Annotated in this window: 54 protein-coding genes and 2 tRNA genes (2 of these 56 only partly in view); 28 read left to right on the forward strand and 28 right to left on the reverse strand. The window is 41.0% G+C overall.

The genetic code is table 11. The features are described 5' to 3' along the window. From nqrF to GWK08_RS03165, 3 genes are all read left to right on the forward strand, one after another. Positions 1 to 398: the 3' portion of an NADH:ubiquinone reductase (Na(+)-transporting) subunit F gene (gene nqrF / locus GWK08_RS03155; protein ID WP_163605450.1), read on the forward strand. It extends 910 nt beyond the left edge of the window; 398 of the gene's 1,308 nt are visible here — the last part of the coding sequence; the start codon falls outside the window, past its left edge; the stop codon is at positions 396 to 398. Between the two features lie 70 nt (positions 399 to 468). Then, positions 469 to 825 (forward strand): Na(+)-translocating NADH-quinone reductase subunit F, encoded by a 357-nt coding sequence (locus GWK08_RS03160; RefSeq protein ID WP_163605451.1) that lies wholly within the window; start codon positions 469 to 471, stop codon positions 823 to 825. Continuing rightward, positions 791 to 1,858, forward strand: coding sequence for an FAD:protein FMN transferase (locus tag GWK08_RS03165; protein ID WP_163605452.1), 1,068 nt, complete (start codon positions 791 to 793; stop codon positions 1,856 to 1,858). Before GWK08_RS03160 ends, GWK08_RS03165 begins: the two co-directional genes overlap by 35 nt. 96 nt (positions 1,859 to 1,954) lie before the next feature. Here GWK08_RS03165 and GWK08_RS03170 read toward each other — a convergent pair whose 3' ends face one another. From GWK08_RS03170 to gpmI, 3 genes are read right to left on the reverse strand one after another with little or no spacing between them, the layout of a single operon-like run. Further along, entirely contained in the window at positions 1,955 to 2,719 is a 765-nt protein-coding gene (locus GWK08_RS03170) for a class I SAM-dependent methyltransferase (RefSeq protein ID WP_163605453.1), read from the reverse strand. Between the two features lie 23 nt (positions 2,720 to 2,742). Continuing rightward, positions 2,743 to 3,561, reverse strand: coding sequence for a type I methionyl aminopeptidase (gene map, locus GWK08_RS03175; protein WP_163605454.1), 819 nt, complete (start codon positions 3,559 to 3,561; stop codon positions 2,743 to 2,745). Positions 3,562 to 3,591: 30 nt separating this feature from the next. After that, entirely contained in the window at positions 3,592 to 5,109 is a 1,518-nt protein-coding gene (gpmI, locus tag GWK08_RS03180; RefSeq protein WP_163605455.1) for a 2,3-bisphosphoglycerate-independent phosphoglycerate mutase, read from the reverse strand. Between the two features lie 268 nt (positions 5,110 to 5,377). Here gpmI and GWK08_RS03185 point away from each other — a divergent pair, with 268 nt between their 5' ends. Continuing rightward, on the forward strand, positions 5,378 to 5,770 hold the full coding sequence (locus GWK08_RS03185; RefSeq protein ID WP_163605456.1) for an ankyrin repeat domain-containing protein: 393 nt from the start codon (positions 5,378 to 5,380) through the stop codon (positions 5,768 to 5,770). Between the two features lie 68 nt (positions 5,771 to 5,838). Here GWK08_RS03185 and GWK08_RS19185 read toward each other — a convergent pair whose 3' ends face one another. From GWK08_RS19185 to GWK08_RS03195, 3 genes are all read right to left on the reverse strand, one after another. After that, a complete protein-coding gene (locus tag GWK08_RS19185) occupies positions 5,839 to 6,006 on the reverse strand; it encodes a DUF6747 family protein (protein ID WP_204335988.1) in 168 nt (55 codons plus the stop codon). A 261-nt stretch (positions 6,007 to 6,267) separates the two neighbouring features. Further along, entirely contained in the window at positions 6,268 to 7,035 is a 768-nt protein-coding gene (locus GWK08_RS03190) for a M48 family metalloprotease (protein WP_163605457.1), read from the reverse strand. Positions 7,036 to 7,108: 73 nt separating this feature from the next. Further along, complete coding sequence (locus GWK08_RS03195) at positions 7,109 to 7,837, reverse strand: M15 family metallopeptidase (RefSeq protein WP_163605458.1); 729 nt, start codon at positions 7,835 to 7,837, stop codon at positions 7,109 to 7,111. A 103-nt stretch (positions 7,838 to 7,940) separates the two neighbouring features. On the opposite strand from GWK08_RS03195, the gene GWK08_RS03200 reads away from it, so the two are divergent. Continuing rightward, on the forward strand, positions 7,941 to 8,366 hold the full coding sequence (locus GWK08_RS03200) for a GNAT family N-acetyltransferase (RefSeq protein WP_163605459.1): 426 nt from the start codon (positions 7,941 to 7,943) through the stop codon (positions 8,364 to 8,366). A gap of 101 nt (positions 8,367 to 8,467) precedes the next feature. Further along, positions 8,468 to 8,540: transfer RNA gene (locus GWK08_RS03205), tRNA-Gly, on the forward strand. Positions 8,541 to 8,581: 41 nt separating this feature from the next. On the opposite strand, the gene pepE is transcribed toward GWK08_RS03205, so the two are convergent. Further along, positions 8,582 to 9,283, reverse strand: a complete 702-nt coding sequence (gene pepE, locus GWK08_RS03210; protein ID WP_163605460.1) for a dipeptidase PepE — start codon at positions 9,281 to 9,283, stop codon at positions 8,582 to 8,584. A gap of 99 nt (positions 9,284 to 9,382) precedes the next feature. Between pepE and GWK08_RS03215 the strand changes: the two genes are divergently transcribed. The 7 genes from GWK08_RS03215 (at position 9,383) to GWK08_RS03245 (ending at position 18,781) form a co-directional block, all read left to right on the forward strand. Further along, positions 9,383 to 10,129, forward strand: coding sequence for a carboxypeptidase-like regulatory domain-containing protein (locus tag GWK08_RS03215; RefSeq protein ID WP_163605461.1), 747 nt, complete (start codon positions 9,383 to 9,385; stop codon positions 10,127 to 10,129). Positions 10,130 to 10,181: 52 nt separating this feature from the next. Then, positions 10,182 to 10,931, forward strand: a complete 750-nt coding sequence (locus GWK08_RS03220; protein ID WP_163605462.1) for a carboxypeptidase-like regulatory domain-containing protein — start codon at positions 10,182 to 10,184, stop codon at positions 10,929 to 10,931. Continuing rightward, positions 10,928 to 11,701, forward strand: coding sequence for a carboxypeptidase-like regulatory domain-containing protein (locus GWK08_RS03225; protein ID WP_163605463.1), 774 nt, complete (start codon positions 10,928 to 10,930; stop codon positions 11,699 to 11,701). The genes GWK08_RS03220 and GWK08_RS03225 overlap by 4 nt, the downstream gene beginning before the upstream one ends. A gap of 110 nt (positions 11,702 to 11,811) precedes the next feature. After that, positions 11,812 to 12,327: a DUF6702 family protein gene (locus tag GWK08_RS03230; protein WP_163605464.1), complete on the forward strand. Its 516-nt coding sequence runs from the start codon at positions 11,812 to 11,814 to the stop codon at positions 12,325 to 12,327. A 62-nt stretch (positions 12,328 to 12,389) separates the two neighbouring features. After that, complete coding sequence (locus GWK08_RS03235; protein ID WP_163605465.1) at positions 12,390 to 14,705, forward strand: M1 family metallopeptidase; 2,316 nt, start codon at positions 12,390 to 12,392, stop codon at positions 14,703 to 14,705. Positions 14,706 to 14,867: 162 nt separating this feature from the next. Then, positions 14,868 to 17,873: a hypothetical protein gene (locus tag GWK08_RS03240; RefSeq protein WP_163605466.1), complete on the forward strand. Its 3,006-nt coding sequence runs from the start codon at positions 14,868 to 14,870 to the stop codon at positions 17,871 to 17,873. Positions 17,874 to 17,887: 14 nt separating this feature from the next. Further along, positions 17,888 to 18,781, forward strand: a complete 894-nt coding sequence (locus tag GWK08_RS03245; RefSeq protein WP_163605467.1) for a carboxylesterase family protein — start codon at positions 17,888 to 17,890, stop codon at positions 18,779 to 18,781. Positions 18,782 to 18,850: 69 nt separating this feature from the next. Here GWK08_RS03245 and GWK08_RS03250 read toward each other — a convergent pair whose 3' ends face one another. Continuing rightward, positions 18,851 to 19,042: a hypothetical protein gene (locus GWK08_RS03250; RefSeq protein ID WP_163605468.1), complete on the reverse strand. Its 192-nt coding sequence runs from the start codon at positions 19,040 to 19,042 to the stop codon at positions 18,851 to 18,853. A gap of 323 nt (positions 19,043 to 19,365) precedes the next feature. On the opposite strand from GWK08_RS03250, the gene GWK08_RS03255 reads away from it, so the two are divergent. The 3 genes from GWK08_RS03255 (at position 19,366) to GWK08_RS03265 (ending at position 21,978) form a co-directional block, all read left to right on the forward strand. Next, complete coding sequence (locus GWK08_RS03255; RefSeq protein WP_072317189.1) at positions 19,366 to 20,229, forward strand: sigma-70 family RNA polymerase sigma factor; 864 nt, start codon at positions 19,366 to 19,368, stop codon at positions 20,227 to 20,229. Between the two features lie 117 nt (positions 20,230 to 20,346). Beyond that, positions 20,347 to 21,006, forward strand: coding sequence for a ribulose-phosphate 3-epimerase (rpe, locus tag GWK08_RS03260; RefSeq protein ID WP_163605469.1), 660 nt, complete (start codon positions 20,347 to 20,349; stop codon positions 21,004 to 21,006). Continuing rightward, positions 21,007 to 21,978 (forward strand): YpdA family putative bacillithiol disulfide reductase, encoded by a 972-nt coding sequence (locus tag GWK08_RS03265; RefSeq protein WP_163605470.1) that lies wholly within the window; start codon positions 21,007 to 21,009, stop codon positions 21,976 to 21,978. Here GWK08_RS03265 and GWK08_RS03270 read toward each other — a convergent pair. Further along, on the reverse strand, positions 21,975 to 22,772 hold the full coding sequence (locus GWK08_RS03270; RefSeq protein ID WP_163605471.1) for a zinc-dependent peptidase: 798 nt from the start codon (positions 22,770 to 22,772) through the stop codon (positions 21,975 to 21,977). The genes GWK08_RS03265 and GWK08_RS03270 overlap by 4 nt on opposite strands. Positions 22,773 to 22,881: 109 nt before the next feature. Continuing rightward, the gene (pafA, locus tag GWK08_RS03275; protein ID WP_163605472.1) at positions 22,882 to 24,561 is read right to left on the reverse strand and encodes an alkaline phosphatase PafA; all 1,680 of its coding nucleotides are present in this window, start codon (positions 24,559 to 24,561) and stop codon (positions 22,882 to 22,884) included. 279 nt (positions 24,562 to 24,840) lie between these two features. Here pafA and GWK08_RS03280 point away from each other — a divergent pair, with 279 nt between their 5' ends. The 5 genes from GWK08_RS03280 (at position 24,841) to GWK08_RS03300 (ending at position 30,224) form a co-directional block, all read left to right on the forward strand. Beyond that, positions 24,841 to 25,863, forward strand: a complete 1,023-nt coding sequence (locus GWK08_RS03280; RefSeq protein WP_163605473.1) for a sensor histidine kinase — start codon at positions 24,841 to 24,843, stop codon at positions 25,861 to 25,863. Continuing rightward, complete coding sequence (locus GWK08_RS03285) at positions 25,860 to 26,546, forward strand: LytR/AlgR family response regulator transcription factor (protein WP_163605474.1); 687 nt, start codon at positions 25,860 to 25,862, stop codon at positions 26,544 to 26,546. Before GWK08_RS03280 ends, GWK08_RS03285 begins: the two co-directional genes overlap by 4 nt. 138 nt (positions 26,547 to 26,684) lie before the next feature. Further along, positions 26,685 to 28,118: a right-handed parallel beta-helix repeat-containing protein gene (locus GWK08_RS03290; protein ID WP_163605475.1), complete on the forward strand. Its 1,434-nt coding sequence runs from the start codon at positions 26,685 to 26,687 to the stop codon at positions 28,116 to 28,118. Between the two features lie 106 nt (positions 28,119 to 28,224). Beyond that, positions 28,225 to 28,692 carry an energy transducer TonB gene (locus tag GWK08_RS03295; RefSeq protein WP_163605476.1) on the forward strand — a complete coding sequence of 156 codons (468 nt, stop codon included), beginning with the start codon at positions 28,225 to 28,227 and terminating at the stop codon, positions 28,690 to 28,692. 8 nt (positions 28,693 to 28,700) lie between these two features. Continuing rightward, positions 28,701 to 30,224, forward strand: coding sequence for a serine hydrolase (locus GWK08_RS03300; RefSeq protein ID WP_163605477.1), 1,524 nt, complete (start codon positions 28,701 to 28,703; stop codon positions 30,222 to 30,224). An 85-nt stretch (positions 30,225 to 30,309) separates the two neighbouring features. Here the strand turns inward: GWK08_RS03300 and GWK08_RS03305 are convergent, their stop codons facing one another. The 5 genes from GWK08_RS03305 to GWK08_RS03325 all read right to left on the reverse strand — a co-directional run bounded on the left by GWK08_RS03305 (position 30,310) and on the right by GWK08_RS03325 (position 34,751). Beyond that, complete coding sequence (locus tag GWK08_RS03305; RefSeq protein WP_163605478.1) at positions 30,310 to 30,540, reverse strand: hypothetical protein; 231 nt, start codon at positions 30,538 to 30,540, stop codon at positions 30,310 to 30,312. Further along, positions 30,528 to 31,628 (reverse strand): MBL fold metallo-hydrolase, encoded by a 1,101-nt coding sequence (locus GWK08_RS03310; RefSeq protein ID WP_163605479.1) that lies wholly within the window; start codon positions 31,626 to 31,628, stop codon positions 30,528 to 30,530. The genes GWK08_RS03305 and GWK08_RS03310 overlap by 13 nt, the downstream gene beginning before the upstream one ends. Before the next feature lie 47 nt (positions 31,629 to 31,675). Further along, on the reverse strand, positions 31,676 to 32,506 hold the full coding sequence (locus tag GWK08_RS03315; RefSeq protein WP_204335989.1) for an SDR family oxidoreductase: 831 nt from the start codon (positions 32,504 to 32,506) through the stop codon (positions 31,676 to 31,678). 48 nt (positions 32,507 to 32,554) lie between these two features. Continuing rightward, on the reverse strand, positions 32,555 to 33,127 hold the full coding sequence (locus GWK08_RS03320) for a TetR/AcrR family transcriptional regulator (protein WP_163605480.1): 573 nt from the start codon (positions 33,125 to 33,127) through the stop codon (positions 32,555 to 32,557). A 136-nt stretch (positions 33,128 to 33,263) separates the two neighbouring features. Further along, complete coding sequence (locus tag GWK08_RS03325; RefSeq protein ID WP_163605481.1) at positions 33,264 to 34,751, reverse strand: alpha/beta hydrolase; 1,488 nt, start codon at positions 34,749 to 34,751, stop codon at positions 33,264 to 33,266. A 202-nt stretch (positions 34,752 to 34,953) separates the two neighbouring features. Between GWK08_RS03325 and GWK08_RS03330 the strand changes: the two genes are divergently transcribed. Next, complete coding sequence (locus GWK08_RS03330) at positions 34,954 to 36,024, forward strand: sensor histidine kinase (RefSeq protein ID WP_163605482.1); 1,071 nt, start codon at positions 34,954 to 34,956, stop codon at positions 36,022 to 36,024. After that, a complete protein-coding gene (locus tag GWK08_RS03335; protein WP_163605483.1) occupies positions 36,009 to 36,740 on the forward strand; it encodes a LytR/AlgR family response regulator transcription factor in 732 nt (243 codons plus the stop codon). The genes GWK08_RS03330 and GWK08_RS03335 overlap by 16 nt, the downstream gene beginning before the upstream one ends. A gap of 13 nt (positions 36,741 to 36,753) precedes the next feature. Here the strand turns inward: GWK08_RS03335 and GWK08_RS03340 are convergent, their stop codons facing one another. The 5 genes from GWK08_RS03340 to GWK08_RS03360 all read right to left on the reverse strand — a co-directional run bounded on the left by GWK08_RS03340 (position 36,754) and on the right by GWK08_RS03360 (position 42,157). Further along, positions 36,754 to 37,827: an alpha/beta hydrolase family protein gene (locus tag GWK08_RS03340; protein ID WP_163605484.1), complete on the reverse strand. Its 1,074-nt coding sequence runs from the start codon at positions 37,825 to 37,827 to the stop codon at positions 36,754 to 36,756. Between the two features lie 142 nt (positions 37,828 to 37,969). Beyond that, positions 37,970 to 38,461, reverse strand: coding sequence for a GNAT family N-acetyltransferase (locus GWK08_RS03345; protein WP_317168135.1), 492 nt, complete (start codon positions 38,459 to 38,461; stop codon positions 37,970 to 37,972). 62 nt (positions 38,462 to 38,523) lie between these two features. Continuing rightward, positions 38,524 to 38,925 (reverse strand): hypothetical protein, encoded by a 402-nt coding sequence (locus GWK08_RS03350; protein ID WP_163605485.1) that lies wholly within the window; start codon positions 38,923 to 38,925, stop codon positions 38,524 to 38,526. A 150-nt stretch (positions 38,926 to 39,075) separates the two neighbouring features. After that, positions 39,076 to 41,559: a sugar-binding domain-containing protein gene (locus GWK08_RS03355; RefSeq protein ID WP_163605486.1), complete on the reverse strand. Its 2,484-nt coding sequence runs from the start codon at positions 41,557 to 41,559 to the stop codon at positions 39,076 to 39,078. Between the two features lie 94 nt (positions 41,560 to 41,653). Continuing rightward, positions 41,654 to 42,157: a GNAT family N-acetyltransferase gene (locus GWK08_RS03360; RefSeq protein WP_163605487.1), complete on the reverse strand. Its 504-nt coding sequence runs from the start codon at positions 42,155 to 42,157 to the stop codon at positions 41,654 to 41,656. A gap of 126 nt (positions 42,158 to 42,283) precedes the next feature. Here GWK08_RS03360 and GWK08_RS03365 point away from each other — a divergent pair, with 126 nt between their 5' ends. From GWK08_RS03365 to GWK08_RS03385, 5 genes are all read left to right on the forward strand, one after another. Then, entirely contained in the window at positions 42,284 to 42,775 is a 492-nt protein-coding gene (locus tag GWK08_RS03365) for a hypothetical protein (RefSeq protein WP_163605488.1), read from the forward strand. A gap of 83 nt (positions 42,776 to 42,858) precedes the next feature. Next, positions 42,859 to 44,043 (forward strand): TolC family protein, encoded by a 1,185-nt coding sequence (locus GWK08_RS03370; protein WP_163605489.1) that lies wholly within the window; start codon positions 42,859 to 42,861, stop codon positions 44,041 to 44,043. A 20-nt stretch (positions 44,044 to 44,063) separates the two neighbouring features. Next, the gene (locus tag GWK08_RS19190) at positions 44,064 to 44,579 is read left to right on the forward strand and encodes a hypothetical protein (protein WP_204335990.1); all 516 of its coding nucleotides are present in this window, start codon (positions 44,064 to 44,066) and stop codon (positions 44,577 to 44,579) included. Further along, positions 44,580 to 46,091 carry an efflux RND transporter periplasmic adaptor subunit gene (locus GWK08_RS03380; RefSeq protein ID WP_163605490.1) on the forward strand — a complete coding sequence of 504 codons (1,512 nt, stop codon included), beginning with the start codon at positions 44,580 to 44,582 and terminating at the stop codon, positions 46,089 to 46,091. A gap of 12 nt (positions 46,092 to 46,103) precedes the next feature. Continuing rightward, entirely contained in the window at positions 46,104 to 49,199 is a 3,096-nt protein-coding gene (locus tag GWK08_RS03385; protein WP_163605491.1) for an efflux RND transporter permease subunit, read from the forward strand. 138 nt (positions 49,200 to 49,337) lie between these two features. Here GWK08_RS03385 and GWK08_RS03390 read toward each other — a convergent pair whose 3' ends face one another. The 8 genes from GWK08_RS03390 to murC form a co-directional block, all read right to left on the reverse strand. Beyond that, on the reverse strand, positions 49,338 to 51,323 hold the full coding sequence (locus GWK08_RS03390) for a serine hydrolase (RefSeq protein ID WP_163605492.1): 1,986 nt from the start codon (positions 51,321 to 51,323) through the stop codon (positions 49,338 to 49,340). A 201-nt stretch (positions 51,324 to 51,524) separates the two neighbouring features. Further along, on the reverse strand, positions 51,525 to 52,001 hold the full coding sequence (locus GWK08_RS03395) for a hypothetical protein (RefSeq protein ID WP_163605493.1): 477 nt from the start codon (positions 51,999 to 52,001) through the stop codon (positions 51,525 to 51,527). Between the two features lie 434 nt (positions 52,002 to 52,435). After that, positions 52,436 to 52,509 (reverse strand) — tRNA-Arg (locus tag GWK08_RS03400). An 11-nt stretch (positions 52,510 to 52,520) separates the two neighbouring features. Further along, complete coding sequence (locus GWK08_RS03405; RefSeq protein WP_163605494.1) at positions 52,521 to 52,970, reverse strand: GatB/YqeY domain-containing protein; 450 nt, start codon at positions 52,968 to 52,970, stop codon at positions 52,521 to 52,523. Between the two features lie 110 nt (positions 52,971 to 53,080). Beyond that, complete coding sequence (gene ftsZ, locus GWK08_RS03410) at positions 53,081 to 54,991, reverse strand: cell division protein FtsZ (RefSeq protein ID WP_163605495.1); 1,911 nt, start codon at positions 54,989 to 54,991, stop codon at positions 53,081 to 53,083. 100 nt (positions 54,992 to 55,091) lie between these two features. Beyond that, positions 55,092 to 56,417: a cell division protein FtsA gene (gene ftsA / locus GWK08_RS03415; protein WP_163605496.1), complete on the reverse strand. Its 1,326-nt coding sequence runs from the start codon at positions 56,415 to 56,417 to the stop codon at positions 55,092 to 55,094. A 4-nt stretch (positions 56,418 to 56,421) separates the two neighbouring features. Beyond that, entirely contained in the window at positions 56,422 to 57,138 is a 717-nt protein-coding gene (locus GWK08_RS03420; protein ID WP_163605497.1) for a cell division protein FtsQ/DivIB, read from the reverse strand. Next, a protein-coding gene (gene murC, locus GWK08_RS03425; protein WP_163605498.1) for a UDP-N-acetylmuramate--L-alanine ligase crosses the window boundary here: on the reverse strand, positions 57,128 to 57,671 show its 3' end. Its footprint extends 809 nt past the window's final position; 544 of the gene's 1,353 nt are visible here — the last part of the coding sequence; its start codon lies off the right edge, out of view; its stop codon occupies positions 57,128 to 57,130. The genes GWK08_RS03420 and murC overlap by 11 nt, the downstream gene beginning before the upstream one ends.

The following is a 57,671-nucleotide window of genomic DNA, read 5'->3' on the forward strand; positions in this document are numbered from 1 at the left end:
CGATGCGTTCGCATTTATATCACTTATTCAAAACTCTTCAGACAGGGCGTAAAGTTACTTTCTGGTACGGAGGTCGTTCCAAGAGAGAATTGTTCTACCTGGAGCACTTCTATGAGCTTGAAAGGAACTTCCCTAACTTTAAGTTTTACCTGGCACTGTCTGAACCGTTACCGGAAGATAACTGGACGGTAAGAGAGAGCCTGGATAGTGAAGGTGACGGATTCGTAGGTTTTGTTCACCAATGTGTGATAGACAACTACCTGAATCACCATGACGCACCGGAAGATATAGAACTATACTTCTGTGGACCACCATTAATGAACCAGGCCGTTCAGAAAATGGGAGAAGATTTTGGTATTCCTGATGAGAATATCAGATTTGATGACTTTGGAGGATAATTTCCTTACAGATATATTTAAAAGGTCGGGTTTTTAACCTGACCTTTTTTTATACTATTTTTGCAGGGCTATGGAAACACTGACAGAACAGGAATTACATTATCTGGTAATGAATATTGCGGGCAAAGAATTACAAAAAGCGGGCTTCGAGTTCCTTTCTGTAAACAGCAAACTCAAAAAAGATCCGCAATTTGTGTGCTTAAAGGAAAAAAAATTGCATTTCGTAGTGGTAAAAGCGGTATCACATCCTAATGATCCCACTCAATACGATACAATTTATATGGAAACCATAAAAGAACACGCATTAAAGTTCAACGCCAGAGCCTATTATGTCGGTGTCGGGATCAGTAATGCCGAAGACCCTTTAAAGCCTGTATACAAAAATGAAAAATATGTGGTCAGATATAGTGGACTTATCGAAATCTAAATTCTTTAGCAGGGGATTGCTTCTTATATCCCTTTTTCTCTTTATCTCCTGTAAAAAGGAAACTTCGCCCCCTAAAACATCTTCTTTTATTGTCACCACAGGTTTTGCTCTGGGCACTTCCTATAGTATAAAGTATGAAAAAGCAGATGGAATCACCGATCTTCAGAAGGAGATCGAAGATATCATCAGCAAGATCAACAAATCTATGTCTACCTATATCCCTACTTCAGATATCTCCAGGGTTAACAAAGGAGATTCTACTGTAGTGATCGACTCCTATTTCCGGGAAGTATTCTTAAAATCGAGAGAAATATGGGAAAAGACAGACGGAAGCTTCGACCCTACCGTCGGAAGCCTGGTCAATGCATGGGGATTTGGCCCTGGGGAAGAACTGCCTAATATATCGCCGGAACAGGTAGACAGCATTATGGAATATGTAGGCTTTGACAAACTAAAGCTTACGCAAGATCAGAAGATCCGGAAGAAACACCCGGAGATCTATATAGATTTTAATGCTGTAGCCAAGGGGTATACCATCGATCTGATAGGAAGATTGTTTGACGATCACAACATAGAGAACTACCTGATAGAACTGGGAGGTGAAATACTGACCAAAGGCAGAAATACAGAGCTCGGGAAAGACTGGATCCTGGGGATAGATGATCCGCGTCAGGAATCGACAAATCAACGAGATCTGCTAACTACCATCCGGTTAAAAAACCAGGCAATGGCTACATCGGGTAATTACCGTAAGTTCAGGATAGACCCTGAAACCGGTGAAAAATACGTTCACACCGTTAATCCCAAGACAGGTTACACTCAAAAAAGCAATGTATTAAGTGTTTCGGTAGTAGCATCTACCTGTATGGAAGCAGATGCTTATGCTACGGCTTTTATGGCTATGGAACTGGAAAAAACCAAGGCCCTGCTTACGGCCCTTCACAATATTGAAGTTTATATTATCCTGGCCGGTGAAGGCGATACGGTAAAAACCTTTGCCACAGAAGGTTTTACTTCTCTTTTGACGGATTGATCTCTTTTAGTAATCGTTTTTTATAGGTATTGGGAGTTATTCCGATAAAGACAGTGTGCAGTTTAACTGGAATACTCGCGATAAGGGTCATTAAAATTATTTGGTACAAATCGGGAGGATCTCTCCTTTTGCCAGGCGATAATTGTCTATTTCGCTCTCCGAAAGCGTAGCAGTATAATCAACCTCGTTTACTTTAAAACCTATGCTTCTCAGTTTGTCGAAATAGTCCCTTCCGTAAATACGGACATGGTCATACTGACCGAAGACTCTGGCTCTTTCGGCCGGATCGGTTATAGAATCGTCCTCAAAAGTAGTTTCTCTGTTCAGGTCCTGCGGAATCTGGAATATTCCGGTTCCGCCGGGCTTTAGGATCCTCAGTAATTCCTGCATTGCTTTGGTATCATCGGGGATATGCTCCAATACGTGATTGCAAAAGATAATATCAAACTCATTATCCTTAAAAGGAAGGTTGCAAATATCTGCTTTTACATCCGCCAGGGGCGAATTGAGGTCTGTAGTAATATAATCGAGGTTCTTTTGCTTTCTGAATCGCTTGTAAAAAGCCTGTTCGGGAGCAAAATGCAATACCTTTTTCGGGCTGTTAAAAAAATCGGTCTCATTTCTCAGGTACAGCCACAGAAGCCTGTGCCTTTCTAAGGAAAGTGTGCTTGGCGATAAGACATTATCTCTTGGGTATTCATATCCGTAGGGTAGAAAACTACGGAACTTTTTATTATCGATCGGATCTGTATACCGGTTTCCTCTCAGGAAAAAACTGATAAGCGGGCGTACCAGAAAACTAATTCTGATCAGTAAAGGCCTCGGTATCCTGTTCAGGAAAAATTTAAACAGTTTTTTCATCTGAAAACTGAACTGAGAATTGATTAGGATGCAGCCACTTTCTGTCTGAACTCATCCTCTTCATTACTTTCAATCCCCAAAGCTTCGTAAACATATTTAAAAGTGGAAAGTAATTCGGGTTTTCCGTTAACGATGGCCACATCATGTTCGAAATGAGCACTTGGCTTCCCGTCTGCAGTTAGGATGGTCCATCCGTCTCTGAGTTGTTTGATACGGTGGGTTCCGAGGTTGATCATAGGTTCGATAGCTACTACCATTCCTTCGACGAACTTTTTACCTCTGCCTCTTCTTCCGTAATTAGGCATTTCCGGATCTTCATGCATTTTTCTTCCCAGGCCATGGCCTACCAGTTCTCTTACCACTCCGTATCCTCTGCTCTCACAGTATTGCTGAATGGCGTATCCTACATCTCCCACACGGTTACCGGCTCTGAATTCCCGGATCCCTACATAAAGTGATTCCTTGGTGGTTTTTAAAAGTTCTTTGGTTTCTGCTGCTACCTCCCCTACTTCAAAAGTATAGGCGTGATCTCCGTAAAAACCATTTTTAAGTGCTCCGCAATCTATAGAAATAATATCGCCTTCCTCCAGGGGAGTATCATTCGGAATGCCGTGAACTACCTGTGCATTCGGACTCATACACAGGGTATTTGGAAAATCGTATAATCCAAGAAATCCGGGCTCTGCCCCGTGATCCCTGATAAACTCTTCTGCAATTTTATCGAGCTGTAACGTAGTTACTCCGGGTTTAACCTCGGCAGCAAGCACGCCCAGCGTCTTTGAAACAATTAATGCGCTTTCACGCATTAATTCTATCTCTTCTAGTGTTTTAATCTTAATCATACGCTGCAAAGGTAAACATTCCTTTTTATTTTATCCGATCAGGCTTTTGCGGGTCATCTCGGAAGGTTGCTCTACTCCCAGCAACTGCAAAACAGTAGGTGCAATATCTCCCAGTATCCCGTCTTTAATACTCTTAATATCCTTATCTACCAGGATCAAAGGTACCGGATTGGTCGTATGTGCCGTATTAGGACTCCCATCTGGATTGATCATGGTATCGCAATTCCCGTGGTCGGCAATGATGATAGAAGTATAATCGTTTTCCAAAGCAGTATTAACTACTTTAGCAGTACATTCATCTACCACTTCACAAGCTTTAACAGCTGCTTCCATAATACCCGTATGCCCTACCATATCCGGATTGGCAAAATTCAGGCATACAAAATCAACTTCCCCTTTCTCCAGTTCCGGAACAATAGCATCCCTGATATCATAGGCACTCATTTCGGGCTGAAGATCATAGGTCGCCACCTTTGGAGAAGGACAAAGGATCCTTTCCTCCCCTTCGAAGGGTTCTTCCCTTCCTCCGTTAAAAAAGAAGGTAACGTGCGGATATTTTTCCGTTTCCGCTATACGGATCTGCTTTTTTCCCGCCCCGGCAAGTACTTCGCCCAGGGTCTTTTCAATATTATCTTTATCATAAACCACCTCAACTCCCTTAAAAGTCTCATCGTAGTTGGTCATGGTTACATAGTACAACTCCAGTTTCTTCATTCCAAATTCCGGAAAGTCCTGCTGGCTCAATACCTGGGTAAGCTGTCTTCCCCGGTCTGTTCTGAAATTAAAGAAGATGATCACATCCCCTTCCTCAACCACAGCTACCGCTTTTCCGTCTTCCTGAACAACTATCGGTTTAATGAACTCGTCGGTAATTCCTTCTGCATAACTTTCCTTTATCGCCTCTACCGGTCTTTCGGTGGCCTTACCTTCTCCCTTAACCAGAAGATCATAAGCCAGTTTTACCCGTTCCCAGCGTTTATCCCTGTCCATAGCGTAGTACCTCCCGATCACAGAAGCCAGGCGGGCATTGCTCGACTCGAGATATGCTTCCAGATCTTTAATAAAGCCTTCACCACTTTGCGGGTCTACATCCCTTCCGTCTGTAAAAGCATGAATATAGCTCTGTTCCACACCAAAGTCATCTGCCGCCTTAATTAATCCTTTAAGATGATCTATATGAGAATGTACTCCCCCGTTACTCAGTAAGCCAAGGAAATGTACTTTTTTGCCATTGTTCTTTGCATAGGAAAAGGCATCTGTAAGCGTCTTTTCGTCTTTAAGTGTGTCTTTTTCCACAGCAAGATTGATCTTAGCTAGATCCTGATAAACGATCCTTCCTGCTCCCAGGTTCATATGTCCCACTTCGCTATTTCCCATCTGCCCTTCCGGTAAACCGACATTCATTCCGTCGGTAAGAAGATTGGCATTAGGATATACCCCGTAAAGAGAATCCATAAAGGGTGTGTTTGCGCGATCTATAGCAGATATTTCCGGATCTGGAGATTTTCCCCAGCCGTCCAGGATAAGCAGTATTACTTTCTTGTTCATCGGTCGTTTTTTTCAAAACGCAAAGATACTAATTAGGCCGAAGCGGAGGTATTTCCTGTTTTCTTTTATCATTTTGACAAAAAAGCGGCTTGTTTCTTGAAAAGTATGCGATTTAGGGCCTTTTCAAAGGGCTAATTTTAACATATCGGGGCAATAAGCGTTAAATTTTTGTTATTTAGGCCCTCAATCTGTTACAGATTTAAAATCTCGTCGTCACTTAGATACACCATCATGTAAACATTCATTAATCAATTAATCTTCATTCATCATGAAAAAAACTGTTTTTCTTTTAGCAATTGCGTTTGCCGCCGTGAGTTTTTCCGCGCGGGCAAACACTGAAATGTCACCTATCCATAGTGAAGGTACTGAAATTACCACCGATGTTGGCATCAATGCATTTTGCATGGCCATAGCGAAAGGTGATATGGAAACTGTTAAAAAATTAATTGAACAGGGAGAAAATGTAAATAAGAAATCCCGCGGAATGACACCTGCCATGTGGGCAGCCCGTTATAACCGTGTGGAGATCCTAAAGCTTCTCATCGATAAGGGAGCGAATTTACATTTGAGATCTAATCAGGGGTTCAAAGCCCTGAAGTACGCCGAAGCCGCTGGAGCAAAAGAGGCGATGCAAGTCATCAAAAATGCTCTGAATACCTAAAAAAAACAAGCTAGTGAAAAAACAAAACCCCGCAAATTGCGGGGTTTTTACTTTTTAAACACTTTAAATTAAAAAAACGGAAAACCTGTCATTACTCTATATACAAATGCATACAATACAATACTGATACAGGCAAAGCACAGCCAACTCATTGGTTTGAGTATAGCTACAGCCGGGCCACCTATCCCCTTAAATGCATCTACATAAAGCTCTTTAAATAGTAAAAATATTCTCATATGCTATTAATTATTATTAGTTAAACATGAAAAGCCTAATTATTTAACCATAATAATAAGGAAGTGAAATATCGGCAGGATACGGGGCTGCAATAATTAGGGGCTGTAACTAATAGCTAAGAAATATAAGGTGGTGAATTGGGGGAATTAACAGGATACAAATTTAGCAATTCCCCATACGGGATTATATAAAAAAGGATGAAACACTAAAAATTATAGATTAGTGGTATTAAAAAGCAGAAAATTCTTCCGAAATAACGTTTAGCGCCCTCTGTATTTGATAATGGCTTCCCTGATCTTCTGGATCCTGTTTTCGGGATCGGGATGTGTACTTTTGAACTCCGGCACCCTGTTAGGGCCCGCAGCTGCTTTCAGGATCTTCATTACACCAATAAGCTCTTCGGGGTTATAACCTGCCTTTAGCATAAAGAGCACGCCCAGTTCATCGCTTTCCAGCTCATCTCCCCTTCCGTTTTTAAGGAGGGTGTTCTGTCCTATTCCGTTTACCAGTCCCCCTGCATCGGCTCCTACCGAAGCTCCCATAGAAACTGTTTTCCAGAAATTGGTCTCTGCTATCCGTTCTGCCGAATGCCTTCCTATAACGTGGCCTATCTCATGCCCGAGTACTCCTGCCAGCTGACTCTCATTTTCCAGTTTGGAATACAATGCCATGGTAATAAAGATCTGTCCCCCGGGAAGTGCAAAGGCATTTATGGTCCTGTCATCAGCCAGAAGGTGAAAGTCATAGCGATACGGGGTTTCTCTGGCAATACTGTTCTGTACCAGTTTATTCCCGACCGCATCAACAATTGCCTGAAGGCGGTCATCCGGATGAAGGCCACCGTGCTGAGCCGCCATTTGAGGGGCGCTCTGAAGGCCAATGGCAATTTCCTGATCTGAGGTAATATCAATATTCTGGACCCTCCCCGTATAGGGATTTTCCTGTTTATTACTGCACTTTCTAACAAATGCAAAGGCTATAATAGCTAAACCTATAAGTAATCTTATCTTTAAATTACCTCTTCTCATGAGTCTGTTTGATTGGTCTGTTTAAAATTACAAAAACTTTGTTTTTATCTGTTCAGAATTTTTATCGCTTATTTCAAAGCAATTCCGGATTAATGTCCAGAACATTCTCCCGTCGGTATCTGTCTATAAAATCATCGCTTAAATGTTCTTTCCCCAGGAGTTCATTTTTAATAAGCATTTCTTTAATATCTATTTTCCGGTATTCTTTGAGCATAGGCCCGGAAAGCGGTTTATAGCTATAATGCCAGGGTTCGTATTTAAACCCTTTTCTGTTTCCGTTATCGGTATAGACCAGGTAAAAGCCAAAGCTTTCCGAATGCTTATCCATCCATTCCTTAAACTTGCAAAAAGGTCCGTTTCCGTGAAATTTATCCGGGATCAGGACATCTCCTTCATGTTTTCCTCTGGCATCTATAATATCCATATCGGTACCCCAATGATGCCTGGATGTCCCGGGTATGGTAGAATATTCAATGATCTTTTCAATACTTTTTACCGGGGAAAGACCTTCTTCCGTATACTTTTTGTACTTGCGCTCATAAATAGCCTTCTGCCGGAAAAAATCTCTGTAACCCGATACAACTTCCATATCGATATTCTCTTTTTGTGCAGCTGCTTTCATTTTCACAAAAGCGTCATAGACTTCCTTTCTTACCTGAAAGCCGTCTCCATAGAGCCCGGGAGTCCCTTTTCCAATGAGTTCTTCTTCGGTAAACTGTTGCATGGCAAATAGTTGTTGAGGTAAAAGATTAATGAGCAGGGTGCCTGCCGAACTGTATTTTATAAATTTCCTTCGCTTCATTCCGATTCCTTATGAATATTACACAATAAATCTCTTTTGTTGAAAACGGATCTTTTGTAATAATCACATAAAATTAAGTTTATTTTTGCAAACAAAATTTAGCATGAGTTTCGTTTTTAAACAAATCCCTCAGGAGGAAATTGAAATTATCCTCCCCCTGGTCCAGAAGCTGACCAATTACAAATATCCTGACGAACTTTTACTGGGAAGGATCAGGGAAATGGCGGGCCAGAATTACGAATGCGTTGGTATTTATGACGGAGATAAGCTTATAGGTTGCAGTGGGCTTTGGTTTATGACCAGGCATTATGCGGGAAAAAGTGTAGAGGCAGATCATGTTTATATAGAAGAAGATTACAGAAGTAAGGGGCTGGGAAAGAAGTTTTTTCAGTGGATCTATGAATACGCCAAAAACAAGGGCTGTGAAGCAGTAGAGCTTAACACTTACGTAAATAATCATCCTTCGCATAAATTCTATTACAATGAGGGGTTTGCCATCTACGGCTACCATTTTTTCAAAAAACTTTAATCCTGCTCTTTCCTAAGTATGAAAGGCTTGCACTTTTATGCTTTTAAAATAGGGGTTAATATTTTCAGAAAATAAGAAATATTGTATATTTGCGCCACTATGCGGGAGTAGCTCAGTTGGTAGAGCGTCAGCCTTCCAAGCTGAATGTCGCGAGTTCGAACCTCGTCTCCCGCTCAAAAACAAAATCCCGGCAGTTATACCGGGATTTTTTTATATCATATTTTTATTTGTTCTCCGGCCGGGACCTCAAAAGCCTCTTCTCCCGCTTTAAAAATCCGGGCCGGCAGCTTGCCTTTAAGCACAATCTCATCTCCGTCTACCCTGAGCCAGCTTCCTTCTCTCAGACCAATAACAACAGTATCGTTAAACTTGTGAAACTCTTTAATTCGTGTTTCCCTGGTCTCTCCCATATGAGTACTTCCTTCTATCGGGTCGAGATAATGTGGGTTGATATTAAAAGGAACCAGCCCCAGGGTTTTAAAACTGGGCGGGTAAATTATAGGCATATCATTAGTTGTCTGCATCGTCTGGCCCGTAATATTCGACCCCGCACTTGTGCCGAGATACAGAAGCCCGTTTAAAACCCGCTCCCTCAGTACCTCCATCAGTCCGTTTTTATACAGTTGCGATACCAGTAAAAAGGTATTTCCTCCCCCTGTAAAAACCGCATCGGCCTCTTGTATGGCTTTTACGGGATCTTGAAAAGTATGAAGCCCTATCACTTCTTTTTGCATCTCTTTAAATGCCTTTGCCGCTGTGGCTGTATAATCGTCATGAGAAATTCCGCCGGGCCTTGCGTACGGAATGAATACTATGGTTTTTGTATTTTCAAAAAAGGAAAATAGTTCTTCCTTTATATATTCGAGATACTCACTTCCGTGTACTGTGGAAGTACTGGCAATAATTATTTTCTTCATTAAATCGGATTTTTCGTAAATTTAAGTATTGTTGCTATTTAACAAAAGTTTAATTAGACTCCATTTTTTTATATGATAAACTTGTAATTTCTTTATGCTATGAAAAACATTCTAACCACTCTGCTGTTACTTTTTATTACAACTTCTGTACTTTCCCAGGAGGACGGACGGGTCCTTTTAAGAGGTCAGGTTCTTTACAGGAATAACTTTGTTCAAAATGAGAACGTTGTAAATATAAATACCGAAAAAGCTACTATTACCAATAAGGACGGTGAATTTGCGATCTTCGTAAAGGCGGGAGACGAACTTGTTTTTTCTGCAGTAAATTACAAGATCAAATCGGTAATTATAGACGATAAGATCCTGAAAAATAATCGTCTTGTGGTTGAAGTGAATGAGAAGGTCACTCAGCTGGAAGAGGTGGTTGTAACTCCTGAAAACGAAAAGAAATTCCTTGAACTTAAAAACGAGGAATTCAAACAATATGATTACGAATCCGATCCAAGTACTCCTACCATCAATGACGCTATACCGGTAGCTGAAAGAGGGTTACAGAATGGCCTGAATTTTGTGAACATTTTCAAAGCTATTTTTAAATCCAAAAAGGAAGAAACAACAGAACAGAGAGAGATCAGGATGAGTGAAGTATTAAGGCAGATCTATGAAGATGAGTTTTTTGTAGGGAACCTGAAGATACCATCGGAAAAAATTGAGGACTTCCTCTATTTCTGTGACAGTAAGATGCCGGCTCAGTCACTTCTAAAAAAAGATAATGAGTTCCAGCTTATTGATTTCCTTGTAAATCAGAGTGAAGCATATCTCAAAATAATTAATTCTGAAGAATAAGACTTTTACATATTTTCTTTTTTTCTTATCGTTTACAAGCTTTTCTCAAAGTTTGGTATCTACCCGTATCAGGGGAAAAATCGAAAACACGGATAACGATGTAGAGGGAGTGCATATCATTAACAGGCAAAGCCGTTATTCCACTATTTCCGATAAAGAAGGTTTTTTTGAAATACCCGTCAGGGAAGGTGATATTTTGGTATTTTCCGCAGTTCAATACGAAGTCCAGTCTTTTACAATAAGCCGGGAGGATATCGAAAAAAAATCGGTTTCCATTACCTTAAAAGCCAGGATCACCCAGCTTAATGAGGTTACTCTGACTCCGTACAATCTGACAGGAGATCTGACCAGAGATGCAACAGGGATCTCGATTAAAGATCTGATCACGGCCTCATCGCTGGATCTGCCCAATGCAAACGTCAAAAAAAAGACACAAACAGAAAGAAGGTTATATGAAGCGGCCGGGCAACCTTATCTTTACATAGGTTTTGGTTTCAGTTTTAATATACACCGCCTGTTAAACGATATTTCAGGGAGAACAAAGACTTTAAGAAAAAGACTCGGGATCGAAAACGCAGAAAAATTAAATCAGCATTTCAGAAACAACTTTAATTCGGCATTTATTATCAGTGAATTAAAGATACCTTCGGAAAGAATTGATGAGTTTGTTTATTTCTGTGCAGCAGATACTTCTTTTGCTTCGCTGGCCAAAGGGAAAAACAAGATAAAACTTCTGGAGTTTGCCATGAAAAAGAGTGAAGAATACAGAAAGTATAACAATTTGAATTCTACTGAAGAATGAGACAGCTTCTACTGGCCATATTGTGTTTCCCGCTCTTTCTTCAGGGGCAGGATCAGAAAGTACTGATCGACGGAAAGATCCTGAATACATCTCCAGATCTGGAAGGGATACACGTACTTAACATTACCGCCCTTACCGGTACAATTACTAAAAAGGACGGAAGTTTCCAGATCTTCGGAAAGCTTGGGGATACTCTGGTCATTTCATCCGTACAATACGAAACTCACAGAATACCGCTTAACGAAGAGATCATCAGGAAAAAAAGCCTGGAAGTTTTATTATATGCCAAAGTCAATAAACTGGATGAAGTAGTGGTAAAGCCACATAATTTATCCGGTAACTTATCCAGAGACCTCGGCAATGTGGAAACCGAAGGAAAAGTGGTGCGGCCGTCACGTCTGGGGCTACCCAATATATACGTAAAACCCAAAACACAAACCGAACGCAGGTTATACGAGGCCAAGAGCGGTGGTGGGATCCTTCCTTTAAACCCCATTATTAATGCCATTTCGGGGCGTACCAAACGCCTCAAGCAACAGCTGGCTATTGAGAGAAAAGAAAAGGAACTCACCAAAACCAAAGAGGAATTTAATCCCACCATTTACAGTGAATATCTGAAAATACCGGAAGACAGGCTGGACGATTTTATCTATTTCTGTGCTGTGGATGACACTTTTGTTATTCTTCAGCAAAGAGATGACAGTATCCTTATGCTGGAGTACCTCAGAAAAAAGAGTGAGGAATACAGGCAAATAAACAAATTAGACTGATTTAACACAGCTTGAAAACACTTTCTTTCCGGATTGGAATACTTTTTGTTTAACTTTGAAATCACAAAATGACAAAACTGAGATCACAAATGGTTTTCACTAAAAAAACTATGGGCAAAAGACTTCTGAAAAGCGGGGGATTAATACTCACATTATTCCTTGTTTTTTCCTTTGCTTCCATGCATAAATTCTACCTGAGTGTTTCTGAAGTCAATTATTCCGAAAAGGATAAAGCCATTCAGATCCTGAGCAGGATATTTATAGATGATCTGGAAGATGTACTGGAAGAACGCTATGAGATAGAGCCCGGTTTGCACACCGACAGAGAACTGGAGGATATAGACCGTTATATTGCACGATATTTAAAAGGAAGGATCCTGGTAAAGATCAACGGAGAAGAAACCCCTTTTAACTTTTTAGGGAAGGAATACGACAATGATGTAATTAAATGTTATATCGAAATCCCCGATGTTGAGATGGAAGATCTCAACAGCCTTGAAATTGAGAACACTGTCTTGTTCGAACTCTTCGAAGAACAACAGAATATTGTTCATTTCAAGATAAAAAAACCACACCGGAGTTTCATCCTTATCAAGGAAAATGCTAAAGGATTGTTAAACTTTTAGCTGGCAAATAAATTGAATTAAAAAATATTTAATTTTCGAGATTGAAATCAATTAAACTTATTATGAATCGATTAAAGTATTACGCACTGTCTGTGTTGTTTTTATCGGCGTCCGTACTTGTTGCTCAGGAGCAGGAAAAAAAGGAACGAGAAGGAGGTCATATAAACAACAACAGATTTAAACAATTGTATGAGGAATTCTCTACTCCTAACATGTTCAGAACGGCTTCCGGTGCTCCCGGACCTGCTTACTACCAGCAACAAGCCGATTACAAAATGGACATTGAACTAGATGACAAAAATCAGAAGTTATACGGAGAGGAAGTTATTACTTATACTAACAATTCTCCTGATGTACTTGAATTTCTATGGGTACAACTAGATCAGAATGTAAGATCTAAGGATACTAAATCTGCTTTGAGAAACGGACAGTCTATTCCTGCCGCTGATCAGGTTGGCGGATTTACTTCCAGATATCTTAAGGAGCCTTTCGACGGTGGTTTTAACATCCAGTATGTTAAAGACAGCAACGGAAGAGATCTTCCTTATACGATTAATCAAACCATGATGCGTATAGATATCCCACAGCCTTTAAAAAGCGGGGAAAAAGTATCTTTCTCTATCAAGTGGTGGTATAATATCAACAACCACGTACAGGGAAGAGGGCGTTCAGGTTATGAGTTTTTCCCTGAAGACGGGAATCGCGCTTATGTTATAGCACAATTCTTTCCAAGAATGGCTGTTTACAGTGATGTTGAAGGATGGCAAAACCATCAGTTCTGGGGGAATGGTGAATTTGCCCTTCCTTTCGGGGATTATGAGGTAAACATTACTGTACCTGCAGATCACATCTTAGACGGAACAGGAGTACTTACCAACAGAAAAGAAGTATTCTCCAAAGAGATGATGAAGCGTTATGAGAAGGCTAAAAGATCTTATGACAAGCCGGTACTTATCGTTACTCAGGAAGAAGCAGAAAAGGCTGAGAAGTCTTTTTCAAATAAAAAGAAAACCTGGAAGCTTAAAGCTACCAACGTTCGTGATTTCGGTTTTGCTACTTCCCGTAAGTTCATCTGGGATATGCAGGCTGTTAAAATAGGCGAAAAAGACGTAATGGCAGTATCGCTTTACCCTAAAGAAGGAAACCCTCTTTGGGAAGAGTATTCTACAAAAGCAGTTGCACATACATTAAAGTCTTATTCCGATCATACATTTGATTACCCTTATCACAAAGCTATTTCGGTTCACGCAAGAAATCAGGGGATGGAATATCCAATGATCTGCTGGAACTACGGAAGACCAAATAAAGATGGTACTTACTCTCAAAGGGTAAAATACGGAATGATAAGTGTGATCATTCACGAAGTAGGTCACAATTTCTTCCCTATGATCGTAAATTCTGATGAGCGTCAGTGGGGATGGATGGATGAAGGTCTTGATACCTTTATGCAATACATTGCCGAGCAGGAATTCGGAGAAGCGTTCCCGGAAGCTGTTGCAGACCAGGAAAACAAAAAATACCCTTCAAGAAGAGGAGAGCCTTCTAAGATAACACGTTATATGAGCGGAGATCAGTCTTTCATTTCTCCTATCATGTCTAACCCTGAAAATGTTTATCAGCTGGGAGCTAACGCTTATGGTAAGCCGGCTACTGCTTTGAATATTTTAAGAGAGACCGTAATGGGACGTGAGTTATTCGATCACGCTTTCAAAACATACGCTCAGCGTTGGAAGTTCAAGCATCCTACTCCTGAAGATTTCTTCAGAACTATGGAAGATGCCTCTGCAGTAGACCTTGACTGGTTCTGGAGAGGATGGTTCTACTCTACCGAATACGTTGATATAGGAGTAAAAGAAGTGAAGAAATTCCACGTTTCTTCCAAGCCTAATCAGCAGGTAAAGCAGGTAATGAAGCAAAGAGGAATTACCGAAGCAGATCTTCCACCATTAGTATACCTGGTAGAAGAAGGAAGTGAAGACTATAACGAGAGCCTTAAAGGAAAATCTCCAGTAGAAACTTCAACTACTTTAAAAGATTACTTATTCGATAACTTCTCTGCAGAGGAAAGAGCAAACTTAAAGACTCCTAAGTATTTTTACGAGGTGACCTTCGAAAAGCCGGGAGGAATTCCAATGCCATTGATCGTTGAGTACAACTATAAAGATGGTAGTACTGAAAGAGTAACTTATCCACCGGAGATCTGGAGAAAGAACGATGCTGAAGTTAAGAGAGTGATCGCTTCTGAAAAAGAGCTTGCAGGAATTGTTATCGATCCTCAGCAGGAAACTGCAGATATCGATACCAGCAATAATGCATGGCCTAAGAAAGAAGGTAAAAGCGACTTCGATAAATTTAAGGAAAAGGTTAAAGGAAAATAATCCTTCAACCCAAAAGATAAATTTGATTTTAGGAAGCCCTGACGATAAATGTCAGGGCTTTTTCTATACGTAAAAAACCGGAAAAATCCGGTTTTTTTGTATCTGATTTTTTATATACCTTATCTCTCCAAAACTTAACAACAACCTTATTTTCAATATATTATGAATTCGCTTCTTCATACTTCCCTGTCCAGGCGTTTTTATTTTTTTCTCGTTTGCCTGATATCCATTATCTCTCTGGGTAAATACATTGCCATCGATTCTTTTATCGACATTCCGGAAAAGATCTTTCTTCCCGAGAACACATGGGCTCTTAGTATTTTCTATGATCATAAAGAAGTATATCCCAATTTCGGATATGTATATTTTGCCGTGGATTTTCTATTCGCTTTTTCCATATTCTGGTTTATTCCGGCCCTGTACAGGAAAGTGTTCCACCAGGGAAAAATGAGCGATTTTAAAATATACCGACGCCTGCTTTTACTTCCGCTTGTTTATTTACTTGCCGATATAACGGAAGGCATCTTTAACCTCGTTCTCATTTCTACGGAAGGAATGGGATCCGGGATATTTTCATCTGCCCCGCTCTCTGCTATTGCCGGAGTTAAAATAGGTGCTTTACTGCTAAGTATCCTATACGGTCTTTATTTGTATTTAAGAGATATAGAAGCCGACCGGGTTATAGATGAAGTCAGAAACAATACAACACTCAGTAAAATAAAAGACACCTTACGTTCTGTATTGAGCGGGAATTATGCTACGATCCTTATTTCTCTCATTGTTTTTTACCTGATCCTTAAGAATAATCAGGGAAATACCCTTCTGCTGGAACTTGTATTGAGCCCTTTTAATATGCTCCTGGGTTTTATTCCGCTTCTGATCCTTTTATCCCTGATGACACTCGTAAACTCCTATTATATGAGTTTCGGGTTCTACAGTAAGATCAAGGAAAATAACCCCATAGCCGAACGAAAATATTTTAACTGGAATACACTTGATCAGCAGGAAGCAACGGCTACAAGGGCCACCCAGGGAAACATTAAAAGATATCTGACCATCACTTATTTTATGATGGCCACGGTTTTACTTTTAAACCTGATCTGTCAGCGGTTCGATACCTCCAACCTGTCCTGGATCGTCTATCTGCTTTCTGTTTCTATAGTTTATGCCATAGGCCGCTATGTATGGAAGGTGAATAAAAAATTAAAGCAACTCGATGTCGTAAGCGAAATAGAATTTATGAAAAGCTTTTCCAATAAAGCCCTGATCTCTGCTATTCTGATGACAAGCGGCCTGATCCTCTATATTGTTCTCTCGCTTATCGATCAGTTTAAGTTTCCGACCCCGAAGATCGTCAGTCTGGTAGCTTTCTTTACCGGAGCCTCCTTTTTAATGGCCCATATTATCCTAATAAGAAGGAGTACCCGTAAGTTTAACTATGCTCCCATTCAGTTTATAAAAAGATGGATGGCTAACGACGGGAACCTTATCCGGACACAAAAATTCCTCGGTATCCTTGTCCTCCTGGTATCACTTTACCAGTTTTTTTACAATACCGACCTCTTCTTCGATCATATCAAGTCTATCAATATGATCCTGATCTATGTATTTCTAGGTTTCTGGCTGTTGTTCGTTACCACATCCAGTATGGTTTTTGCCATAGATCAGAACAAAAAGAAAACCATTGCTTTTGTAAACCTGATCGTGATCATAATACTGGGGCTTTTTCTCCGCTCCCTGGCCTTTGAGAATCAGTATTTCACTACCAAACTGGTGCCTGTATCGGCTTCAGCTCCCGAAACGGAGCAGGGAATTTCCCTGAAAACATACCTGGAAGAAAGACTTGCCAGCAGAAAAGGAGAATTCTTTTATTTGGTAGCTAATGAAGGAGGAGGCTTGCGCGCCAACTACTGGACATTATTGATCCTTCATAAACTGGAAGAAGAATCCAGGAAGAACGGTTCGGGCTTTTACGACAATATCCTGGCAACCAGTGGTGCTTCCGGTGGAAGTATAGGGCAATCACTTTACAATCTGATGCAGGCTGATAATTCATACATTATTAAACAGGAAATCATTGACAAGATCGGGAACCGGGATCATCTCTCCAGCGATCTTTTCAGTCTTTGCTTCAGGCGTCCTATTACCTCTCTTATTCCGGTAGATCTGTCTGAAAACAATGGGATAAAAACGATAAGAGGCGATTATTACGCTTCGAGAAAATATACCCGAATGGTGCTGGGTGAAGAATCTCCGTTATATTCTAAATCCACAGAAAACTCCTTTAAAAACTTCTGGAATGAAGCTTATACAAATAATCAAAAGCAATATCCGCTAACCATTATTAACAGTGCCCATGTGGAATACGGGACCGAAGGAGTGGGATCTCCCCTGTTTGAAGACGAGAATGAAAAGATCTTTAATGGTTCTGTCTCCTATCTCGGAATAGATTATAAAGGCAATGATTGGTCTACTTCCTTTATAGATGCGGCTTTCCTTGCCAACCGATTCCCGCTTATCAGCTCTCCGGCTATTATTCCAACTAAAGGTCATTTTATGGATGCCGGTGTATTCGATAATTACGGGATCTCCAGTTTGCTCGACCTGATCTGGTATGTTCAGAAAAAAGCCAATGAAAACGGCGATGACAGCTGGAAAAACATCTGGGCCCAGCTAAAAGGCCGCTTAAAACTGATCGTTATTGCTAACGGAAGGGAAACCTATATCAAAAACAAATACGGCGACCTGAAAACAGATCAAGGTGGCAGATTGTATAAATCCAGTAATCTGAATGGTAGTTTCGGGGCAGCTGTCTCTACTTCTGCAGTCAAGGAATACCTGACCAGAGTGGGAGAAAAAATGACCTCCGATGAGGACGTCGATTATATTTTCAGAGATATCATTTTTATTGACCTTCCCTATTTACTAAAGGGAGGCCGTAAAGACATTCAGCAAACGCTAAGGATACAGCTCCGGAATTCCGGGCTTGAAAAACTGGTAGAGGATGAAAATGATGCTATTCTCAACTATTTTGAAAAAGCAGGCTACGATTACGATATTTACCTTGATCCGCCGCTAGGCCGGTCTTTAAGCAGGCCGGTGGCAAATTATATGAAAATAGCGGCAGATTATGTCCTGCAGCAAAAAAGTAAGGATATATTTGATTAAATTAGCTTAAAAAAGTGCTCAGATATCTTCTTTTTCTGCTTCTCCCCTTCCAATTGTTATCTCAAAACCGCTATCAGGACAGGGTATATGATGCTGTAGACTCTTCAACTTATGAATATGCAGTCAAGGATAAGGAATCTCTTAAATTGGATCTATATCAGCCTTCGGGAGATACTTTAAGTCAAAGACCGGTTATGGTATTTATACATGGCGGAGGATTTTCTATCGGGGCCAGAGATGAAGCGGAAATGGTGCGTCTTTCCAGAAATGCGGCACAAAGAGGGTATGTGGTGGCATCTATTTCCTACCGGCTTACCCGAAAAGGAAAAGGTTTTGGCTGCACCACCCCTTCCGAAGATAAAATAAAGGCTTTTAAAGATGCGGGAGAAGATCTTCTGGACGCTCTTTGCTTTCTGGACGACCATCAGGAGGATTTTAAGATCAATATGGAGCAGCTTATTCTGGGAGGCAGTAGCGCGGGTGCAGAGGCGATGCTAAGTGTAGCCTATAACAAAGAACTCTTCTTCAAAGGAGAAGAAAAATACAATTCTATAAAACCGGCTGCAGTTGCCGGGCTGGCAGGAGCTGTTCTCGATATAGACCTCATCACCGAACAAAATGCAGTTCCGGGCATCTTTTTTCACGGAACAAAGGACCCTTTGGTTCCGTATGGCAGTGCTTCGCATCATTATTGCTCTGACGAAAAACCAGGTTTTTTGATCCTCCACGGGTCCAAAACCCTTGCCGGGCGGCTCAAGGAGCTCGATTCCAGTTTTTTCCTGTACTCCGTCAAAGATGCGGGTCACGATATTTTTGAGATCACGGATAAACAGCTCCAGTTAATATTTGATTTTATGCATACTGTAGTGATCAAAGGAGAAAGCCTTCAATCGGAAGTTACAGAATAGCCTGAATATATATTGGTTGTTGACAATTCATAAAGGCAGGAAAAACCTGCCCTTATTCTGGTATTTATATTAAAAAGCGAAATCGCATACTCCGGATCTGCACTCTAAAAGAAAGAGGCTTTCTGCCGTGGGATCGCAACAATCGCTGTCGTTTTCACAAAAACTTCCTACCAGAGAAAGATCACTGGCTCCAACGATGAGTTTTTGCTGCTTTTTACCGAGTTGCTTAACGCCTTTCAGTTTTAAAAAATTGTCAAACATAATTTTAGATTATAATAGTTTATTACTCCCCGAACTTTTATAGACACACGAGGTTTATGTCTATTCCTGCAAGAATTTTTTAAATATTTTTTTACACCTGTGATCACAGGTATAATGTCGGAGGGCTATAATCGGGTAAGCGGCTGTTACTGCATTCTTTACATAAAAATATAGAGGTGATTTTTTAAAAACAATTATTTAAAGTTTGCTTAACATTTTTCCTTTGGTTGAAAAATATTTTTTCCTTTTTGTAACATTTTGGTAACCTCTTACGTATAATCATGTGCAGTAGCAATTAATAAAAAATACAGGAGAAAGAATAAATGAGACAGCTCAAAATCACGAAGCAGGTAACTAACAGAGAAACTGCTTCCCTTGACAAATACCTTCAGGAAATTGGTAAAGTTGATTTGATTACTGCCGACGAAGAGGTAGAATTAGCTCAGCGTATAAAAGCCGGTGACCAGCGTGCTTTGGAAAAACTGACAAAGGCAAACCTGCGTTTTGTTGTTTCCGTTGCAAAGCAGTATCAGAATCAAGGTCTTACCTTACCCGATCTTATTAATGAGGGTAACTTAGGACTTATTAAGGCTGCACAACGTTTTGATGAGACACGTGGTTTTAAATTCATTTCATATGCTGTATGGTGGATCAGACAGTCCATTCTACAGGCACTGGCAGAGCAATCGCGTATTGTAAGACTACCGCTTAACAAGATCGGTTCTATTAATAAGATCAATAAGACCTATGCCTTTTTAGAGCAAGCGCATGAGCGTGTTCCTTCTGCGGAAGAAATTGCGAAGGAGCTGGATATGACAGTGAATGACGTAAAAGAGTCCATGAAAAATTCAGGACGCCACGTTTCTATGGATGCTCCCCTGGTAGAAGGTGAAGATTCCAATCTTTACGATGTATTGAGAAGTGGAGAATCTCCAAATCCGGATAAGGATCTGTTACACGAATCCTTACGTACCGAGATTGAGCGTGCACTGGAAACACTTACACCGCGTGAAGCAGATGTGATCCGTTTGTATTTCGGATTAGGAGATCAGCACCCGATGACCCTTGAGGAAATAGGTGAAACCTTCGATCTTACACGTGAGCGTGTACGTCAGATAAAAGAAAAAGCAATCAGAAGATTAAAACATACTTCTAGAAGCAAGATATTAAAAACATACCTCGGTTAAACGCTACAACAGTTTATCATAACTGTTCGTTTTTTGATTGATGAATGACCCCGGCTGATTACCGGGGTTTTTTCTTTTTATTTGGTTACTTTTGCACCATCAAAATAACACAACACAATGAGTACTAAGTTAATTGCACCTTCTGTCCTGGCAGCAGACTTTGCCAATCTACAGAGAGATATTGAAATGGTTAACAAAAGTGAAGCCGATTGGTTCCATATAGATATTATGGACGGGGTATTTGTACCCAATATTTCCTTCGGAATGCCGGTTCTGGATGCCATCAACAGGCATGCAAAAAAGACCATCGACGTTCACCTGATGATCGTTGATCCCGACAGGTATATTAAAACCTTTGCTTCTCTCGGAGCCGATGTATTAACCGTTCATTACGAAGCGTGTACGCATCTGCACCGTACTTTACAGGCTATCAAGGCCGAGGGAATGAAAGCCGGAGTAGCGTTAAATCCGCATACAAACGTGGCTTTACTGAAAGATATCATCCAGGATATCGACTTAGTATGCATTATGAGTGTAAACCCCGGGTTTGGAGGGCAGTCCTTTATAAAAAACACCTATAGCAAAATACGCGAGTTAAAAGCTATTATCAAGGAACGTAATGCTTCTACCCTTATCGAAATAGACGGAGGGGTAACTTCTAAAAATGCCAAACAATTGGTAGATGAAGGCGCAGATGTTCTGGTAGCAGGAAGTTTTGTTTTTAGAAGTGACAACCCGACAAGCACCATTGCCGAATTAAAAAATATTGTTGGATAAATGAAAGCTTTTGATATTATTATCATTGGAGGAGGCCCTATAGGTATTGCCTGTGCGCTGGAAGCCAAGAAAAAGAACCTGAATTACCTGATCATTGAAAAGGGATGCATTGCCAATTCTCTTTTTAACTATCCGGTTAATATGCAGTTCTTCTCTACTTCCGAAAAGCTGGAAATAGACAATATTCCTTTTATCAGTAAGGAAAACAAACCCAGAAGAGCCGAGGCACTTGAATACTACAGAAGGATCGTGACCTCCAATGATCTTAATATCCATCTTTTTGAAAAGGTTGAGAGCCTTTCGAAAGCTGATGGTAGCTTCCGGATCGGGACCACAAAAGGAGATTATACTGCCGAAAATGTGATCGTCGCTACCGGATTTTACGATATTCCCAACAAAATAAATATTCCGGGAGAAGAACTCCCAAAAGTATCTCATTACTATAAAGACCCGCATTATTACGCAAGTCAGAAAGTAGCAGTTGTGGGGGCAAGTAACTCTGCTGTCGATGCCGCTCTGGAATGCTACAGAAAAGGAGCCGAAGTAACCATGATCGTCAGAGGTCCTGAAATAGGAAGGCGTGTAAAATACTGGGTACGGCCCGATATTGAGAACAGGATCGCCGAAGGAAGTGTAAAAGCTTATTTCAACACTCAACTTTCCGAAGTACGGGAAAATGAACTGGTAATTACGACTCCCGAAGGAAAGAAGGTTATCGAAAACGATTATGTTCTGGCCCTTACCGGTTATGAACCTAATTTTAATTTTCTGAGAAAGATCGGGGTACAACTCTCCGATGACGAAAAATTACTTCCGCAGTACGACGAAGAGACCATGGAATCTAATGTTCCCAACCTTTATCTGGCAGGAGTGATCTGCGGAGGAATGGAAACTCATAAGTGGTTTATCGAGAATTCAAGGATACATGCCAAAATCATTATCGATGCCATCCTTCAGAAAGAACACGCTTAAGCTTTTAGGAACTCATAATTGAGCATTCGCTTAAGGGTTTTATACAAAACCGGTAATTCTTTTTTAAATACTTCCGGAGTTTCCACATAATGCTCCAGGCATACCGCAAAAAACTCATAGATATTGGTATATGCGTATTCTCTCAGGTAAGAAGAATTCTTAAGCCGCTCTCTGTATGCTTCCCTGTTCAGTAATTGCCGCATCTTAAAAATACCATTGGAAAAAAGAATTGAGCTGGTATCCCGGAACCGCATGCTACTGTAATTAAGTGCATGAGCAAATTCGTGTATTCCGAGGTTCATATTGTCATTTTCCAACAGATATCCCTTCATAAAATCCTCCCAGGAAAAAACAATGATCTTCATAGCCGGATTGAACTCTCCTATATGATATTGATCGTTGATCTGGGAATAATAGGAAGAAGGGTACACAATGATCTTCTTTACCGATCTGATCCTGTATCTTCTCATTCCAAAAGTGATCATCACTGCGGTTCCCGATATCAGCAGTTCCATTTCCCTGCTAACTTTTATCGGATTCATCCCGATAAAGGTCTTATGTTCGGCAAAACGGATCAGCCTGTGCTCAAAAAGACGTTTTTTCCTTGGGGATAGACTCCGGTAAAACAGATTGTTCTCTTCTACATATTTAAGTTCATCCGGGGGGAGTTTTTTGAGAAAAACAGCAGTATTTACGATCAGAGGTCTGTTATATATACGTGCATACAGAATCTCCAGGACACTGAAAACCAGGAAAGCAGTCAGCAAAAATGCCAGGATAATTATTATATACATCGCTATCGTCATACCTCTCAACAAGGTAGTAAAACTTAGCGGTTAATCCATAAAGTTTTATTCTCTAATCCCTGAATACCCCTTCCAATTCGCTATTCCGTTCTAAAATTCAACGCAGTATCTCCGGTAAAGGTGTTCCGTTGGAACCGCTTGGTAACTGGAGGTTGAGCAACATAGCCAGGCTGGGAGATATATCGGTAACACTTACTTTTCTCACCGATTCTCCTTTAGGGATACCTGCACCAAACCAAAGCAGGGGTACATGAGTGTCATAGGCGTAACCCGAGCCATGGGTAGTTCCTTTTACCTCATTTATTTTAAGTTCCGGGTTTGAGCTCTGAATAAAACCAGGGTCAAAAACCAGGATCAGATCGCCTGATCTCTTAGGGTGATATCCGTTCTGCACCATTTCTTTTGATCCTTTTCTGTATTCCTGGCTTCGCAGATCGGATGTGGTAACTACCATATTAACTCCCTCCTGATCTGTTAAAAAAGCCGCTATTTCCTTCTGCAGGTCCTCCATCTGCAGTTTGCCAGCAGAGATCAGTTCTCTGTTCAGGTAAAGGTGTTCACCATCAAAATGCTGTATCCATGGATTTTCACCGTATTTGGTATTGAGGTATTTCTCAAGAGAATCCTTGTAATTATTGATCCTTGCTATGCCGGTGGGTAGTTTGTGTTTATACAAATAGGAAGCCACGGGAATAGCAGCGTGGTCTGCAGTTAGAAACAAGGTGTACTCCCCTTTCCCGACTTCTTCGTCCAGGAAACTCAGAAGTTTTTCAATATCCCGGTCAAGTCTCAGGTAAACATCCTGTAATTCTACCGATTCCAGTCCGAAAGTATGTCCTACAACATCGGGTACAGAATAGCTGATGTTCAGCATATCGGTTATTTTATCATCGCCCATTTTTTCATTTTTCACAGCTTCCATGGCAAAATCGGTAACCAGGGTATTCCCATAGGGCGAAACCCAGATAAGCTGGTATTCGACCTTTAGTTTCCTGTATTCCTTCCTTATTTCCTTAAAATTATAGGGGAATACCGGTTTCTCTTTCCCTCTCAGGGTGCGTTCAAACGTACTGTCGTCTTCCCCGCTTTCGGTATAGGTTTCCAGCGGATAGAGGGTATTCCAGTTGGTGTTTAAATACTCATCCTGTTTCTTCTGCCGGTTAAAATCGCTTACCCATTGAGGCAGGTGATCCATATAATAAGAACTGCTGACAAAATAACCCGGACTGGACTGAAAATCATGCCAGTAAGATCCGTTAGCCGTATGCCCTCCGGGTAAGATAGCTCCCCGGTCTTTAAGCGATACACTAATTACTTTGGAAGCAAAATTCGTTCGCATACGCAATTGATCGGAAATAGTGGGGGTCATTAGTTTTTTTGGCGACCTTCCCCTTGTATTCTCCTGTTGAGAACCGACAATTACTACCGTACTGTCTTCTACATTACTGACTTCCCTGTTCAGTTTCCTGTCAAACCAGCTGTTTCCTATTATTCCGTGTACGGAGGGTGTTGTTCCCGTATAGACCGAAGCATGGCCGGAGGCAGTCACGGTAGGAATATGATTGTAATGTGCATTCTTATAATTAAAGCCTTCCTTTAAAATTCTTTTAAAGCCCCCTTCCGAGAACTTATCCTCATATTTATAGAGCTGATCAAAACGCATCTGATCTACTACGATCCCGACAACCAGTTTTGGTTTTTCAGATGTGTTCTCCTGACCGAACACTATAATACTATTTATAAAAAGAGCTGCTGTAATCCATATAATTTTATTCATTTTAATAGGGTTTTATTCTTTGTTTAATTTTACTTTGAGGACATGCACTTCGTAAAGTTTCTCCATCGGAAACAGGTGTTTTTTCATTGGTTAGGATGTTTAAGCCTAAATTACCCTCTCTCAGGGCTCAGAAGATCTTTTTTCTTCCAAACAACCGGTTTTTTATGCAAAACGGGCCAATTTATCCGATACGGCGTTTTTACATAAGAAATCATCCCTTTCACATAAATTCCCTCTCTAAACTGGAATTCAAGCCCCAAAAGGCATAGATTTGTTTAAATGAAGCTTAAAAGTGTTTGGTTCCATATCGGGTTCTGGATTATTTATACAGCCACATTTACGATAGTGGAGGCCAGTTATAAGGGAAAGTACACGGAGGCTCTTACCTTTGAGCTTATCAATCTGCCCATGAGGCTTATCGTAGTTTATTTTAATTACTTCATTTTACTCCCCCGCTTACTCCTTCAGGGAAAGACCGTAAAATATTTCGGCATCACTTTCCTTACCCTTATTGTAGCAGGTTTTATACAGCGTATCTTTAATTATTATACCCTGAGCTTTTTAAATCCGGGCTTGCCCGATAACGGGATCTGGATCTTTTATAAATTTCTTCAGGCATCGGTCATTATTGCATCTCCCCTGATCTTTATCATCGGGATCTCGGCAATATGGAAGGTCTCCGAACTACAGAAACGCGCAAAGAATCTTGAAAATGAAAAGCTGCAATCGGAATTGAAATACCTGAAGTCTCAGATCAATCCGCATTTCCTGTTTAACACTCTGAACAACATTTACGGCCTGTCTCTCGACAATTCGAAAAAAGTACCTGGCCTTATATTAAAACTATCCGATTTTTTAAGCTTTTCCCTTTATGAAAGCAATCAGAAATTTATCCCCTTAACCAAGGAGATCGCCCTGATAAATGATTTTATCGAACTGGAAAAATCGCGTTTTGAGGACAGGGTTGAAGTTAATTTTTCTGTTTCCGAAGAGATCGGGTCTGTTGACGTTCCTCCCCTGATCTTTATTCCATTTGTGGAAAATGCCTTTAAACACAGCCTCAAGAATGAAACCGGGGTTGCCAGGATCGATATAAGCCTTAAAAAGGAGGGGCAGGATCTCCTGTTCAATATCAGGAACAGTAAACCCAACACTCCGGTTGAAGAAACGGTGAAGCATGGAATAGGGCTGGAAAATATAAAACGCCGATTAAATATTATTTTTGAGGAAGGCTACGAATTGAAGATCACCGATGAGGAATCTCAATACGGAGTTCTTTTAAAAATCTATCTGAGATCATGAAATACAGCTGCATTATTGTAGATGATGAACAAACAGCCAGGAATATCTTAAAAAGATATGTCTCAGAAACTCCTTTACTCAATCTGAAGGCGGAGTGTAAAAATGCTATTGAAGCAATCGAGTACCTTCAGAAAAACCCGGTAGACATTGTTTTTCTCGATATTGAAATGCCCAAACTCTCCGGGCTGAACCTGGCTAGGATCATTGAAAGTAATATCCAGGTTATTTTTACTACTGCACACCGGGAATTTGCCGTGGAAGGCTTCGATCTGAATGCCACCGATTATCTGCTAAAACCGTTTTCACTGGATCGTTTTCTGACCGCTGTAAAACGGGCTATCGAAAAACAAAAACCTTCACAGAACGAAGAAAATCAGGCTACAGATCATATGTATTTTAAGGTGGACAAGAAAATGGTAAAAATAATGTTCAGCGCCATCCTGTACATTGAAGGCCTCGGGAACTACCTCAAAATACACACTGCTGAAAATGCCTTTATCATCTATGATAAAATGAGCTCGCTTGAGGAGCTTCTTCATAAACATAAATTCAGAAGGATCCATAAATCCTATATCGTCAACACCGGAAAAATAAACGCCTATACCAAAGAATTTGTAGAAATAGGCAGAAAACAGCTTCCGGTCAGTTCTACTTACCGCGACCGTTTTATGAACTCCTTTTAGGAAAAACAAGAGCCCGGGACATCGCCTTGAGTTTTTTGGCTTGTTAATTGCTCTCCATATCTCAATTATGGCACTTTTAACGATTTAATGCCTGATATTGAGCAATCATTGGTAATTTTATATTAAGCACTATATGAAATGAAAAAATTAGTTTATCTCCTTCTATTCTTATCTCAGCTGCTTGCAGCCCAGGATGAAAAAATCTATCATTTTGACGGAAGCGGTATTGTTGAGGGAAAAGTTTCGGACGAAGTAGCAAGAGCCAATAAAAACCATCTTAACTCTTTGATGAAAAAGGCAAGTTTAGACGGTTATACCAGATTTGTGGTTCCAGCACTTGACGCTTATTTTGAAACTGCAAATACCTTTGCCATTACTTTTCCTGCATACAGGGGGATCACCGTACCGAAAGGGATGCATCTGGAATTATCGGAAGACACCCATCTGAGAACACAGCCTAATCCCTATCCAAAAACCTGCCTGATAGGAATGGTCAATGATAATTCGAGTATAAGCGGAGGGCATTTATACGGCGACAGGGATGAGCATGATTATTCGTATCGCCAGAAGTGGCCCACTCACGAATGGGGAAATATCATGGAGATCTTTGCCGTTAAAAATATAAGAGTGGAGAATGTTCGTTTTTATAATGCTACAGGCGATGGGATACATATTTACAGTAAAGGCTTCTATTTTTATTCTCAGAAAGAAAGCACCAAAAGCAAATATATCCCGACTAAAAATGTACTTATCAAGGGATGTACCTTCGATGCTTCGAGGCGAAATCAGATATCTATTACCGACGGGCATGGTATTATTGTTGAAAACAACACCTTCCTGCGTTCGGGGGTGGATACCGAATTTTCCAGGGGAACACTCCCCAGGTATGCCATAGATGTGGAAGCCCAGCGTAGCGCAGATAAGAACGGTAAACTGATAGAATATCAGAAAGCCACGAATGTCATAATCCGGAATAATACCGAAAAAGGAGGTGCCAGAGGAGCCTTTCTAGCCTATGTATGCGATACCATTTCCATACACGATAATAAAACCGAGAACGATATAAGTTCTACCTACGCCACCAACGTTAAGATAAGCAACAATGTTATAAAAGCCCCGGGAGAAAGACGAAGAGGATCGGGTATCGGCATAGGAACTCCCAATACCAGGAGAGTTTACGGAATAGAGGTTTCCGGTAATACTATTGAAAACTACGAAGTGGGTATTACAGCTTATAATCGCAAACTTACTATCTCCAATAATACGGTCAATAATTTTAGATACAACGGTGTTTTCCTGAAAGAAGCAGAAGAAGCTAAAATTCATGGAAATACCTTTAACTCTGTCGAATTGGGGTCTACCGGACTCTTTATGCATGAGACCACCGGTTCGGAAGTAGATATCTACAATAATATTATGAACGTCAGGGGAAATCCCGTCAAGTTCGTGGGAGTGAATAAACAGGGAGCTAACAGCCCCAATTCCATTCGGGTGTATAAAAATAAATTCAACACTCCCCTCTCTCCTATTGTCAGTAATTCGAACGGTATATCTTTAAAAGAAGGAAAATAGATCCTTTTCTTTTATAGCTTATTCAGGTGAGTATTTTGTTAATCTACTATACAATTAGTAGAATTACTATTTTTTTAGTAGATTTGAGATCTTTAAAACAACTCATATGATAACAACAAGACAATCTGCGTTCAGGAATCGTTTTTTTACTGCTCTTTTTCTTATGGTCGTACTGGCCTTTTCCAGCCTAAATGCTCAAAACCAGGATCAGGACAACAGGCCGGCAGAGTATCAGGGTGAAAAGGATATGAGCTGGGCAATAGCCCATTATATGGTATATCCGGAAGAAGAGAAAGACACTAACCGTGGTGGAATTGTAGACGTATCGTGGACAGTGACCAAAAAAGGAAAAGTAAAAAACGTAAAGGTGGCATTAAACCGGAGTAAGAAATTCTCGGAAATAGCCATTGCCCGAAAGAAGCTGGGAAACAAAGATGTTCTTGAGGTCAATCAGGCTGTTATAGACAATCTTATCCGAAGTGTGGAAATGCTTAATTTCAGTCCGGCCCGCAAAAATGGAAAAACTGTAAAATCTGTAATTTCAACTTCAGTAGAATTTATTTTAATAGATTAGATCCTTATATGAAAACTTCCAATCTTTATTCCTCCCTGTTTTCTCTGGGCCTTTCGATAAGCCTTGTTCTTTTTTCTTCTTCCTGCAAGGGTCAGAAAGAAACAGAGATCAATAAATACGGGAAATTCCTTTCCGAGATCCATCAACGGGGACAATTCAATGGCAATGTACTGGTGGTAGAGAACGGCAAAATTGCCTTTCAGGGAGCTTACGGCCTGAGTAATACGGACCCTGCAGATTCATTAAACCTTCATTCGGTATTCCGTCTGGGGTCAGTCAGTAAACAATTCACGGCTATGGCCATCATGATCCTGAAGGAAGAAGGAAAGCTTAAATACGATCAGGACCTCAGCGATTTCATCCCGGAATTACCATACAAAAACATCAATATCCGGCATTTGTTGAATCACACCTCAGGTTTACCCGATTATACCAGGCTAATGGCAGAAAACTGGAAACCTGAGTTAGAAGAAGATGATCCCGAAAGGTTTATTTCCGGCAACGAAGACATTATTAAGATGCTGGCCGAAAAAAAGCCAGAAATATATTTTCGTCCGGGTGAGCAATGGCAATACAGCAATACAGGCTACGTCCTTCTGGCCTCCGTGGTTTCAAGAGCTTCGGGCCTGCCCTTTGAGCAATTCCTAAAAGAATACATCTTCAAACCTATTGCTATGAACAGCACTGTAGTCTATGATTATGTTCCGGGCAAGGATCCTTCCATGCCGCTAAGGGTTTATGGTTACCGCAAGGAGTTAAGCGGAGAGCTGGTACCGAACGACTGCCATTTTTTAAATCCGGCACAGGGAGATGGCGGGATTTATTCCACCCTGGGAGATATGTATAAATGGGATCAGGCGCTATATACCGACAAACTCGTTCCTCAAAGTACATTGCAGGAGGCATTTACTCCCGGAAAACTTAATGACGGAAGCAATACCAACTACGGTTTTGGTTGGTTTATCCCTAACACAGCTTCCGGTAAAAAAGTGGTAGATCATACTGGAGGATGGGTCGGTTTCGTGACCTATATTTACCGTGAAACAGAAGAAAACAACTGTATAGTGATCCTCACGAATAATTCCAGCAGCTATTTTGGCGGGGCAATGTTCCCCCTGAGAAATATCCTGGATGGTAAGCCCTATACTATTCCGAAACTACAGATCAGTGAAGCTATCGGGCAGTCCGTACTTAACGAAGGGATAGATAAGGCCAAAGAAGAATATCGAAGGCTAAAATCCGAATTTCCGGACGATTATATTTTCAGGGAAAACCAGTTGGACAGGTTGGGGGATCAGCTTTTGCAGATGAACAAACCTGAGGAAGCAGTTGAGATCCTTCGTCTTAATGTGGAAGAATATCCCGGGTCTGCCAGGGCATTAAACGGATATGGTGATGGTCTTCTCAGCGTAGGTGATACCCTGACGGCCCTTCAGAAATACAAAAAAGCCCTGACCATAGATTCAAGCCTGACCGGTCTGAAAGAAAAAATAAATACCATTGAAGAGCATTTTGCCGGGAAGGAGAAATAAGTAATTCCCGTAATTTTAAAAGGCCCGGAAAACCCGGGCCCAGCAATCAACTTGCTACTAATCAATAAAAAAGAATTATTACACCCTATTGAATTTCTTCACAATAGAAGCCTTTGGAGTTCAGTAATACCTCAATCTCGGGAGCGATGTCTTTCAATGCTTCCACTCTCAGGATATTATCGCAGTCCTCAAAATCAAAATCTACGGCTTCTATTTCAGCAAAAACCGATAAAAGTTGCCTGATCACATATTCCTTGCTCAGATCCAGATCGGTTTTAAATACGAGTACTTCGTAAACAAAATCTACTTCCACCATTCTGTATATTCGGTTCCTAATTTATCTATAACTACAGGCTCTCCAATCTCCGGGCTGACTACCGGGATTTCAAGTTCCTTTGCTTTTTTAATGACCCTGTCCACAGGCTCCGTCCACGGATGAAAAGCCAGTTTAAAGGCTCCCCAGTGTATGGGCATGATATACTTTGCCTTTACATCTGCACCGGCCTGAGCCGTTTCTTCCGGGAACATATGCACGTCAGGCCAGAGTTCATTGTATTGTCCGCATTCCATCATTGCAAAATCAAAAGGACCGTACTTATCTCCTATTTCCTTAAAATGAGGGCCATATCCGCTGTCTCCGCTAAAAAAGATCTTTTCGTCAGCAGATTCGATGATCCAGGAACTCCAAAGCGTACTTTCCCGGGTATTGAATTTCCTTCCCGAAAAATGCCGGGCCGGGGTACATCTGAAGATCAGATCGCCATAACCGGTTTCTTCCCACCAGTCCAGTTCTATAATACGTTCCTCCTCTATTCCCCATTCTTTCAGATGTGTTCCTACCCCCAATGGAGTATAAAACATATTCACCTTGTCCTTTAGCTTTTTAATGGATCCGTAATCCAGATGATCATAATGATCGTGCGAAATGATCACCGCATCGATCTCGGGCAGTTTTTCCACGGCAATAGGAAGTTCCGAACTAAACCGTTTTGTCCCCAATAAGGGATGCGGAGCCGGAACGCTGCCAAACATCGGATCTATAAGTATATTCTTTTGATCCATCTGAAGTAAAAAAGCCGAGTGCCCAAACCATATCAATCTCGTCCCTTCTTCATATTCAGCAATACTGAGGGAATCGATCTTTTTAACTGCAATGTCCCTTTCCGGAACCGTTCCGGGTTCCTTTCTGAAAAACTTGACAGCAGAAGATGCCATATCCCTGAAGCTCATATCGAGCCTTATTTCCTTATCATTAACGAATTTCCCATCCTTGTAATTGGCAGATCTGGCAAAAACAGCCTGTTGCTCCCTGGAGATATCTCCACCGAATTGCGGGCTTAGATTAACGAAAGCCAGATATCCAACTATCAATATTCCTACTAACAAACCTAATGTTATCAACATACGCTTTATATATTTTAAAATTTTCCTGATCACGATTTGTAAATCCTTTATTTAGGCATTACAGCATTTTTGAGCATATTGGCAAAAGATCTTTTTGACATCAATCTGCGCATCCTCATGGTCATTTTTGCATCCTTCCCGACAAGGTTCTTATTGGGGGTTTTTGATGTTGTACATCTGTAGATCAGATCTGCAACATCCTGCGGATTTCCATAGCCGAATGGTTTTGGAGGTTTCGCCAATATGGCTTCGAAATTTTCCTTAAACCTTTCTCTTTGTGTATCCAGGTCTGCCTTTTTATTTCCTTCTGCAAAGCTCATCGCATTTCCGAAGCCTGTTTTAAAAGCTCCCGGAGCAACTGTCTTTACATCGATCCCGAATTGTTCCAATTCGAACTTCAGGGATTCCGAAAGGCCTTCTACAGCAAACTTGGAAGCATTGTATAAAGAGAGCATAGGCATCCCAACCGAACCCGCCAGAGACGTAACATTTACGATCGTTCCGGAATTCTGGCGTCGCATCTGAGGCAGAACCTCCCTGATAGTATTTACCACTCCGGTAAAATTAGTATCCATTTGCTTCTTCACATCTTCCTCGCTGGCTTCTTCCAGGTATCCAATCGCACCGAAACCGGCATTATTGATCAGGGCATCAATGCTTCCGAATTCCTTTAAACCTTCCTGTATCGCCTGTTGAATTGTTGTACTATCGGTCACGTCCAGGCGTGTTACTAGTACATTGCTCAAAGCGTTGAGTTCGGTCTCTTTTTCCGGGGAACGCATGGTAGCAATCACATTCCAGCCTTCCTGTTGAAACTTCCGGGCGGTAAGTCTTCCAAAACCCGAAGATGCACCTGTAATTAAAACTGTCTTTTTCATAATTTGCTCTTATAAATGAATTTTTATTCGTTTTTAAATTAAAAATTTTTAGCTTTTTATCGCATCCCAAAGCATAGAGAACATGGTATCGGCATTTTCTTCATTCAGTTCCATTTGCTTATTCAGGATCAATACCACCGATTCATTCAGCATGGCCGTCATGATGGCTTTTAGAATACTGTTGTCTACTTCCTTTAACAGCCCTTGTTCCTTACCTTCCTGGAACAGAAGAGTCCCTATATCATGGAGTTTAAGGTCTCCTTTTACAGTCATCTCTTCACAGTAAGGCGATTGCTTCACCTGATCTATAAAAGCTTTCTCCTTAAAGTTGTTAATGCTGAAATTAAGCCACTGCAGCCATATTTTTTTAAGCTTTAGTTTATAGGGTAGCTCCGTATTGAGTTGCCCCAGGCTCAGATCTGCTTGTTCTCCTATCAATTCCGAGAAAATAGAGAGTATCAGGTCTTCCTTATTCTTGAAATAGATATATAATGTTGCGGGAGATAGTCCGACTTTCCGCGCCAGACTTGCCATTTTCACACCTGCTATCCCCTTTTCATACACAATATCCAGGGTGTGTTTTATAATATCCTTTCGCTTATTCTCGTCTTTAACTCTCACTGCGCAAAGATATAAATAAAAATGAATAAATATTCACTTTTAAAAATATTTTAAGAAAAAAACGACTCAAAAAAAGCGGACACACCGGTTCCATCCAGTATATCCGCCCGTTGTAAGCGCTATGACTATCCCTGCATTAATTCCTTCTTCCCATTGACGGATGCCATAACTTACCGCTGTCTCCCTTTACGGGGATAAACTTCAATCGAGGATAAAAAAGAGCGGTATCATCTACATTTTCGCCTTTAAGAAACCGAATAATAGTGGGGATGGCCTTCGGGTGGGTCATAACCTGCTCGTGTCCGGCATTACTTATAATAATATGACTGCTGTTGGAATAACCCCATCTCACTTCTTCTGCCTGGTAGGGAGGCGTATTAAAATCCAAAGTCCCGCTCATAAACAAGGTACGGGTATCGGTGATCAGCGGAGCCCGGAACTCCTCTCCTGAATCCGGAGAAGGCCATCCCAGTTCCAGCCTGGGATTAACCACAGTGGTAAACAGGCTTTTCTTCTTTTCTTCGGCAATACGTTGTAACCTGCTGGCTGTGGAGCCTGAAGCAGCATCCATTGTTGCTGACATTCCCTGAACACCAAAGAAATTCCTGATCCTTTTCTGAACAAACCACCTTAAAAGAGAATAATCTCCCTGATCTATACTATACAGTAAGCGTGGAAAAACAGGAATATCACTGGCATCACCAATATCAAATCTCAGGATCAGGTTGAGGCCGTAGGGTCCGATATTTATTTTCATAGGTGCATTACCGATCGGAGAGTTTACTTCCAGTTTTGCCGGTTCTTTTTTAAGTTTTGCGATCACTCTTTTGTACAGAGCGATCAGATCGGGAACATCTCCGCTTACATTGGGATCCTGCTTGGCCAGTGCAGCGATCTTGCGAAACTGTGTATCCATTGTTGAGGGAAGTTTAAAGGTGTGGTTAGGCCCTTCCACTCCGATCAGGACCGCATTCTCCACATGCTTTCCGTAATACTTTATATAGGCCTGGCCTAAATGGGTCCCATAGCTAAAACCCAGCAGGGAGATCTTGTCATATCCTAATGCTTTCCGCAAAGCATCGATATCCGTGGCATTTTCGGTGGTCGTATATCCTTCCAGATCTACCCCTCTCTTTTTAAAATCGGCCAGTGCTTTGCGTCCCATAGCCTCATAATGTTTGCGGGCAATCGCTTCATCTACCATAACGTCTTCTGGTACGGCTTCCCTCCACAGGTAAACAACACGTTGAGTTCCTGCTCCGGTTCCCCTCTGGTCCAAAAGGATCACATCTCCCAGCTCCAGGAAATGTAACCAGCTCTCCAGATAATTGGCATCGCTTGCCTGCCAGGTACTGCTGGAACCAGGGCCGCCCGCCAGATAGATCATCGGGGTCTGTGGGTTAGGGTTTGTACTTTTTAAACGGACAAAGTGAACATTTATATCTTCCGAGTTGGGATTAGCCCTGTTCTCAGGAACTTTCAAACTTCCGACTTCCGCCTTTACAGTTCGTCCAGAAGCACTTCTAAAACTTTTTTCCTCTTTTTCCAAGCCATCGGCCAGAGTTTGCGCCAATGAAAATTGTATGGTCAGGAATAGACACAAATAACATAATAACTGTCTCATAATAATTGGTTTTTTCACTAATTTATATGTAAATCCAATACCGATTCCGGATTGAAGACAGAGGAAGAAAAACCAATGCCAAATAGCCCTGTTTGTCCTCCAAATAAAATTCGTGGGGCTAAAAAGGCAATTCGTGGGTTGAACAGGCCAATTCGGCTATCCCGAAAATCCGCGTTATTTTTTTGCTTATTTTTCCTCTGTAATGGAAGTAGAAAACAATTTTCTGGACCGGATACTTCAGAATCGTGTTCTTGGGCACATATTATTCTGGGCTTTTGTATTATTCAGCGCTCCTTTTACTTCGGACGGGAGTTTAAGCGGAGCCGGAGACGCATTTCTCTACAGGGCGGTGGCCCTGCCTTCTAAAATGGCAGCTACATACCTGCTTGCCTATTACCAGATCCCAAGGCTTTTTCAAAAAAAGAAATATATACAGTTTATCATAAGTTTTGCGATAAGTACTTTGGTCTTCTGTATTATCTATCGCTATAATAATATTCACATAGCCGAGGCTCTGGCAGGTTCACCGGAACCCAGGGAATCTCTGGGGCAAATAATCAGGCAATTAGATTTTACCATTTCCAGTTACTTTTTCAGGGTTTATTTCTTTGGCTTTATTTTTATTTTTATAAAAATGGTAAAAGCCAGAAATCTTGAAAAAAGGGAAATGGAGATCTTACAAAAAGAAAAAGCAACAACGGAACTCAACTTTTTAAAGGCACAGATACACCCTCATTTCCTTTTTAATACGCTTAATAACCTTTATGCTCTCACCCTGAACAAATCGGACAAGGCTCCCGATGTAGTGGCCAAACTTTCGGAGATCCTCGATTATATGCTCTATCAGTGCAAGGAGGATAAGGTTCTGATCGGAAAAGAAGTGGAGTTATTAGAACATTATATCGACCTTGAAAAACTGAGATACGGGAAACGGCTTCACCTGGATTTTAAATACGATATTGAGGACCAGCAGCTTTTGATCGCCCCTCTTATCCTGATCTCCATAGTAGAAAATGCGTTTAAACACGGGGTTAGCGGAACCATACAACAGGCTGTCATCCAGGTTATCCTGGAGGCAAAAAAAGATCAGTTGTATTTCAGGGTCTATAATTCGAAGTCGGATATTGAGCATAGCGATGAGATGAATTATAAGGAAGGGATCGGGGTTAAGAATGTAAAGCGACAATTAGAACTGATCTATCCGGGTCAGTATGAGTGGAAAGTTCAGGAGAATAAAAAATCATATGAAGTAAATCTATGGATACAAGTGTAAACAAAAAGGTTAATTGTCTGGTAGTTGACGATGAGCCCTTAGCTGCAGATTTACTGGAGAAACACATTGAAAAATTCTCCCAGCTGAAGCTGGTTGCAAGTTGCTGGAATGCCATTGAAGCCTTTGAAATATTAAAGAAAGAACCCATAGACCTTATTTTTCTGGATATTCAGATGCCCGGTCTGACGGGGATAGAATTTCTACGCTCCCTTAAAAATCCTCCGAGTGTTATTTTTACAACGGCTTATCGCGATTATGCGGTGGAAAGCTATGAACTGGATGTTGTGGACTATCTTCTTAAACCCATTACCATTGACCGCTTTTTTAAGTCCATCAATAAATACCTTTATAAAGTCGGAAGCCCTCCGGATACGACAGTATATCTAAAAAATACGGAAACGGAAGAAGATCTTTTTATTTATGTGAATACCAACCGCAAATACGTAAAGATCCGTTTTGAAGAAGTTTTGTTTGTTGAAAGCCTGAAAGATTATGTTTGTATCCATACCCGGGAACAGGATATTTCTACAAAGGACAAGATCAGTGAGTTTGAGAAAAAGCTGCCTGAGTACTTTTTAAGGGTTCATCGCTCCTATATCATCAACACCAAAAAGATCAGTGCATATACGGCACATGACATTGAGATTAATGACAGAGAGATCCCCATCGGTATTTCCTATAAAAAAGAGGTAATGGCATTTCTACAGCAGAAATAAATGTCTTTTTCTCCTATATCTGCTTTTTGATCCATGTTAAGATCTCATCCATAGCAATAGGTGAAAAAGATTGCTTAATAGATTCATATTCATTGGGCAAACCTGTTTTGCATTCCTGAAACAAGTGATTTAAACCGGATATTTCCTTTATCGCAATATCTTCATTACCTCCACGTTTTAGCGCTTCCTCAATGGCTGTCAGATTCTCTTTTGGCAACACCTGAAGATCTTTTGCTCCATTCAATGCCAACACGGGGCACTTTACCTTTTCCAATGCTTTGGAAGGGTCATATCTGAGATAATATATTATCCACGGACTTAAGATCCTTTCCACCTGCAGATCTACATATTCTTTTTCGGTCATTCCTTCCGGCTTGTCAGGATCTCCTTTTGATATTTCACTCACATAATTTGTCATTCGCTGTTTTAATACCTCCGGATCGGTATTATTCTTAACAATACTGAATGCTTTTTCATTTAGTTCCCTGATCTTTTGAATATCGGATTCTGCAACTCCCGAAGCTTTGGCAATTGCCATTTGTTGCGATAATAAAACATGATCTCCGGGTAATCCTGGTCCGGCCAGTAATACAATAAATGAAATGTTTTTCTCTTTACCGGCTACCATAGGAGCGATAATACCTCCCTCGCTATGTCCGATCAAACCGATCTTATTCCTGTCGATCTCCTTTCGTGTTTGAAGGTATTTTACAGCATAGCTCACATCTTCGGACAGGTCTTTTGTAGTGGCTGCTTCATAGTCTCCGGTAGAAGCTGCCACTCCCCTTTTATCATATCGCAATACAGCTATTCCACTCCTGGTAAGATAGTCCGACAATACTAAAAAAGGTTTATGTCCGGGAAATTCTTCATCTCTGTTCTGGCGTCCGTTACCGCTGATCAATACCACTGCCGGAAATACGCCTTCTTTTTCGGGTAAGGTTAATGTTCCCGCAAGTGTAATACCGCCTTCATCATTTTTAAATGTCACTTCCTCAGAGTGATAAGGATAAGGTTTAACAGGTTCCTGCGCGAAAACAAATACACAAACGAAAATAAAAAGGATTGTAGCGGTTATATTTTTCATGGATTAAGATTATAGTTGATCTCTCTATCCATTAGGACGAGTCGTTCAATCTTTTGTTACAACAACATCCATGAGTAATCGGTTATCATGCTTATTTTCAGTTAATTTCTGTTATTCCGGTTCTTTATTGCTTAGGACATTTTTACTCCAATCCGGTTTTTTTACTTCTGCGCTCCAAAAGAACAGTATCTCTCCAGACCCCATTCATTTTCCCGATCTTTTCGCGATAGCCCACCGTTCTGAATCCCAGTTTTTCATGTATTCTTAAACTTGCTTTGTTTTCCGGAAAGATCCCGGCCTGAAGTGTCCATATTCCGTTTCTCTCGCTTTGATCGATAAGTTTTTCCAGCAACTTTGTTCCGATCTTCTGTCCGTAGAAATCTGCAGCGATATATACGCTTACCTCAGCAACTCCGCCATAAACACAGCGGCCTGAAACGGGAGATAAAGCAGCCCATCCGGCTATTCCGTTATCATTTTCGGCGATGATCCTGCATTCTTTTAAATGCCCATTGTTCCAGTCGGTCCAGGAAGGTATTTCCAGTTCAAAAGTAGCATCTCCCGTATCGATTCCCTCTTTGTAGATCTTTGCTACTTCACTCCAGTCTTTTTCTGTTAGATCGCGGTAATTCACAGATTTGAAAATTGATATTATTTACTGATAAAACTACAAAAGCTTAATTCATTCTCTTTACTTCAGCTCAAAAACAGAGGTTTAAAGACACAGTAAAGAATAAAGATCCCCATTATTGCCGCTGATATGGAATAAAACACAATATTCCTTATAGCAAAGGGTATTGCCCACTGTCCGAATTTATGATGCCATGTCCATGGGGTTAAAATAAGCACTATGGTAGTGGCCAGAACGATCCATCCGAAAAATTTAAAGATCACCGGGTACAACATATCTGCAGAATAATAAAGGACGGAGCCTCCTACAATCAGTCGTAGCAATTGTTCCAGGTAATGAGCTCTGGCCGAGCTTGCAAAAGAACTGAGGAATTTAACTGCTACGCCCTTACTTACCAGGGTCAGGACAAATAAACTGATAAGGTATATTCCGAAAATGGCTGTAATGGTTGCTGTTAGTAACTTCATTTTAAAATAGTGTTGAACAAGCCTGCTAATGCTTCTTCTGTTTTTTATATGACGATAAGAACCTCAAAAGGTTCAAAGGCACCTACCTATTGGTAGTACAATTTTGATTTAAGTAACAGTTTTGACTTAAAATTCATTTATAAATATCGATCATTTAACCTCTATCTCATCAACAAATATCCATGACGGATTTCCTTTCCCCGGATGCCATTCCGGGCATTCTCCGAGGTTTGCAGCATATATTCTCAGGTATCTTATGGGTTCATCTCCCTTCAGTTTTATTGAATGTTTGTATAAATAAGCATCTCTGCTTTCGGATGGTATTTCCAGGGTACTATTGTTTTCTGTTTTAAAGTTCTTCCCATCAGCAGAACCGGAAACTTTCACCTGAACAGGCAGAAAAACCCAGCTTCTGATATCTTCCAGAAAACCGATCTCCATGCCTTCCGGCCTTTGTTCTTCTCCCAAATCGATAATAACATCCAGATCGTTACCATAAAATCCCTGCCATGTACCATCTTTGATATCCGTACTCCCCTGAACTCCATCTACCAAAGCAAAACTGCTTCCCCCTGTATATTTAGGATTAAATGCCGTTCTGTATTCAGGACGTTTCAATTCTGTTTTGCTGAACTCCCTAACCGATATCCTGCTACTGTCATTTTCAGCATATACAATTGCAGACAATTTAATATCATCATTAAACACTACAGCTCCGTTGTACTTCAGGGAGTTCCTGTCCGGTTTGGTTCCGTCAATCGTATAATAGATATCCCCTTCGGAGGAAGACATTATTTTAATTGAATCTCCTTTATTCAGGAGCTTTTCATCAGGTAAAAAACCAGGAGCCCTCAGGAAATTATTGGTATTTATCTTATAGAGTATTTTTTTATCGGCTTTAAGAACTGCCCTATCGTATGTCAGTAATCCGTTAGCTTCTGTCTCAACATCGGTCAGCTGGGTATATACAGCTGCACCGAGCCCCTTTTTTTCGAAACTCCATACCGTATCGTAATAGTTTTCATATCTGCGGATGAACTCTTCCTTATTCGGCAGATTTTCATAGCCCCAATTACCTTCTTTTAACCAGATATGATCTTCAATAGCCAGGCCTATCCCCCCAAATTCTCCTAAAACGAATACCCGGTTCTCTCCAGCATCCTCAAGCACAGGTTCCGGATAATGATGGATATCGAGAACATCTCCTATTCCGTGATCTACCCAACCACTCGCATTATTGATAAGGCGGGTGGAATCGAGTTTACTCACAAAATCCACAGTTTCCCCTGTTTTATACTGTCCCCATCCTTCATTGAAAGGGATCCACATTACGATGGACGGGTGATTATAAAAGCTTCCGATCATACTCCCCAGCTCCTTTCTGAACTGCTTTTCCGATTCCGGGCTTCTTTCTATTTCTAATTCATTTTGCCCGGTTGCCCGGTCTCCGCTTGGCATATCCTGCCATACGAGTACCCCCAGTTTATCACACCAGTAATAAAAACGGGAAGATTCTACTTTTACATGTTTACGCAGCATATTGAAACCCAGGTCTTTCACCATCTCTATTTCATTTTTCATTGCTTTATCTGTAGGCGGTGTATACAAACCATCGGGCCAGTATCCCTGATCCAGAACTCCATTCTGGAAATAAGGCTTGTTATTTAAAAAGATCCTTTCCTGTCCGTCTGCCGTTTTTTCTATGTGTATTTTACGCATTCCGAAATAACTGTCAACTTTATCAATAACAGCCCGGTCTTTTAACAATTCTACCTGTAAGTCGTATAAATTAGGTGTTTCGGGGCTCCACAATTCAATATCTGTTATCGGAAGGACTACAGAAGTTTCAAACGGAACCAAAAAAGTATACATTTCCTGTTTGGAATTCTTAGTTGTTATCCTAAGTTCAGTTCCTTCGGTATTACCATCAGCATTTATAAGAAGGGTAGCAGTCTGATTGTCTATATCCGGAACGATCTTAAAGGAAGTAAAACGGATTTTAGGAACAGCCTCCATCCAAACTGTCTGCCAAATCCCGCTAACAGGGGTGTAAAATATCTTTTCCGGTTCCAAGACCTGTTTCCCTCTCGGCTGCCATGAACTATCGGTCGGGTCTTTCACTATCAGTTCCAGTTTATTTTCTCCTTCTTTCAGGAAGTTCGTAATGTTAAAAGAAAAAGGATCGTAGCCCCCTTTATGATCTCCTACCATTTTACTATTTACATATAACTCTGATTCCCAGTCTACCGCCCCAAAGTGAAGAATGACCTCTTCCTTTTTCCAGGGTGCCGGAATATTAAAAGAGGTGCTGTATTTCAGGCTCTGATCGGGTTTTAATATTTTTTGTACCCCGGATAAATAAGATTCCATTGGATAGGGCACCAGAATATCTCCTTCATCAACCGTATTTCCATCAGGATCCAGCACACTGAATTGCCAAATCCCATTTAAAGATCTCCATTCTTCCCTTTTAAACTGGGGTCTGGGATATTCCGGCCAGGGGTGCTGCAGATCCACATCGCCTGCCCATCGGGTTAATAACGAGGTTTTCTCTATCTGACTATCATTCGTACAAGCTAAAAGAAATACAAAAAGTAAAAGGCAAATTATACAGCTAATTTTTTTAAAGATCATAGGATGGAATATATCTTTTTCAATATGTGATGGTAATATTATACTTTTTATCTGAGGAGGTCAAATTCCGGATGAGAGTTTTATTTAGCGTCGATTATTTATACCTCGGGTTGATCACGGCATATCTGTATTCATCTACGAGTTTTCCGTTCTTGATAACCGCTTTTTCAAAAACACCTTCAAATTTAAAGCCCGCTTTTTCCAGGACCTTCCGGGAAGCTTTGTTATATTCGAAAACACCGGCAAAAATACGGGTCAGATCCAGTTTATTAAAGCCGTAATCTACCATCAGTCCAATAGCTTTGGTCATATAACCGTGATTCCAATAAGGTTCTCCCAGCCAATAACCGATCTCTGCGCTCTTTTTATAAATATCTTCCTGAAGTACCAGGCCTATGACCCCAATAGGTAAGCCATCAATATCGATCACAAAGGTTATCTGAGGAGCTTCCTGCTGACAACTCTCAATAAATTCAAGAGCATCTTTTGCATCATAAGGGTACGGGATCATATCCCGAAGATTGTCCAATATATTCCGGTTGTTGAGTAGTTCTGCCATCTGTTCGGCATCCGTTTCCTGAAATTTTCTGAGCTGCATTGAAATTTATGATTTATATAACTCCTTTATAAAGATAAAATAAAGAATCTTACAAATCAGCATTTTAGGGTTTTCACTACCTCTTCTGCTATTCATTTTTAAAAATAGTGATACATTTGTAACAGAATGAGAAACAAAAGGTCGACATTATCATTTGTACTTCTGGGAGCATTTTTAATAATGCTTTTCCATAATGTTGTACCTCATATTCATCATTTGCATTCATCTTCGGAGGTGGTTTCTGCCGAAACGGAACATCACCATCATTGCGATGATGACCACTATCATTCCAATCAGGATCACCATCATTCCGACCTGGATCATCACCATTCCGACCATCAGGAAACCGGAGATACAGAACAAAACACTTTTTTATCTTTTTTCTCAAGCCATCATTCGCATACAGCACATGTTCATGAGCAGAATGTTATTGTTTCCAACACGGTAAAACGGGCAGATAAAAAGATCGATACCAAGACTGTTATCCGTGATATTGGTTTTAGCCTCGCTGAGATCAAGATCGATTTCCCGGATTCCGGATTTGATGACCAGCAACAGTTATACAAAAAGCTTCATTTAAATCTCAATCCCTTACGGGGCCCGCCTTCTTTAGGATAATCAGGAACATTATATGTTAAGCAATTATGATAACAGCGGAAAACTGTTATCAGCGAATTGATCCATCCTAAAATCAAGATCACATGTATAAAAAAACAGCGTTCGCTTTATGCGTATGCCTATGGTCATATATCTCTTTTGCACAGACCAGTGGTATAAAAGGAATATTGCAGCAAATCGAACAAAACAACAGTGAGTTAAAGGCCCTAAGGGAATATATAAAAGGCCAAAAACTCCAATTAAAAAGTAGTAATAACCTGCCTGACCCGCAGTTAGGAGCTTATTATTTGCCTTTCGGCGAGCACACTACCAGCGATTATACGGAGTTCCAGCTGAGTCAGTCCTTTGAATTCCCCACAGTTTACGGGCTTCGAAATAAATTGATAGACAGGCAAAAAGACGGATTAACTCTGGAGTACGAATCCAAAAGGCAGAAAATCCTCATGGAGGCTGAACAAAACCTGTTGGAGGTCATAGCTCTGAATAAACGAAATGCCCTTGAGCTTAACAGGCTTAAACAGGCAAAAACCGTTTTTGAACAAAGCAAAGAGTTATTCAACAAGGGCCAAACCGGGATTCTGGAATTGAATAAGGCCAAAGTGGCCTGGATGCAATTGCAGTTTGTCGTGCAACAAACGGAGGTCCAAAAACGAAACAAGTTGCTAAAGCTTAAAAGTCTGAACGGAGGAAAAGAGCTGGTCGTACTGGAAAGTAGCTTTACAGAGGATCTGGATCTCCCGCAAAAAGAGAGTATCTGGAGAGACAGGTTATCCGGCGATCCGGAGCTCCGGTATTTCAGGCAGGAGGAAGCCATAGCAGAACAGAAGTTAAAACTTGCGAGGAATAAATTATTACCCGATCTGAGCCTGGGATACAATTATCAGGGCGTTTCAGGTAACAATTATTCCGGTTTTTACGGAGGCCTGAGTATTCCGTTATGGAATAACCGAAACAAGGTCAAATCGGCTAAATCCCAATTGAGTTTTCGTCAATCCAATACCAATGTGCAAACGCAGATAGTATACACCTCTTTTGAAGAGCAATTCAACAACTATCAGGCATTGCTTAAAAAGTATTTGGAATATCAGGCGACCCTGGAAGGATTAGACAACGAATCCCTTCTTTTCAAGGCCTATAAACTGGGAGAGATCTCCTTTACCGAATATTATATAGAGTTGCAGTTCTTTCACGAAGCATACGATAGCATGCTGGAAATGGAAAAGCAATTGTATCAGTTAAAAGCAACTATTTTAAAACATCAATTATAAACCCTTAAAAAATAATCAATATGAAATTTTCAAATATAATCCTGGCATTCGCATTAATCGCACTTGTATCCTGCAAAAACAAAAAACAGGAAAATGATCACGGCCATCCACATGCCGAAGGTGAAGCAACACACAGTCATGAGCACGATGAGAGCCATCAGCAGGAAAGTTTTGTCGTAGACAGTAATTCAACAAAATCACACGAAGAGTCGCATCACTCTCATGATGACAATACCCACGCCCATGATGATGGAAGTGTACACGAAAATCATACGGATACTCATGGCGACAGTTACTCCGACCTTGCAGTGCTTACCGTAAATAAGATCTCATTCGGAAAAGATGGTTATACGGCAGAATTGAGCAACGATGAAGGAGTTACCTTCAGGATGACGGTAAGCATTCCCAATTTGGAAGATAAATATAAGAAGCTGAATGTGGGCGATAAAGTTAAGGTAAAGGGCGACTATGAAGGGGAAAACCCAACAGTAATCACCCCTGAAAGCATAATGGTAATAGAACAAAACAAAGAATAGATGAAGTATTTAGTAATGATATTGGCCGGACTGTTCTTGTCCTGCCATTCTCAGGGAGGATCGGGTCACGCTCATGATGCAGCAGGAAACCATATCCAGGAAACGACGGAGATCCCCAGATTGGATCATACTATCTGGACCGGTAAGACCGAATTGTTTGTTGAATTCCCCGCGTTGATCACCGGAAAACAGAGTCGTTTTGCAGCGCATTTTACAGTTCTGGACAAACATCAGGCTGTGAGAGAGGGAAGTGTAACGGTAAGCCTGATAAAAGGAAATAGCGGGATCCGGCAAACGGTTGATGCTCCTTCTTCACCAGGTATTTTCTCTCCGGTACTGCAACCGGAAGCTGCAGGGACCTATCAATTGGTTTTCGATCTGAAAACAAATGGTTATTCAGACAGGATCGTCATTGACGATGTAGAGGTTTATTCCAGTGAAGAGGAAGCGATAAAATCATTGGGCACAGGAGCTGAAGATGATGGAAGCATTAGTTTTTTAAAGGAACAGGCCTGGAAAATGGAGTTCCAGACCGATAAAGCCATCATAAAGGAGGTTTATGAATCCATTCCCACTTCCGGTACCTGGCAGGTAGCTCCGGGCGATTATCATAGTTCAGTAGCTACTGCCGGAGGGAAAGTGCAGTTTGTGATAAGGAATTTGACCTCCGGAAGGCAGGTGAGGAAAGGTGAAGTGATCATGGCTATCAGTGGCAGTGGGTTATCAACAAAAAACCTCAATGCAGAAGTTCAGAAGGCGAAAGCTGTCTTTGATCAGGCTCAGGCCGAATACAACCGGAAAAAAGAGCTTTACGAAGCGCAAATAACACCTAAATCCGAGTGGGAACAGGTAGAGCAAAAATACCTGATAGCAAAAGAAAACTATCAAAGCCTGTCAAAGAATTATTCTGGCCGGGGAAAACAAATAACCGCTCCTTTTAGCGGATATATAAAATCGATCTCCGTGAAAAACGGCGATTTTGTCTCGGAAGGAGATGAACTTTTTGTCCTTACCGATTCACGATCGAGTGTACTTGAAGTTCAGGTAAGTTCCCAATATGCAAATGCACTTCGGAACATTCAGAACATCTGGTATCAGACAGAAAATAATATCTGGTCCAATCTTCAACAAAACAAAGGCTCTGTCCTCTCGGTAGAAAAAACGGTATCGGCCCAAAAGCCGATGCTATCAGTTTTTGCCCGGGTAAACGAAGCGGTCAATATGCCTGAGGGAAGTTTTACCGAGGTCAATATCGCTGTGGGGAAACCCGAAGCAGGAGTTGTCATCCCCGTTTCCGCATTGCTGGAAGATTACGGTAATTATTCTGTTATCGTGCAGCTGTCGGGAGAAAGTTTTGAAAGGCGAAATATAATTCCCGGAAGGAGAAACGGCAATGAGGTAGAGATCAAAAAGGGATTAAACGCTGATGAAGTGGTGGTTACCAGAGGTGCTTATCAGGTAAAAATGGCATCGATGTCCGGTCAGGCTCCGGCTCACGGGCATGCCCACTAAAAATTAAAGACCATGTTAAATAAAATATTATCCTTATCCCTTCAAAACCGGTTAATGGTTCTCCTGGCCGCGGTCTTATTCAGTGCGGCCGGTCTATACATTGCCCGAAACATGAATGTGGATGTTTTTCCCGATCTTACGGCTCCCACCGTAACCATTATTACGGAAGCGCATGGGATGGAATCTGAAGAAGTAGAGAAATTAGTGACTTATCAGTTGGAAACAGCCATGAACGGCTCACCCAATGTGAGGCGTATCCGCTCCTCCTCTGCAGCCGGCGTTTCCATCGTATGGATAGAGTTCGAATGGGGAACCGATATTTACCGGGCACGACAAATCGTGAGTGAGCGTATTCCTATAGTCCGGGAAAACCTGCCTTCAGGAGTTGGGACTCCCACTTTAGCTCCGATTTCTTCTATTATGGGAGAAATTATGCTGTTGGGGGTTACTTCGGACAGCCTTTCTCCCATGGAATTGCGAACCCTTTCGGACTGGACTATCCGCCCCAGAATAAAATCTATCGGCGGTATTGCCAATGTTATCGTGATAGGGGGCGATTATAAACAGTACCAGGTACTGGTGCATCCCGAAAAGCTGAAGTATTACAATGTGAGCCTGGAAGAGGTTCTTGAAAAAGTACGCCAAAGCAATATCAATGCTCCTGGCGGGATCCTGAATGAATACGGTAGTCAATACATTATTAAGGGGAACGGAAGGGTCCGTGCCCTTTCAGATCTGGAGGAAGCTGTTTTAAAACAGCAAAACGGGCAAACGATCAAAATAAAAGATGTAGCCAGCGTTCAGATAGGTGCCTCAGATAAAATAGGTGATGGTTCCCTAAATGCTTCTCCTGCAGTGATCCTTACCATTTCCAAACAGCCTGATGTGAACACCCTGGAATTGACAGAACACCTGGATGAAGCGATTGCCGATCTGAACAAAACGCTGCCGGAAAGCGTGGAATTAAAGAGCCATATTTTCAGGCAGGCAAACTTTATTGAGGCCTCCATAAATAACCTGCAACGCACCTTACTGGAAGGGGCATTTTTTGTAGTTATTATCTTATTTATCTTTCTGATGAACTGGCGTACCACGATCATCTCGCTTTTGGCAATACCCATTTCCCTTTTGGTATCGATCATCGTTCTTAAGGTGTTGGGATATACCATAAACACAATGAGTCTTGGAGGTATGGCTATTGCTATCGGAGCACTGGTAGATGATGCCATTATAGATGTAGAAAACGTATTTAAACGGCTGCGTGAGAATATCCGGAAGCCGAAAGAAATGCGCCTGCCTCTGCTCGAGGTGGTAAAGGAAGCATCTATAGAGATCAGAAGTTCCATTATTATTGCCACCCTTATTATCATTGTTTCTTTTATACCCCTCTTCTTCCTGAGTGGAATGGAAGGCAGGTTGTTACAACCTCTGGGAATTGCATTTATCACCTCGGTACTTACCTCTTTATTTGTAGCGGTAACAGTTACTCCTGTTTTATGTTCTTATCTGCTCAGGAGCGAGAAGCTACTGTCTAAACAGGCCGAAGGAACCAAAGTGGAGCAATGGCTGCAAAAGCAATACGCTTCTATCCTGGAAAAAGCGTTAAGTATTCCCAAATGGATCATTGGTTCCACCCTTGTAGGTTTTGTGGTAAGCCTGATCTTCCTTACACAACTGGGAAGGAGCTTTTTACCGGAATTCAATGAAGGTTCCCTGGTAATCAGTGCTGTTGGTGTACCCGGAATGTCGTTGGAAGAAAGTAATAAGAACGGAAAGCTGATAGAAGAGTTGTTACTGGAGATGCCGGAAGTAGATGTGGTAACCCGAAGGACCGGACGAGCAGAGCTGGATGAGCATGCTCAGGGCGTTAATGCCGCCGAAATTGATGTTCCTTTCCGTCTGGAGGGGAAAAGCAAGGAAGAGTTCTTTGAGGAAGTACGTAACCGCCTGAGTATTGTTCCGGGAGTGAATATTACCCTGGGGCAACCCATAGGCCATAGAATAGATCATATGCTTTCGGGAACCAGGGCGAACATTGCAATTAAGATCTTTGGAGATGACCTGCAGAGGCTTTTTGAAATAGGAAAAAGTATAGAAAGCAATGTCAGAAACGTCGAAGGTATAGCCGATGTAGCAGTAGATCAGCAAATTGAAGTCCCACAAATACGAATTACACCCAGGCGGCAGATGTTGGCTGCTTATGGTATGACCGTCGGGGAATTAATGGAACAGCTGGATATTGCCTTTGCCGGGGAAAAGGCAGGTGATATTTATGAAGGCCAGCAATATTACGATCTTATAGTACGTTTTCAGCAGGCTTATCGAAATACGCAAAAGGGCCTTAAAGCTACCCTGGTCTCCATTCCGAATGGCAATAAGGTAGCGTTGAGTGAACTGGCAACCATTGCCTCGGTTAGCAGCCCGAATACCATCAGTCGTGAGAATGTAAAGCGCAAAATTGTCGTGGCGGCTAATGTACAGGGACGGGATTTACGGAGTGTGGTGACCGAGATCCAACAGAACGTAAATACGGATATCCATTTACCCGAAGGTTACAGAATAGAATATGGCGGTCAGTTTGAAAGTGAAGAAAAAGCTTCTCAACTGCTACTTATCACTGCGGTTTTAGCTATTCTGGTTATTCTCCTATTGCTGTATTACGAATTCAGGAATATAAAGCTATCACTAATTGTATTACTCAATCTACCCCTGGCCCTTATCGGAGGGATACTGATCGTGTATTTTACTTCAGGGATCATCAATATAGCGGCTACCATTGGTTTTATCAGTTTATTCGGTATTGCCACACGAAACGGTATTTTATTGGTATCGCGGTATGAAGATCTGAAACAGGAAGGTTTTAAAGGTTTCGAGCTATTGAAAAAAGGAGCTTTAGATCGCTTAAATCCGATTTTGATGACTGCCTTTACTACAGGACTGGCCCTGATCCCTCTGGCTTTAAAAGGCGGGGAAGCAGGTAATGAAATACAGAGTCCGATGGCTATTGTGATCCTGGGAGGCCTGTTATCGGCAACCCTATTGAATCTGGTAGTTATTCCCTGTGTATACGAGCTGGCAATGAATCCGGCTAAGAAAACAGATAACTAATATCAATTGCTAAAGGTGGAGGGCTATAAGCGTTTTATAGCTTTCCGCTGATGGCGATGGACAATTAGCAGTGAACAATTAACAATAAACAAATTCCAAACTTGAACCCTCCAGTCTTAGGTATGGAATAACACCAATTTACTTTTGTTTACCGGTTATCAGGTATTCACGTAAAGTGTTTATCAACTTCATTCCATTATTGCTATTGGTAAAAACTGCAAATCCAACTTTTCCATTGTCATAAAAATCGAATTGGCACTGGAAATCACCATTATTCCCTCCATGTCCAAAAGCTCTTCCAACCGGTGAATCCCATTGGTAAATCCCAAGCCCGAAATATTCTTTTGAACCTAATCCTGAGATCTTCTCTTTCGGAACCGGTATAAACAGTGAGAAAAACTGCTTATATGATTCTGAGTTTAGACCTTTCCTGTTGGAGAGTGCCAGTATAAAATTAGAAAATGCCAATGGTTCGGTATACATACTATAAGACATTCCGGGTTGTTCAGGTAATGTAGATAGTAATGTATGATCGTTCTTGTGTCCGAAGGATATTTGTTGTGCTTCCAATTGATCTTTAGAGAAAAATGTCTTTCTCATCTTTAAAGGTTGTAATAATTCTTCCTGCAATACTTCTTCAATTTTTTTATCTGTCACAGCTTCTACAACCCGTTGCAGATATTCAAATCCTTCTCCGGAATATCCATATTCAGTTCCTGGAGTGAATATGATCCGTTTTCCGTGGTTCGGAAACCCGCTTCGATGTGAAAGAACATGTCTTGCAGTCATTAACTTGTATCTTTCATCAGTTAACCTGGGAAGAGGCAGATATTCCCATAAGGGTTTATCGAGATCGATCAAATTCTTTTCAGCTAATCTTAATACGGTAAATGCAAATACCGGTTTAGTTATGGATGCAGCTTCAAACAGTGTTTCCTGTGTAACAGGTTCCCGTGTATAGTTATTTCTATAACCGTATGCTTTATTCAAAATGATCTTATTGTCCTTTATCAGCACCAGGCTAAGTCCGGGTACGCGATAGTGATCCATAAGGTCCGTTATCACATGATCAAATTTCTCAATTTGGTCGGAATTCATGCTAAATAAAGCCCCTTCCTCATTCTTAAAATCGGGGAAGGTTTTTTCTTTGATCTCAATCAAAAACGGTTTGTTCTTAGCTCTCTTCCTGTTTTTAATAACTGTAAACTTTTCATTATCAATCCTAATACTTTGGCCATTAGAATTCAGATAAGGTTGAGAAGCATGAATTCTATATGAACCGATAGGAAGTTCCGTTTTAAAACGACCCAGGGAATCCACCGGGATATCCATCCATAATTCGGGTTTCTCAACAGAAGAAGCCCTGATAAATTTTACTTGCTTTTTCAGGGGCTCGTTTCTTGCAACGACCTGTCCGGATATTTCATTAAGGACTCCATCTTCAGGCATTAGAATAACATCTCCCAGAGAACCGGGTTCAAGGAATTTCGGATCACCTTTCCCCCATGCCAAAAATGACAGCTGATTTTTAGCCTGGTCCTCATCAACATCTATGATATTATGATCGATACCAATAGAACGATTCGGATAAATTTGACCCTCCAATCTAATCGACCACTCATAAATCGTTTTGTTTTGAACTCGTTTGGAGGTAACTTTTACATTATCCCAATTGGCATTTCTTACCAGGGGGTCCCAGCTAAGATCCGGTAAAAACGAAGTTTTCAGATCCTGGCTAAAAAGATAGGTTTTAATACCCGAACCGTTTTGAGAGTGGCTAAAATCAATATAAAGTATATGGTTGTCGTGTGATGCCCAGCTGGCATTGGCAGTGGTATCTCTTATATGTGAATCATCATAAACTTCCAGGGCAAAATACAGGGATTGCTCATCCAGGTTATAAGCCGTACGGAAAAAAGCTTTGATATCTTTTTCATTTTTTGGGGCGCTATTCCCATACACCAGTTTTATGGGATATCGGGTTGTGTTCTTTGGCCAATCATTTAATTCTCCATCTACGTTTATTGTTTTTACAGGATAGGCAAAAGCAATGGAGCCGTTATGACCATGGACAGATTGGAAATAAGTCAATGTCAAAACAAAACTTATAACTAAGGATTTCATATCAATTTTTTAAAGAGAGACAATCCTTTTTCTGAAATGTTACAGTTCTATGCCTAAAGGTCTGGAAGAAAGAGGATATTTAGATTTTGCTTGAAGTAACATTAGACGATGAGCAATGAACAATTAGCAGTGAGCAATGAACAAATTCCAAACTCCAAATTCCAAGCTCCAAATTCCAATTTACCATATAATTATTTGTGTCTAATTTTTAATCCACTCAATATCTAATACATCACGTAATTTATTAAGGCTTTCTTTTGATAGAAATTTAAACGCAATTTCAATAAAAATATATCTTATCATAAAGATCTGCGCGATCACAACTAAAATAAAAATCGGGGAAAAATCTTCTTCTCCGAAAAAAGTAATTGCAAAAAACCCAATAACAGGAAAGAAAAGAAAAACACTCAATAGAATTCTAAATACTTTGTGGATTTCCACTTTTACATAGCCATTAGCAGAATTAATTTCCCCTGTCATAACACAAAAAGCTCCTCTTCCAATAACAGAAGAAATTATTTTAAATTGATTCCCGTTTATCATACCCCGAAAAGATTTATCTGTGTATTGAGAAGTTAATTTTTCAGATTTCTCTGTTCTTCGGACTAAGCGATCCAATGTCGCATTTTGGTCTCCAATCAATTTAAAAGTTTGTTCTTTAGTTGGGAAAATGTTCATATGATAGATTAGCTATAATCGTAGTATAAATCCAAATATAAGAAACAAACATTACAGCTGAATATCAATCCCAATAAATCAACAATCGTAAATCTAAAATCGTTAATCGTGCTTCTCAACGAGCCTGTATCGAGCGCCCGCGTGCCGCAAAAGCTTTAGCGGAGGAGCAAGTCGAGATACTCGAAGTAACATTAGACAATGAGCAGTGAGCAATAAACAAATTCCAAGCTCTAAATTCCAAAAAAAGAGGCAAAACTACCGGTAATGCACAGGATTACTCGCTTCGCGAGTGTTCCTTTATGCTCCGTAGTCTAAATGAAAAGTCACAGATCTTCGATCTGCTAACTTTTTTATTTTCACTTCGATTCCTGAGCACGCTCAAATCTCGTTCAAATAAAAAAGCTCACAATATTTGTGAGCTTTTCATTCTTAAGTGACCCCGGCAGGATTCAAACCTGCAACCCTCAGAGCCGAAATCTGATGCGCTATTCAGTTGCGCCACGGGGCCTTAATATCAATTTAACTTAATTTCTGTTTAACAATAGTAGAAATAGTCTTTCCGTCTGCCTTTCCGGCCAGTTCCTTAGAAGCCATTCCCATTACTTTTCCCATATCTTTCATGCTGGAAGCTCCGGTCTTTTCAATGATCGATGCAACCACTCCTGCAATTTCCTCTTCACTTAACTGCTCGGGTAAAAACTTTTCAATAACTGCAGCCTGAGCTACCTCGGGTTCTGCCAGATCTGCTCTCCCCTGCTCTGTAAAGATCGCTGCGCTGTCTTTACGCTGTTTTACCAGCTTCTGAAGTATTTTGATCTCTTCGTCTTCACTGAGTTCTTCCTTGGCTCCGCTTTCGGTCTTAGCTAAAAGGATAGCAGATTTAACCGCTCTGAGCGCCTCTAAAGCAATCGTGTCTTTAGATCTCATTGCAGCTTTCATCTCTTCCATTATTTTAGTTTGCAGACTCATTTTTTACTTAAGTATTTGTTTCGGAATGCGAAGATAAAAAATAACCCGGAATCTGTGCATAGATTCCGGGTAAAATCATAGGTCATAGTAGGCTAAGCGATCTGATATCGTTAGTCTACATTGTCATGCAGAAATGAATTATTGGATCTTAACTGAGATTCGTCATTGCTATCCTTGCTCACAGATAATCGGGACGAATCGTTTTCTTCGGTTCTGTCTTCCAATTCTATTCCCATTCTTTTATAAGCAGGTTGCTTCTCTATCTCATCAATTCTCGAAATATTGTTCTGGAATTTATAATTGAATTCCTTTAATTTCCTTCTTCTTTCGGCAGCTCTCATCTTTAAAGAATCTTCAATTGAGCTGTTCATAGGATCGATCTCGGCCTGTTCTTTTTCAGGTGCTTCTTCTACGGTTTTCTTTTCAAAAACCATTTCTTCCTCAATAACTTCCGGCTTTTGCTGCTCCGGCCTGGCATTGGCCAGTTTATTCTCTACCTCCATATAATCATCCAGACTGTACCTGGTTTCTCCTTCATCTGAAACTTCGGTTACCGGAATGATCTCTACATGGTCTTTTACTTCATAATCCTTCACATCGTCGGTAAGGTCGAACATCACCACATTCTCCTCTTCTTTCTCTTCCTCCGAATTGATCGGCAAGTCGAAAGACAATGTGATCTGCTGATCATCCTCTGCAAGTTCCGGTTCAACTTCCTCCGGCTCCACCACTTCAATATTCTTCAACTGAGGAGTAGTATCTATAATTACAAAATCTTCTTCCTCTGCTTTTACTTCCTCATACACTACATTTATGTCTTTTATCAGTTTGGAAGTGGGGATCAGGTTTAACTCTGCATCCTCATCAACCAAAGTATGTCTGATAACCGGCTCCTTAGGCTCCGGCTTCTTCTCTTCCTTCGGAAGCTCCAGTGTTGAGAAAGATGCCTTGGGAGAAAGATCCTGTACGGCCTTTTGCTCATCCTCCAGAGTATGAATGATCTTTTTAGCTTCTGTATTTACAATTTCGTGTTGTTGCTCTGCATTGAACCCTGTAGCTATTACCGTTACCGAAATAGCATCTCCGAGGTTTTCATCCTCTCCCACACCCATGATGATATTGGCTCCGTGACCTGCTTCAGCCTGGATATGATCGTTGATCTCTCCGATCTCATCAATGGTGATCTCTTCCGATCCGGATACGATAAGCAAGAGTACATTCTTAGCCCCGGTAATTTTATTGTCGTTTAACAGGGGAGAATCCAACGCCTTCATGATAGCGTCCTGTGCCCTGCTACCTCCGGATGCAGATGCCGATCCCATGATAGCGGTTCCGCTATTGGCAAGTACGGTTTTAGCATCCCTAAGGTCAATATTCTGAGTGTAGTGATGGGTAATTACTTCTGCTATCCCTCGTGATGCAGTGGATAATACTTCATCAGCTTTAGAGAAACCGGCCTTGAACCCTAAGTTACCGTATACTTCTCTAAGCTTATTATTATTAATTACTATCAGTGAATCTACATGTTTTCTCAGATTCTCAATACCTTTCTGTGCCTGTTCGTTACGCATTTTCCCTTCAAACTGAAAGGGCATAGTAACGATCCCAACCGTCAGGATATCGAGGTCTTTTGCCATTTTTGCAATAATCGGCGCAGCTCCAGTACCGGTTCCACCACCCATTCCGGCAGTGATAAATATCATTTTGGTATTGGTGTCGAGCATGGCCTTTATTTCTTCCATACTCTCTATGGCAGACTGCTCTCCCACATCTGGGTTAGCTCCCGCTCCAAGTCCTTCGGTAAGGGATACTCCCAACTGGATCCTGTTGGGGATAGGGCTGTTCTCGAGGGCCTGTGAATCCGTATTACAGATCACAAAATCCACTCCTTTAATTCCTTGCTGGAACATGTGATTAATAGCATTACTTCCTCCACCACCAACTCCGATAACTTTTATAACGTTACTCTGGTTCTTCGGCAAGTCGAATGCAATGTCCCCGAAATCTGTGTTGTCACTCATGAATATCTTTTTTGGGTTCTGTCTTATTTTGTCTTAATCTGTTTGTTTATTTCCGCCAATGGCAATTTGTCAAAATGTGCTATTGTTCGTTCTCTATCAGTTATTCGGCGTTATCAAGGAAATCCTTGAGCTTTTCCGACCATTTTTCAAAAATCGATTTGCGCTCTTTTTTAGGGAGCGTGGCCTGGGTTTCTGTTATTGGTTGTTCATCTTCAAGCAATTCTTCTTCCTGCTGAGCACTTTCGGCCGGACTTCCGTATTTATGCTGCTTCTGAATGGCATTCATTACCAATCCCACAGCTGTAGCGTAAAGCGGACTTGCGGTTTCCGAATCGGAATCGCCTGCCAGATGCTCATTCGGATATCCTATTCTCGTATCCATTCCGGTAATGTATTCCACCAGTTGCTTGAGGTGCTTTAACTGGCTTCCCCCTCCGGTAAGGACTATTCCGGCAATAAGCTTCTTTTTCTGATCTTCATGCCCGTAATTCTTGATCTCCACATAAACCTGTTCTATGATCTCCACCACTCTGGCGTGAATGATCTTTGAAAGGTTCTTTAAGGTGATCTCTTTGGGTTCCCTTCCTCTTAATCCGGGGATGGAAACAATCTCGTTATCCTTATTTTCTCCCGGCCATGCGGAACCAAATTTTATTTTAAGCAATTCTGCCTGTTTCTCTATGATAGAGCAGCCTTCCTTGATATCTTCGGTAATTACATTTCCTCCAAACGGAATTACCGCCGTATGGCGGATGATCCCATCTTTAAAAATGGCAAGGTCTGTAGTACCTCCCCCTATATCTATCAGGGCTACACCTGCTTCTTTTTCTTCCTGGCTCAGTACTGCATTTGCCGATGCAAGAGGTTCCAGTGTTATTCCCGCAAGGTCCAGTCCGGAACTCTTAACACATCTTCCGATATTTCTGATGGATGATACCTGTCCGACAACCACGTGAAAATTCGCTTCCAAACGGCCTCCGTACATCCCAATGGGCTCTTTGATCTCTGCCTGCCCGTCAATTTTGTATTCCTGAGGGAGTACATGAATGATCTCCTCTCCGGGTAGCATCACCAGCTTATAAACCTGGTTGCACAATTGTTCCACATCGTCATCACTGATCACCTCGTCTGAGTTGGGTCTGGTGATATAATCGCTGTGTTGCAGGCTTCGAATGTGCTGCCCTGCAATTCCCACTACTACATCTTCTATCTTCAGGCCGGAAACAGCTTCTGCCTCCTGCACAGCCTGCTGAATAGATTGTATGGTCTGAGTAATATTATTAACCACTCCCCTGTGTACACCGAGGCTTTTGGATTTTCCTATTCCCAGGATCTCGATCTTCCCATACTCATTCTGCTTGCCGACCATGGCCACGATCTTGGTGGTACCGATATCTAACCCTATTGCATATTTACTCTGTTCCATAAACTTACTTTTTAGTGCACACTACCTGGTTATTATATTGTAAATTCACTACACTATAGGTATTTAGTGTTTTATCTTTTCGTGCCTTTTGATAAAATGCTTTAAAGTTCCTAAACTTACGCTCTAATTGTTCTGTATTACCAAGCAACACTAAAAAATCATCTACTCGTAATTTTAATTCAAATTTACCCCCTCGTTTATGTATACCGATGATATTCCTGTTGAGGAAATCATCTTCATAAACATATTTAGCCAATTTATAGGTCTCAGCTAAGTTTTCTTTGTTAACAGCTCCTGTGATCAATGGAACTCTGGCTGAAAAAACAGGTGACAAAGGCATCCATTTCCCTTCCGAATCCAGATAAAAAGGATCGCTTGTTCCTACCCTGGCGATAGGCTCTCTTTGCTTTATTTTTGCCTCAAGTTGCCCATTTATAGTGTAATACACCTGAGCTTCACGGATCATTTGATTTCTATTGAGTACATCTTCCAGCCTATTCAAAGCTAAATTTTCTTTGGCTACGTTCGTAATGGTGTCTTCATTTTGTATTAACAATTTATTAACCATGGGGTAGGTTATAAATTGATTCTCTCCTTCAACAAATTCTATATTTACTTTTGATAATTTCTTATTATCATTTCTTCCATTGGTAAATGAAAAAAGTGCAATCACCAAAAGGATCCCTCCAAAGATCTTTATGTAATTCATGTTAATTTTCATCCAGCAATGCATTTTTAATTTTGTCCACTTCCACTCCGATATCTCCGGCTCCCATGGTTAAAACCACTTCGGCGTCGGTATGCTTTACAGCTTCTATAAGCTCTTCTTTGGAGAGCAGGCGAACTTTCCTGTTTTCCATTTTATCCATTAACCAGGAAGAATTCACCCCTTCTATGGGTTCTTCTCTGGCAGGATAGATCTCCAGCAGTATCACTTCATCAAAACGCGATAACTGCCTGGCAAAACCATCTGCAAAATCCCGGGTCCTGCTAAACAGATGGGGCTGAAAAACAGCCAGCACCTTTTTTCCGGGATACATTTCTTTAACTGCATTGTACACGGCCTCAATTTCTGTAGGGTGATGCGCATAATCATCAATAAAGACCAGTTTATCTGTCCTTATCTGATAAGAAAAGCGTCTTTTCACTCCTTTAAATGTAGCTAGCGCTTTGGCGAGGCGGTCAGGCGGGGAGCCCATTTGGACCGCCATCGCAAAAGCTACTAATGAGTTTAACAAGTTATGCTGCCCTGGC

The organism is Leptobacterium flavescens, from assembly GCF_010671605.1.
Classification (GTDB): Bacteria; Bacteroidota; Bacteroidia; order Flavobacteriales; family Flavobacteriaceae; genus Leptobacterium; species Leptobacterium flavescens.

Coding starts and splice junctions, on each gene's coding strand:
- GWK08_RS03170 (WP_163605453.1), bottom strand. CDS start 2,719: ATGAAAAAACTGTTTAAATTTTTCCTGAACAGGATACCGAGGCCTTTA.
- GWK08_RS03200 (WP_163605459.1), top strand. CDS start 7,941: ATGAGTTTCGTTTTTAAACAAATCCCTCAGGAGGAAATTGAAATTATC.
- GWK08_RS03305 (WP_163605478.1), bottom strand. CDS start 30,540: ATGGTGGAAGTAGATTTTGTTTACGAAGTACTCGTATTTAAAACCGAT.
- GWK08_RS03265 (WP_163605470.1), top strand. CDS start 21,007: ATGAAAGCTTTTGATATTATTATCATTGGAGGAGGCCCTATAGGTATT.
- GWK08_RS03250 (WP_163605468.1), bottom strand. CDS start 19,042: ATGTTTGACAATTTTTTAAAACTGAAAGGCGTTAAGCAACTCGGTAAA.
- GWK08_RS03290 (WP_163605475.1), top strand. CDS start 26,685: ATGAAAAAATTAGTTTATCTCCTTCTATTCTTATCTCAGCTGCTTGCA.
- GWK08_RS03215 (WP_163605461.1), top strand. CDS start 9,383: ATGAAAAACATTCTAACCACTCTGCTGTTACTTTTTATTACAACTTCT.
- GWK08_RS19190 (WP_204335990.1), top strand. CDS start 44,064: ATGAAATTTTCAAATATAATCCTGGCATTCGCATTAATCGCACTTGTA.
- GWK08_RS03190 (WP_163605457.1), bottom strand. CDS start 7,035: ATGAGAAGAGGTAATTTAAAGATAAGATTACTTATAGGTTTAGCTATT.
- GWK08_RS03165 (WP_163605452.1), top strand. CDS start 791: ATGTGGTCAGATATAGTGGACTTATCGAAATCTAAATTCTTTAGCAGG.
- ftsZ (WP_163605495.1), bottom strand. CDS start 54,991: ATGAGTGACAACACAGATTTCGGGGACATTGCATTCGACTTGCCGAAG.
- map (WP_163605454.1), bottom strand. CDS start 3,561: ATGATTAAGATTAAAACACTAGAAGAGATAGAATTAATGCGTGAAAGC.
- GWK08_RS03385 (WP_163605491.1), top strand. CDS start 46,104: ATGTTAAATAAAATATTATCCTTATCCCTTCAAAACCGGTTAATGGTT.
- rpe (WP_163605469.1), top strand. CDS start 20,347: ATGAGTACTAAGTTAATTGCACCTTCTGTCCTGGCAGCAGACTTTGCC.
- GWK08_RS03230 (WP_163605464.1), top strand. CDS start 11,812: ATGGGCAAAAGACTTCTGAAAAGCGGGGGATTAATACTCACATTATTC.
- GWK08_RS03300 (WP_163605477.1), top strand. CDS start 28,701: ATGAAAACTTCCAATCTTTATTCCTCCCTGTTTTCTCTGGGCCTTTCG.
- GWK08_RS03340 (WP_163605484.1), bottom strand. CDS start 37,827: ATGAAAAATATAACCGCTACAATCCTTTTTATTTTCGTTTGTGTATTT.
- ftsA (WP_163605496.1), bottom strand. CDS start 56,417: ATGGAACAGAGTAAATATGCAATAGGGTTAGATATCGGTACCACCAAG.
- GWK08_RS03370 (WP_163605489.1), top strand. CDS start 42,859: ATGTATAAAAAAACAGCGTTCGCTTTATGCGTATGCCTATGGTCATAT.
- GWK08_RS03195 (WP_163605458.1), bottom strand. CDS start 7,837: ATGAAGCGAAGGAAATTTATAAAATACAGTTCGGCAGGCACCCTGCTC.
- GWK08_RS03235 (WP_163605465.1), top strand. CDS start 12,390: ATGAATCGATTAAAGTATTACGCACTGTCTGTGTTGTTTTTATCGGCG.
- GWK08_RS03225 (WP_163605463.1), top strand. CDS start 10,928: ATGAGACAGCTTCTACTGGCCATATTGTGTTTCCCGCTCTTTCTTCAG.
- GWK08_RS03160 (WP_163605451.1), top strand. CDS start 469: ATGGAAACACTGACAGAACAGGAATTACATTATCTGGTAATGAATATT.
- GWK08_RS03355 (WP_163605486.1), bottom strand. CDS start 41,559: ATGATCTTTAAAAAAATTAGCTGTATAATTTGCCTTTTACTTTTTGTA.
- GWK08_RS03280 (WP_163605473.1), top strand. CDS start 24,841: ATGAAGCTTAAAAGTGTTTGGTTCCATATCGGGTTCTGGATTATTTAT.
- GWK08_RS03335 (WP_163605483.1), top strand. CDS start 36,009: ATGGATACAAGTGTAAACAAAAAGGTTAATTGTCTGGTAGTTGACGAT.
- GWK08_RS03315 (WP_204335989.1), bottom strand. CDS start 32,506: ATGAAAAAGACAGTTTTAATTACAGGTGCATCTTCGGGTTTTGGAAGA.
- gpmI (WP_163605455.1), bottom strand. CDS start 5,109: ATGAACAAGAAAGTAATACTGCTTATCCTGGACGGCTGGGGAAAATCT.
- pepE (WP_163605460.1), bottom strand. CDS start 9,283: ATGAAGAAAATAATTATTGCCAGTACTTCCACAGTACACGGAAGTGAG.
- GWK08_RS03365 (WP_163605488.1), top strand. CDS start 42,284: ATGAGAAACAAAAGGTCGACATTATCATTTGTACTTCTGGGAGCATTT.
- GWK08_RS03390 (WP_163605492.1), bottom strand. CDS start 51,323: ATGAAATCCTTAGTTATAAGTTTTGTTTTGACATTGACTTATTTCCAA.
- GWK08_RS03325 (WP_163605481.1), bottom strand. CDS start 34,751: ATGAGACAGTTATTATGTTATTTGTGTCTATTCCTGACCATACAATTT.
- GWK08_RS03380 (WP_163605490.1), top strand. CDS start 44,580: ATGAAGTATTTAGTAATGATATTGGCCGGACTGTTCTTGTCCTGCCAT.
- pafA (WP_163605472.1), bottom strand. CDS start 24,561: ATGAATAAAATTATATGGATTACAGCAGCTCTTTTTATAAATAGTATT.
- GWK08_RS03360 (WP_163605487.1), bottom strand. CDS start 42,157: ATGCAGCTCAGAAAATTTCAGGAAACGGATGCCGAACAGATGGCAGAA.
- GWK08_RS03285 (WP_163605474.1), top strand. CDS start 25,860: ATGAAATACAGCTGCATTATTGTAGATGATGAACAAACAGCCAGGAAT.
- GWK08_RS03295 (WP_163605476.1), top strand. CDS start 28,225: ATGATAACAACAAGACAATCTGCGTTCAGGAATCGTTTTTTTACTGCT.
- GWK08_RS03255 (WP_072317189.1), top strand. CDS start 19,366: ATGAGACAGCTCAAAATCACGAAGCAGGTAACTAACAGAGAAACTGCT.
- GWK08_RS03185 (WP_163605456.1), top strand. CDS start 5,378: ATGAAAAAAACTGTTTTTCTTTTAGCAATTGCGTTTGCCGCCGTGAGT.
- GWK08_RS03405 (WP_163605494.1), bottom strand. CDS start 52,970: ATGAGTCTGCAAACTAAAATAATGGAAGAGATGAAAGCTGCAATGAGA.
- GWK08_RS19185 (WP_204335988.1), bottom strand. CDS start 6,006: ATGAGAATATTTTTACTATTTAAAGAGCTTTATGTAGATGCATTTAAG.
- GWK08_RS03420 (WP_163605497.1), bottom strand. CDS start 57,138: ATGAAAATTAACATGAATTACATAAAGATCTTTGGAGGGATCCTTTTG.
- GWK08_RS03330 (WP_163605482.1), top strand. CDS start 34,954: ATGGAAGTAGAAAACAATTTTCTGGACCGGATACTTCAGAATCGTGTT.
- GWK08_RS03310 (WP_163605479.1), bottom strand. CDS start 31,628: ATGTTGATAACATTAGGTTTGTTAGTAGGAATATTGATAGTTGGATAT.
- GWK08_RS03350 (WP_163605485.1), bottom strand. CDS start 38,925: ATGAAGTTACTAACAGCAACCATTACAGCCATTTTCGGAATATACCTT.
- GWK08_RS03270 (WP_163605471.1), bottom strand. CDS start 22,772: ATGTATATAATAATTATCCTGGCATTTTTGCTGACTGCTTTCCTGGTT.
- GWK08_RS03395 (WP_163605493.1), bottom strand. CDS start 52,001: ATGAACATTTTCCCAACTAAAGAACAAACTTTTAAATTGATTGGAGAC.
- GWK08_RS03240 (WP_163605466.1), top strand. CDS start 14,868: ATGAATTCGCTTCTTCATACTTCCCTGTCCAGGCGTTTTTATTTTTTT.